Genomic DNA, 54,124 nt, shown 5'->3' with positions numbered 1-54,124 from the left:
GGGCTCGACGACCATGTCGCGGCCGAGCAGGGCGCCGGGCGTCACCCGCCACACGTTCTTCTCGCCGCCCGCCTCGGGGGTGTCCACCTGCGCACCGGCCGCGCGCAGCATCTCCACCGTCATCCGGATGTGCGGCATCGACGGCAGGTTGCTGCCCACGTGCCGGACCTCGACGCCCTGGTTGAAGCGCGGGGCGGAGAGCAGCAGCGCGGAGACGAACTGCGAGGAGTTGGTCGCGTCGATCTCGACCGTGCCGCCCTCCAGGGCGCCGCCGCCGTGCACGGTCAGGGGCAGTGCGCCCCGGCCGTCGTCGTCGATCCGGGCGCCCAGGGCGCGCAGTGCGTTGATGACCTCGCCGAGCGGGCGCTCGTAGGAGCGCGGGTCGCCGTCGAAGCGGATGTCACCGGCGGCCAGGGTGGCCACGGGCGGCAGGAAGCGCATGACCGTGCCCGCGTTGCCGACGTCCACCGTCGCGGGGCCGTGCAGGGCCGCCGGGATGATCCGCCAGGCCTCGCCCGTCTCGCCGTCGCCCGCGGAGCTGGAGGAGACCGTTTCCTCGATGCCCACGCCCATGGCCCGCAGCGAGTCCGCCATCAGCTGGGAATCCCGCGAGCGCAGCGGTCGGCGGACCCATCCGGGCTCGGCGGAGAGGGCGGCCAGCACCAGGGCCCGGTTGGTGACCGATTTGGACCCGGGAACGGTGACGGAGGCCCGCACGGGCCCGTCGGCTACGGGGGCGGGCCAGAGGGCGGACGGCGCGGGGGTGTCGGTCATGGCCCTCACTTTAGTTGGTCGGGCCGGACCCAGATCTTGATCGGCTCACACGTCCAGCAGCCAGCGCCCGCCGCCGATCAGCGAACACAGCGAGACGGCGTGGAAGAGGAAGAGCCACATCACCGGGTGCACGTGCGTGAGCCGCCCGAGCTGGTCCGCGTCGGAGTCCGGCGCCCCGCCGCCGCGCCGCTTGTGCTGGAGCTCGAAGACCGGACGTACGCCGCCCAGCAGCAGGAACCACACCACGCCGTAGGCGAACGCGGCCTGCACCTCGGCCGGGGCCAGCCAGGACACGAGCAGGAACGCCCCGCCGGACAGGAAGACCGTCAGCACGCCGTACGCGTTGCGGATCATCAGCAGCATCGCCAGCAGCAGCGCGGTCGCCACCCACAGCAGCAGCGTGATCCGGTGCGCGGCCAGCAGCCAGGCCCCGCCCAGGCCCAGCAGGGAGGGCGCGGTGTAACCGGCGGCGGCCGTCAGGATCATGCCGATCCCGGTCGGTCGGCCCCGGCTCACCGTGAGCCCGCTCGTGTCCGAATGCAGCCGGATCCCGTCGAGCCTGCGCCCGGTGAGCACCGCGACCAGCCCGTGCCCGCCCTCGTGCGCGATGGTCACGGCGTTGCGCGAGAGCAGCCAGAGCGGCCGGGGCACGACCACGGCCAGCGCGACGACGGCCGTGGCGATCACCAGCCAGAGCTCTGGCGCGGTCTGTATGCCGGTGAGCCGGTCCCACAGGCCGGCGGCGGAGAGGGTGTGCGTGTCGTCCACGGGTGGGCCGGCTCCTTGCGGTGGTCATCGGGTGTCATGGCAGTCTGGCAGCCATGTGCGGTAGGTATTGAGGACGCCGACCTAACACGACATCCCCGCAAACCCAAAACACCAGGTCAACGAGGTAGGGCCCCGGAGAGATCCGGGGCCTTTCTCATGCCCGTGCTGGTTCCGTGCTGGGTCCAGTGGGGACTGTTTCGGACCGCTTGGGCCCACTGAGCTGGTGCTGTGCTGACTAGGACGCTCGGCGCACTGGCCGAGGTTCCGGCCCTTGGGGCAGCGTAGGAATTCCATCGCTGCTGGCCGACGTGATCCGGCCGACCGCAACGGTTTCCAGTAGTGGAAACCGGAACCCCTTGCCCCTCCCTCACCCTCCCGACAGCATCGGACCGGACACCAGCGGCGACGAGGGGGAACAGTGGCTACCGAACTGACACGGCTGGTCGGAGACTGCGACGAGGGCGAGTGCCCCACCATCTACGTCACCGATCGGGGCACCCTGGCGTTCCAGGGGGAGGAGATCACCGACCACGGCCGAACCATCCCCGCACACGAAACCATGGTCGAGATCCCGATCGAACTCATCCGGAAGGCCATCCGTGACAACCTCATCTAAGTCCCTGGGGGACTGGCTCAAGGACTTCGAGCAGGAAGCGTTCCGCCTCGAAACGCTGGACGACTACAGCCAGTCCGGCGGGGTCAGCGCCTATCAGGACTTCCTTGCCGGAAAGCCTCAGCCTGAGGACTTCAAGACGGCCGACTGGGTCACCACGGTAGGCAATGCCACTCAGGCCGGTAAGCGAATGTACCGCGTGCACGTCGTCACCCGACCCCTTACGGATTATCTCCGCTTCGAACTCGGCTGGGGCTACATTCGCAACGTGAAAGCAGGGGAAGAGTTCTTCATCCTCGACATCACCGAGCAGGAAAACCCCATCCCGAATGCACCTGACTTCTGGATGTTCGACAACCGCACCGTCGGCGCCATGAGCTACGACAGTGAGGGCAAGTACCTGGGAACGGAATTCACCGGGGATAGTAAGTTGTCAGAGTTTCTGGCTTACCGGGATTTGGCCCTGGCTGCGGCCGTGCCGTTTCCCGAATGGTGGGCACAGTACGGCGAGTGAACAGATCTAGTCTCGGGTCAGCGCTGCGGGCACTGCGGGAGTCCTCCGGAATGGAGGCCAAAGCGGTAGCCCGCAATGCTGCTATGTCCCGCTCCAAGCTCTCCAAGATTGAAAACGGCAACACGTCTGCCAGTGTCACCGACGTTGACTGCATCCTCACCGCCATAGGAGTGTCTGAGGAAGTCAAAGCCGAGTACATGGCAATCGCGCGGGCGGAAGCCACAGAGGTGACCGCATGGCGCCTCGTCCGGCGCCTGGGCTACAGCCGGAAGCAGCAGCAGGTACAGGCTGTGGAAGCCCAAACAAACCTGCTGCGCCTCTTCCAGCCCTCCCTCGTTCCGGGGCTTCTCCAAACCCCGGAATACATTCGAGCCGTGTTCCTCCGGAAGAATGTCACAGAGGTACAGCTAGAGCGCACGATTAGTGCGAGGCTTGCCCGTCAAACCGTGCTCCACTCTGAGGGTAAGACATTCCGGTTCGTCATCACGGAATCTGTACTTCGTTGGCGGATCGTCCCGCCACTTGTCATGGTCGGACAACTCGACCGCATCGTGTCCGTCTCCCGGCTCCCCAACGTTGATATCCGCATTGTTCCGTTGGATGCCCCGCAGGTCGACTTTCCGGGACACTCATTCTCCATCAAGGATGACCGAACAGTAACCATCGAAATGGTTCACGCCGAGACTGTGGTGACCGACCCCCGGGACGTTGCCCCGTACATCACCAAATTCGACGGGTTCGCCGGCGTGGCGCTTTCTGGTGATGATATGCGCACCTTCGTTGAGTCGATCCGCGACGGGTTTTTGCGCGAACAGGAAACTGCCTAGAACCAAGTCTTTTGCTCGTACACCATTAGCGCCGATGCACGGAACGGCAGCGAAGGGGTGCGGCATGGCGCGGGCGGAGAAGGAAGAGATTCCAGAGTTCGACCGGAACGGCTGGGAGTACCTGACCTATGCCCCGGGGCGGACGTGCTCCGCATGCTCCCGCAAGGTCAAGCCCTTGGAGCCGGTACGCCGACGCGTCGAGGACCGCACGTCCGGCGCCCCCGTCACCGTCTACCGGCACAACAAGTGCCCCAGTGCTCGGGCTGTGGCCGCCTGATGCAGGCACGGCTGGATGGCCGCTATGACCTCGGGCCGTGACGCCTGGACCCGACCCGGCAGACACAGGTACGCACCTGATCCCGGGCGTGACCTACTGCGGCACCTGCATCGGGCGCCGAACGGTCTGGTGTGACTACTGCTGCGGGTTCGACTACGAGGCGTGCCACGTGTGCACGCTCGGCCGCCGAAGGTGCCCTGACTGCGCCGGAGGGGACGCCCAGCGCATCCGCTGGTGACGTCGCCCGCAAGCGAGAGGAGGTGCAGCAATGACCGACCCCGGAGAGAAGTCCGGAGGTTCCGGCGGGAGCCAGTTCCCGCCCCCGCCCGCTGGCTGATCAGAGAGGAGCACCACCTATGACGACGATGCTCGAAAGCCCGGTTGGCTTACGGCACGGACGGGACCTCGTCAGTCCCGAGCTGTTCGAGAAGGTGTCCGCGTTCTGTTCGGAGGAGTACGGACACGAGCTGTCCACCGCCCGCCGGATCGTGGACCAGGCCCTTGCCTTCCTGAAGGTCATGGGGGATACCCGCGCGTTCGACATGACCCCGTCGGACGCTGTTGACCCCGGCTGGCACTCGTTCGTGCTCCACACGCAGGCCTACGCCGCGTGGTGCCAGGAGCAGTTCGGGTTCTTCCTGGGACACGAGCCCAAGGCCACTGTCCGCACGCGCCCCCTGATCGGCTCCGTGGTGGACCGAGTCCGGGCCGCCGGGTTCCACGTGGATGACCGGCTGTGGGGCGCGGCCAAGGAGTGCAACCCGCCTGCCTGCTGCGGCGACGGCGACGGCTGCTGATCCATCCGAGAGATGAGCCCCGGACGCGGCCAATGCGTCCGGGGCTCACCCATGAACAGAGGTATACCGCATGCCAGTTGATGAGACTCTCTCAGGACAGAGCAGGGTCACCGTGTTCCGCATGTTCGGCACGGTCTTCGGCTACGCCACGCACTCCCTCGATGATCGGGGCATCGGGGAAGTCGCCGTGGTCGGCCCCCTGACTCCTGGAGTCGAGTGGGGGCGGCTGTGGCAGATGGCCCGGACGATGTGCCGTCCGAACGCAGGCGACGACGAACACGCCCGCTGGATCATGACCCAAGCGAACCGCGCGTTCACCTGCGGCAGTGACGTGGTCGTGAAGCTCGCTGTAGGTACGTGGAAGCTCCAGCGCGGCAAGCGCGCCAACCTGGGTGGGTACGCCCACCGGGACTACCTCTGGACGGGCGCCATGACCGTGGAGGAGGTCACCCCGGAGCAGGTATCCGCGTACACACCGATCTACACGGCGTAGCTTCCGCGGTGGGGCTTTGGTCCTGTGGCCGGCAGGGCCGAAGGGCCTCTGATCACTCCAGGGAGCCCAAGGGGCGATGACCTCGGCTGGTGGGCAGGGAACGAGCCTGGCGGGCCTTCCTGCGGCCTGCTGCGGACTCCAGGGCGGTCTTCTTGTCCGAGTGCCACTGGCAGAGCACCTGGCAGTTCTCCGCGCTGTCCCTGCCTCCATCGGCAAGGTTGTGGATGTGGTCGACAACGGCCCCGGGCGCGAAGCAGGGGAGACCCGTGTCTACGCGGGTGTGCTGGCAGAGGCCGGAGTCTCGACGCCACACAGCCCGACGGATTCCGGGCGACCGCTTTTGCGGGGTGCGCTGATGCCAATTAGACATGAGGCTCGTCCTTTTCGGTGCAGCGGATATCAGGCGTCGGATATTGGTGGTTATGCTTTGTGCACCAATTCCAGTTCTTTGGAGCGGCGGCAGCAGGAGTCTGCTTACCGCGCGGACGTGACGAGTATGCCTGAGTCATTTTTCGGCTAGCCATGGTTCAACCTCCAGATAATGTGTGTCTTGGGATGTTGCATTGCGGTGAAGCGCAACAATAAGTGTGATTAGCCAGGGAAATGGGGCACCCGAGCCGGCTGGTGGCGCCCGATTCAACGTTCCCGGACCCGTACGGGATGGGACCCGCTATGACGCCTCGGCCTCGAATTGAATTCATCTTGGGGCACCCCCCTACCCATGGCACCAATTGTTTTTGCGTGAAAAAGTTTGATTGCTTAAAACGTTTCGCAAGTTTCATTGAAGATCGAAAAATGTTTTGAAGCAGAAACAAAGCGTTTCGTTTGACTTCATCAAATCATTCGTCTCGCTGATCCATCCACCTCTCACCCTCCCTATCCTTACGCCTGCATGTGATGCGCGTGGGTGTGTGCTGTGTGTGATTGAGCGAGGAAAGGAGTCGACACATTCGATCGAACTTCTTTCTTCACTCAACCAACACAATCAATTTTCAACGATTCAAATGATTTTCTTCGAAGTAATTGAGTGCAGCGTTCCACAAGAGCTCATTGCGTCAGGCCTCATCACTTACCACCCATCGAGTGCATACATGGGGTCATCGAGAAGTGATGTCCCGCCCCTTGGGTCGAGGCCACCAACGCCCAACATTTCGTCGGGCGGGGTTGAATCGTCGAGGTTGAATGTGTAGGTGGGGGAATCAAACTGGACAGTCTTCCGGCCTGAGCTATCAATGACGATACGGGGACGGCTCATGGTCAGATCCCCTGAATTCGATACTGCATCGCGTCTGCGAGACTGGCTTCTTCCTCGGCCTTTCGGGCGGCGTGAGGGTCGATCTTCGCCAGCGCTGCACGACTGCTGTAACCCCCCTGCGCTTCCTCGGAGAGCTGCGAGGACATCCAGGGTCGAATACCGTCTCCAGGAGTCATGGCAGCCTCTACAGAGGCGAGAGACTCCCGAAGTGAAGCGGGATTTCCTCCATGCGGGTCCAGCCCGCCGAACCCGAGGCTGTTGCGTTCCTGGATAGGCTCGAACGGGACCCCGTCGAAATCAGAGAAGGCATCCGGCAGAGAGTCCAGGATTTCGTCACGCTCGGCCAAGGCAATTCGCAGGCCGGCCAGGCATTCCAGGGCAGCCGTATTGCGGGCCTCGGCTTCCTTCTCGGCCCACTTCCGATAACCCTGAGTAGCGCGGAGCCGGGAGACTTCGGAAAGGAGCTTAGAGGCCGCTTCGGCGGCCTTCTCAGCCGCCATGGGGATAACAGTCTCAAGCTTGTTCAGGGACCGATGTGCGTCCGCTAGAGCCTTCTCGTCAAGCTCGGGATAGTCGGGGGCATCTTCACCGTGGGAGACAGCTTCAGATACCGCAGCCTCATAGTCGGCCACGATGGTCCGGCGCTTGCTGATGACATCCCGGAAATTGCCAATAGCCGACTCGTGGGCGTCCGCATTCTTGGACAGGTATGCGAGCATGTCGTCAAGAACCTTTGCCGCGTCCTTCACGCCCTTGTCATCCTTTACGTGGGGGGCGTGGGCGGCCGGAATGGCGGGAATCTCGAAGATCGGCCGGAGTGTGGGGTCTAGTTCATCGATTCGGCTCCCAATCTGAGAAATTTCACTGTCGTGACGGTGGGAATCGAGCCGAGCTACTCGTAGGGCCACCTGATCCGAGGTTTCCCAATCGAACTTCTGATCGTTAACAAACCCGGCGATGTTCATTACTTGTTCTCCTTGATCTCTGCCAGCTTGGCAGCCTTGATTTCTTCGATGCGGTCCCGCGTGTGCAGGGACTCGGTGATTTCTGTACCTCGGGTGTGGGCTAGCTTCACGAACCCGGACTGGAAAGGGTCTTCGCTCTTTTTTGAGATCCCTAGGAAGTCGCCTTCAGGGCGGTGATAGGCCTTTACGGCACCCTCTCGGGTCTGGACGAAAGAGACACCGACTAGTGCACCGTTTGTGCTTGCCTTGGCAGGATCGGCAGCGACAGCGAATTTCAGAACCGGCGCGGTGTAGATGAGGAACTCACCGCGAGGCACGTTATAGGTGCCGTCCTCGTTCTTCGAGTACGCGACAGGGTGTTTGAAGAACACTGCCCGGCATCCGTCAGCCGGTAGGAGTGTCAGAGACATCAGCACTCGCCACCAATGAGGTCTTCAGCGAATACGTTGCGGGTGGTCTGTCGAATGTTGGGGCATCCCTTAGCGTGCCGGTTGATCCGGTACTCGTCACTGTTGGGAATGGCAGCAGCCCAGAAGGCCGTCTCATAGTCGGGGGAGCGAGCCCCCGGACATTCAAGGAGACAGCCCGATTCCTTGAAGTTGAAGAACATTCGGTTACAGCGCTGCTGGTAGTTCATATCTTGATCCTCACGATCTTGTGCTGTCGACGCCAGTTCTGGTTGTAGTCACGGAAGCATTCCCGGCACCATCGCTGGAATCCGTCTCGCCTTGCCGTGCATCGGCTGAATTCGGTGTGAGGCTTCTGGCGCTCGCACCGCTGGCACTCCTTCATTGGGGAATGCCTCCTCTCTGTTTTAGTAAAACCCCTCACTACTTAATAGACGTTGCGCAGCCCCGATCTGTGAAAGCCGTACAGGATTAAGGCCTAAGGTCCCCAGCCGGGCGGGCCTAAGGGCTCGCCGGCCGGGAGCGGATCGACAGGAGGCCACCTAGGGCACCCCGAGCCCTCGTAGCGCACTCGGAGGCCAAGAGTCCACACAAGGCGCCCACAGGGGCACACAGGGCCCTTGCTGGTCCAGGGCATGAAAAAGCCCCCGGGGCAGGAATCCGGGGGCGGTTCACTGAGAGGAGCATGGAGATTCGTGGGGATCTCCGAATAGGTGGTTCAAGCAGGTGGGGTTACAGGTAGGTAGATCAGGAGGAGAGACAGGAGGAACACGACTGCCTACTTCCGACTGCTCAGGAGGATTAGCTATAGGCCTAGGCCACCTTTCGGAGGTGGCCATAGATGAGATCTGAGCTACAGCCCGAATCTTCTCGGGCTGGTTCTCTGTTCTATCTACTGAGTACTTCGCTCTTACGGCTTCGTACTCCACACTTCCTACTTCCTTCTTAGTGCCTTCTGGGGAAGGCTGTACTGAGGCAGTTTGGGTCACAGCCGGAGTAAGCGGCTGTCCTGTGATGCTCTCCTCCAAATATTCGTACTCGTCCCGCAGTACGGCCGGTATCGAGAGCTGATACTGATCAGCACGCTTGACCTTGCCCACGTGGGTGAGCCATCCGCGCTTCTCGGCATTCTTGAACACCTTGGCCAGTCCGTGCCCATTTCCGGTGTGGCCCATCTTTCCGGCGAGAGTCACTTTCCCGACCGCAGCTTTTCCGGTCTTGCCGTTCACGTGGCGCATCCACAAGATGAGTGCCGAAAAGCTTTTCCCGAACTCCTCCGGGCTAGGGGCCGACTCTTCGAGCTGGTCGGCAACCATTCGCATCCACCACACCTGAGTGTCGTAATTTCCGGTCAAGAGATACCTAGATTCCATGGAGCTCAGCGCTTTCTACGGCGAAGGGCCCCGGCACTATTACCGGGGCCCTAGTGGTTGTCTTGTCTGGGAAGGGTTAGATACTGATCAAGTCTCCGGACGCATCGCGTTCTGCTGCATACAGGCATTCCGCTGCCTCCTCTTCACCATGCTGCCGCAGATATGCGACAGCTCGATACAGCATGTCTTCTGCTCCCGCTTCGAAGGCTTCGTCAAGTTCTAGGTCGGTCACGCCGTGGTCTCCTGCTGGTCAATCCAGCGGTCAAGGTCATTGGGTCGGCATCGCAGTTTCTGTCCGATCTTCTTGAACGGGATTCCTTGCGACTTGTGGTTGTCGTAGATCCATGAGCGAGGCACTGCGAGCACGCGGGCCACGTCTTCAATCGTGAGGAGCTGAGTCATGCAGCCATCTCCAGAGGGATGGCAAAGGGGATGGCCAGACGGTAGTAATGATCAAATCCGATTCCGTGGCGGGCAGTCTTGAGGAGCCAGCCAGTGCGGGCACATTCAAGGAGGAAGCCTCGCGCCTTCCGGTAGCTGCAAATTTCGCTGGCCAGAGCAGAAGCGGAGATTACGGTCTCACGGCCACCGTTCTGGCCGACCAGATAGGAAATTTCCATGGCGATAAGGCGCTCCGTGTGGGTGAGCGGCTCTTCGAATCCGATTTCGCGGACCCACTTTTCGTGGTCCGAGGTCGTGACGAGGGCAAAGTCGATCGCGTTCATTCGATTCTCCGTGTGGGAAAGGCCAGCTGGCCTGTGGTGACTGAGTGTTCAGCCGGCATTCAGCGCAGAGTGACGGCGCGGAGGGGGCGCAGTAGGGACGTCGTCGCCCTGGCGCCCCGCCCTGTGGCGATCCGGTCCGCTTCGGCCCGTCTCGTTCTCAGCTTGCACCAGTCGATACGTATCGGTCAACTTCGGACGTATCGATACGTCCACGTGTATGGTGTGGGGCATGGATGAGATGTCGTACCGGCGCGGGTCGGTGACTGTGACTGCCAAGTGGGACGCGGGCAAGCTCGTAGACCTACGGATCAGCGCAGACGAGGGAGCGCAGATCAGTGCTGCGGAGCTGCACCGGGCGGTGGCTCATGTCGAGACAGACATGCAGGCCGACGCTCACGCGGTGCCACTGCGCAGGAGCCGAGGAGTCGATACGTCTCGGCCGCGCCTCACGCCGGATGAGTTGCAAGCCCGGTTGGATCGCGAGGCTGCCCAGGAAGCGGAGTGGCTGATTGTGAGCAGAGAGCTACTCGACGCCTTCCGAGAGGGCAAGTCGAGCCCTGTCTACCTCGCCACTTTGGCCAAGGCCTTCCAGTTCCTCTCACCCGCCGGTGGGGGCGCGAGGGTTGGCGACTCGATGCGCTGGTCACGAATCGCGAAGGCGATCGACCGGCAGACGAACACGGCCAAGATGCACTTGGTCGAAGCCAGGAAGGAGGGCTACCTCTCCGACTCCGGCCAGATGACAGACAAGGCCCGACAGGTACTCAGCAAGTAGCGCCGCGCTCCTGCCACGTGGCACGGCAACGGAAGATCAGCACCACCCATGGCTACGACGTTCCAGAAGTGCAAGACCGACCCGAAGAGCAAGGATCATCCGTGCGCACAGACCCGCTGTAAGCACACGTGGACCGTTCGGTACCGGGAGCCCGGCGGCCGGGCCGGACGGCAGCGAGAGAAGAGCTTTCCGACCAAAAAGCAGGCCGAGGACCACGGCCTGAAGATGGAGAACGACAAGCGTGAGGGGACCTATCTCGACCCCAAGCGCGGGGCCGTGCCCGTCAAGGTCTACGCCGAGAAGTGGGTGGCGCGTCAGCATCTGGCCGTTGGTACGGAAGGCGTCTACGACCGGGCGTTCCGGCTGCACATCTTCCCCGCCCTCGGACACCGGCTGCTCTCCACCCTCCGGCCTGAGGACATAGAGACGCTCGCAAGCGAGATGACGGCGGCAGGGCTCACCCCGAACTCTGTCGACGCCTACATGACGCCCCTGCGGTCCGTGTGCAAGGCAGCCGTGAACAACGGCGACATCGGCCGTAACCCGTTCATCGGCGCTAACCTCCCGAAGCTGCCGAGTAGGGCCGTGGACGACAGGCGGCTTCCGAACGGACAGCAGATCCAGGACATCGCAGATGAGTTCCGTCCCGAGTTGGCACTCTCCATCTGGCTCATGGCTGGGCTCGGATTGCGTACCGGGGAAGTTCTGGGCCTGAGGCTCAGTGACTTCGACGAGGACCGTGTGAGGGTCCGCCGTCAGATCACCCGGGGCAAGGGTGGCCGGGGCCTCCTGGTGGGGCCGCTCAAGCACCGACGTGAGGGCGACTGGCGGGACGTGCCACTCCCGACGAACATCCGTGACGCTGTGGCCGCGCACGTAGCCCAGTACGGCACAGGACCGGACGGGGCACTGTTCCAGACCCGTACCGGCAACCACGTGGCTACCTCGGACTTCGCCACGCACTTCCGGAAGGTGGTCAGGCTCCTGGACTTCTCGTGGTCGCCCCACGATCTCAGGCACTGGTTCGCCTCTACGGCGCTCAGCAGCGGTCTGCCACTCTTGGACGTGTCCAGGTGGCTGGGGCACAGGAACATCAGCGAGACGGCTGATACGTACGGGCACCTGACACCGGACAGCACCGGACGGGCGATCCGGGTGATGGATGTAGCGATTTCTCAGCACCGTGCTGGTTTGGTGCTGGATGTGGCCGCGTGACGTAGCGTTCGCGCAGGTCAGAGGGGTGGGTCTGAATGTGCGGAAGGTTTGCAGCGAGTCGTGGGCCGGAGGAACTGGCGGCCGTGTTCGGGGTGGAGCGGTGGGAGCCCGCCGAGTCCCTGGCCCCGGACTGGAACGTCGCGCCGACGAAGGAGGTCCTCGTCGTCCTCGACCGTCCACTGAAAGACGCGGCCGAGCGGCGTCCGGTTCGCCAGCTGCGCCGACTGAAGTGGGGGCTGGTCCCCTCCTGGGCCAAGGCCCCCGAGGGCGCCGCCCGGATGATCAACGCCCGGTCCGAGACCCTGCACGAGAAGCCGTCCTTCCGCCGCCCCTTCGCCCGGCAGCGCTGCATCGTCCCCGCCGACGGCTACTACGAGTGGGTCACCGCCCACGACGAGCGGCAGCTGGAGGTCGAGGGGAAGAAGAAGCGGGCCCGCAAGCAGCCCTACTTCGTGCTCCCCGAGGACGGCTCGGTCTTCGCGATGGCCGGGATATACGAGTTCTGGCGCGACCGGACCCTGCCGGACGAGCACCCGCTCGCCTGGTGGGCGACCTGCTCGGTGATCACCGCCGAGGCCGAGACCGGCCCGCTCGGGGTGGCGCCCGCCGAGGGGCCGCGCTCGCTCTCCGACATCCACCCCCGGATGCCGCTCATGCTGACCCCGGACCGCTGGGACGCCTGGCTCGACCCGGCGCGCACCGACGAGGCCGAGCTGCGGGCCCTGCTGGCGCCGCCGCCGGGCGGGCGGATGCGGGCCTATCCGGTCTCCACCTCGGTCAGCAGCGTCCGCAACAACGGGCCCGAGCTGCTGACCGAGCTGGAGGCGCCCGAGGAAGCCACGCTGTTCTAGGGCTCCGATCCAGGGCTCCGACGGCTCCGGCTTCCCGCAGGATGGGGGCATGAGCACGCCTACGCAGCACGTCCAGAGCGTCGACACCCCGGCGGGCGGGGCCCGGATCACCTGGCACCCGGCGGCGCGGCCGCGGCTGGTGCTGGCCGTCGGCCACGGCGCCGGCGGCGGGATCGAGGCCCGGGACCTGGTCGCGCTGGCGGCCGCGCTGCCCGCCCGGGGGATCACCGTCGCCCTCGTGGAGCAGCCCTGGCGGGTGGCCGGGAAGAAGGTGGCGGCCGCGCCGAAGGTGCTGGACACGGGCTGGCGGGCGCTGTGGCCCGCGCTGGGCGGCCCCGGCCTGCCGGTGGTCGCCGGCGGGCGCAGCGCGGGGGCCCGGGTGGCCTGCCGCACCGCAGCCGAGCTCGGGGCGGCCGGGGTGCTGGCCCTGGCCTTCCCGCTGCACCCGCCGGGTCGGCCCGAGAAGACCCGGCTGGACGAGCTGCTGGGCGCCGGGCGGCCGACGCTGGTGGTACAGGGCGGCCGGGACCCCTTCGGCGGCCCCGCGGAGTTCCCGGCTCCGGGCGCGGGGGACACGTACCGGCTGGTCGAGGTGGCGCACGGCGACCACGGCTTCGCGGTGCCGAAGCGGGCGGCGACCACCCAGGAGGAGGCCCTCGCGGTGATCACGGACGCGGTGGCGGACTGGCTCGCCGACCTGCCCCTCTGAGGCCCGTCCGGGACCCCCCCCGGAGACTTTTCCGGGGCCCCCGCGCGACCCCGGTTCCGGGGCGCGTCCCGGGTCGACCTGACACATTCCCGGAGCGTGTGGGGGCGTGTGCGCGACGTCGTATTCGAGCCTTTCCGGAACTGCGGGGAAACTCCCCGGGCGCCGGGGAATGCCGTGCCCCGGCCCCGCTGTTGTGCGGGATGTCGGAACGTACGGAATCTCGCCGGAGGAGAGGGAGCGCATGACCCAGGTCATCAGTCAGAACCGTCCGCAGGCCGCCAGCGGCCTGGAGTGGACGGTGCTGCCCGGGTCCAAGCACGGTGCCCCTCGGGCGGCGGATGGCCGGGAAGGTCGACTATTCTCCGATTCGAGCGGGTCCGCTTTCGGAGTCGCCACGCTGTCGGAGGAGGTGGGTCCTGTCGCTGGGACCGACGAAGGCCACGCGGAGGAGACGACCCCGGAGCGCAATGCGCGCTTCGAGCGGGACGCCCTCGGCTACCTCGACCAGATGTACTCGGCCGCGCTGCGCATGACGCGCAATCCGGCCGACGCCGAGGACCTGGTCCAGGAGACGTATGCGAAGGCGTACGCGTCCTTCCACCAGTTCCGCGAGGGCACCAACCTCAAGGCGTGGCTCTACCGCATTCTGACCAACACCTTCATCAACTCCTACCGCAAGAAGCAGCGCGAACCCCAGCGCAGCGCGGCGGAGGAGATCGAGGACTGGCAGCTGGCGCGCGCCGAGTCGCACATGTCGACCGGTTTGCGTTCCGCCGAATCGCAGGCGCTCGATCACCTGCCCGATTCGGACGTGAAGGAAGCGCTCCAGGCCATTCCGGAAGAGTTCCGCATTGCCGTCTATCTCGCGGACGTAGAGGGCTTTGCCTACAAGGAGATCGCGGACATCATGGGTACACCCATCGGTACGGTCATGTCGCGACTCCACCGTGGGCGCCGCCAACTCCGCGGAATGCTGGAGGACTACGCCCGCGAGCGCGGGCTGGTCCCCGCCGGCGCGGGAGAGTCGAACGACGGGAAAGGCTCGGGCTCATGAGCTGCGGAGATCCGCACGAGACGGAATGCTCTGAGGTCTTGGACCACTTGTACGAGTTCCTGGACCGCGAGATGCCGGACAGCGACTGCACGAAGTTCGAAACGCACTTCGGCGAGTGCAATCCCTGCCTGGAGAAGTACGGCCTGGAACAGGCCGTGAAGAAGCTGGTCAAGCGCTGCTGCGGGTCGGACGACGTACCGCAGGACCTGCGCTCGAAGGTGATGGGCCGGATCGAGCTGATCCGCTCGGGACAAGCCGTACCCGATCACGACGTGACGGCGGCGCCGACGAGCCCCGCCACTCCCGCCACTCCGGCGACGGGCTGATCCCTTTCCGAGGGAACGGGTGCCCCCGGAAAGCGACTTCGTTCACCCGAAGGTGCTAATCCAGGGGCCTCCGGACGGCCCAACACGCGAATGTGGCCCGCTCGCCGCGGGCCACACCTATTCTCCCCTTCCGGTACCGGTTGTTTTTCCGTGCCCGGCTCGAAGGTTCTGGGGGAGGAGAGCGCCATGCGGGGACTTCCGCCGGCGGCGCGCGCCTACGTCCTCTGCGCCGTCCTCGGCGCCCTCGCCTGCGTCCTGCCCGCGCTGCTCGGCTCCGGCACCCCCCGGGCCGCCGTCGCGCTGCTCGCCGTCCTCTACCTCGCCTGCGAGCTGGCCAAGGTCTGCCCGCGGCTCGGCGGGCGGGCGCCCGAGGGCATCGGGGCCTTCTTCCCCGTCGTCCTCGCCGCCGTCTTCCTGCTGCCGCCCTCCGCCGCCGCGCTGGTCGCCCTGCCCGGCGCGCTCGCCGGGGCCGCGGCCGAGCCGCCCGCCGCGGTGCGCCGGGTCTGGCACGGGGCGCAGCAGGCGCTGGCCGCCTGGGCCGCGGGAGGGACGTTCGCCCTGCTCGGCGGTCCCGCGGCGCTCGGCGGCGGCGCCCGCCCCGGGGGAGCGGTCGCGGACTTCCCCTACGTGATGCTCCCGGCGGCCCTGGCGGCCGTCGTGTTCTGCCTGGTGCTCACCGCCCTCGAAGCGGGTGTGCTGGCCACCGCCGAGCGGCGGCCGGCGGCGACCGCCTGGCGCGCGCCGCTCGCCCTCTCCCTCGCCCCGCACTGCGTGCACGGCCTGGCGGGGCTGATGATGGCCGTCCTGTGGCGCAGCCCCTACGGCCCGCCCGCGGCGCTGCTGGTGCTGCTGCCGATGTACATCTCCTGCTGGGTCTTCGCCCAGTACCACCACGAACGGGCGGCCCACCGGGCCACCATCCGCGCCCTCGTGCAGGCCGTGGACCTCAAGGACCGCTACACGCGCGGCCACAGCGAGCGGGTCGGCCAGGCCTCCGCGATGATCGCCCGCGAACTGGGCATGGCCGAGGACCGCCTGGAGGTGGTCCGGATCGCCGGGATCCTGCACGACGTCGGCAAACTCGGCGTGCCCACGCGGCTGCTGCGCAAGGACGGTCCGCTGACCCCGGAGGAGCGCCGGATCATCGAACTCCACCCCGAGTACGGGCACGAGATGGTCCGCGGCATCGGCTTCCTCGGCGAGGCCCGGTCCGCGATCCTGCACCACCACGAGCGGGTGGACGGCTCCGGCTACCCCTACGGCCTGAGCGGCGGGCAGATCCCCGTCCTCGCCCGGGTGGTGGCGGTCGCCGACGCCTTCGACGCGATGACCTCGACCCGCTCCTACAGCCGGGCCCGGCCGGTGCCGACGGCGCTGGGCGAGCTGGAGCGCTGCGCCGGGGCCCAGTTCGACCCCGACATGGTGGGCGCGCTGGTGCGGGCGATCGGCCGGCACGGCTGGCACCCGGCGGTCACCTCGGACGAGGAGCTCCAGGTGATCCCCCGGTCCGCACCGGCGGCGGCCCCCGCCGCAGCGCCGCCCGCGCCACCCGCGCCGACGGGGCTGACGGGGTTGCCGGGGCTGCCCGCCCAGAACGCCGAGTCCCGGGCGCACAGGGACGCCGGCGGAGCCACCACCGGCCCCGGAGGGACCGGATGAGGGACCGGGGCGCCAAAGCCGTCCGCGCGGCCGCCGCCGCGCTCACCGCGACGGCCCTCGGGCACACCCTGTGGAACGGCGTGAGCGGCCCCGGCACCGCCCTCGCCTTCGGCCTGCTCATCACCCTCGGCGAACTCGCCCGCCGGGATCCGCCCGGCCCGAGCCGGCACCCGGGGTTCGGTCCGCCGCGGGCCGGACCCCTGCGGGCCGAGGACCGCCAGCCCGCGCCCCTGGGATCCGCCGCGGCCCTCGCCTACGCCCTGCTCGGGGCCGACGCGGGCCTGCCCACCCACCACGGCGCGCTCCAGGTCGTCGCCGTCGTCTTCGCGGCCGCCCTCGCCGGGATCGCCGTCCAGGTGGTCCGCGGCCGCGGACCCGCGCTCGACCACGTGGCCCGCCGGATCCTCACCGTCGGCTTCGCCGCCGCCTGCTTCCAGCCGCTGCACAACTCCGGGCGGCTGGCGGAGCAGGTCGGCCGGGGCCCGTACCTGGTGCTCTTCCTGCTGCTCCTGCTCGGCCTCACCGCCCTGTGCGACGCGGTGCTCGCCGCCGCGCTGGCCGGACTGCGCACCGGATGGCCGTACGGACCGCTGCTGCGGGACGAGCTGCGCGCCCTGCTCGGCATCGGCTCGGCGATCTGCGCCACCGGCGTGGTGATGGCCCTCGGGGTCGCGGTCGCCGGGCTCTGGGCGCTCCCCGTCCTGAGCGTGCCCCTGCTGCTGACCCAGATGTCCTTCCGCCGGATCGACGCCGTCCGCACCACCTACCGGCAGACGATCACCTCGCTGGCCCGGGCCACCGAGATCGCCGGCTACACCCGGCCCGGGCACGCCCGTCGGGTCGCCGCCCTCAGCTGCGCCGTGGGCCGGGAGCTGGGCCTGTCGCAGCGGGAGCTGACCGTCCTGGAGTACGCCGCCCTGATGCACGACATCGGACAGCTCTCCCTGGTCGACCCGGTCCCCGCCGGGGCCACCGCCCCGCTGCCCGCCGCCGAGGCCCGCCGGATCGCCGTGCTGGGCGGTGAGGTGGCCCGCCAGACCGGGGTGTCCGCCGAGGTCGCCGTGGTCGTGGAGAGGCAGGCCGAGCCCTACCGCGACCAGCCGGTCCTGGCCCGCATCGTGCGCACCGCCAACGCCTACGACGACCTGGTGGGCGGCACCCGTCACCCGGGCGGCTCACTGGCCGCGCTGGAGCAGCTGCGCCTCGGCACGGCCCACGACCACCATCCCGACGTCGTCGAGTGCCTCGCGTACGTTTTGCGGCGGAACAGTTCGAGGCGGGATGGTGCCCGCCTGGAGCGGCCGAAACGGGATGCGCGGGGGCGCGGCGGACGTGCCAGAGTTGTACCTGGCCGACCTGGGTAACCCATGGGTAATGAGCGGCCGTATCCGTGGGCATGGTTGGATGCGAAGTGAGAGTGTCCGCAAGGCTGCACTGTTGCATCGTTGGACCGGCAGGCGGGAATCGTGAGGATCTTCGGGAAGGTACGGCATCGGCCCTCCGCCTCGTGGCGGCAGGCCACCGACCGCGCGTTCACGCTGATCGGCGACGGGCGGTACGAGGACGCGGGCGCGCTGCTCACCAGAGCGGCGGACCTGGAACCCTGGCTGTCCGAGTCCTGGTTCAACCTGGCCCTGCTGCACAAGTTCCGGCACGACTGGGAGCAGGCGCGGGCCGCGGGGCTGCGCGCCGTGGCCCTGCTGGACCGCGAGTCGGGCGCCCCCGACTGGTGGAACGTGGGCATCGCCGCCACCGCCCTGCAGGACTGGCCGCTGGCCCGCCGCGCCTGGCAGGCGTACGGGCTCAAGGTGCCCGGCGAGGCCAACGGATCCGGTGAGCCCGTCGGCATGGAGCTCGGCAGCGCGGCGGTCCGGCTCTCGCCCGAGGGCGAGGCCGAGGTGGTCTGGGGCCGCAGGCTGGACCCGGCCCGCATGGAGGTCCTCTCGATCCCGCTGCCCTCCTCCGGGCGGCGCTGGGGCGAGGTCGTCCTGCACGACGGGGTCCCGCACGGCGAGCGCGTGACCTCCGCGGGCCCCTCCTACCCGGTGTTCGACGAGATCGAGCTGTGGGCGCCCTCGCCGGTGCCGACCTGGGTGGTGCTGCTGGAGGCGGCCACCGAGGCCGACCGCGACGCCCTGGAGCAGCTGGCCTCGGACGCGGGCTTCGCCGCCGAGGACTGGTCCTCCTCGGTCCGGCTGCTGTGCCGGACCTGCTCGGAGAGCGAGATGCCGAGCGGCGAGGGCGACGGTGACCAGCTGGATCCGCACGATCACAGCGAGCCCGGTCACCCCGGACCGCTCGGCCACCGCACGGCCGGATCCGGCTCCCTGTGGGTGCCCGAGCGCGAGTGCGGGATCGCGGCACCGCCCGGACTGGTGCGCGGACTGCTCGACGGATGGGTCGCCGACAGCCCCGACAGCCGCGAGTGGCGGGATCTCGAAGAAGTCTGCTGACCGGGGGCCGTAGGCTGTACGGGCACATCGGTGACCTAGGGAAGGCGTACGGCGGACATGGCGCAGCAGGAGAACGAGGTCGTCGAGACCGTGAACGACGGATACGTCGTGGACACCGAGGACTGTGCGGAGCGCGAGCTGGCCCACCGCGAGCGCGGCACCGCCCGCCCGATCACGGTGGTCGGCAACCCCGTCCTGCACCGCGAGTGCAAGGACGTCACCGAGTTCGGCGACGAGCTGGCGCGGCTGATCGACGACATGTTCGCCAGCCAGAAGGCCGCCGAGGGCGTGGGCCTGGCCGCGAACCAGATCGGCGTGGACGCCAAGGTCTTCGTCTACGACTGCCCCGACGACGAGGGCAACCGGCACACCGGCGTGGTGATCAACCCGAAGCTGGTCGAGCTGCCCGCCGCCGCGCGCGTGCTGGACGACTCGAACGAGGGCTGCCTGTCGGTCCCGACGGCCTACGCCGCGCTGGCCCGCCCGGACTACGCGGAGGTCGAGGGCCAGGACGCGCAGGGCAACCCGATCAAGGTGCGGGGCACCGGCTACTTCGCCCGCTGCCTCCAGCACGAGACGGACCACCTGTACGGGTACCTGTACATCGACCGCCTGTCCAAGCGCGACCGCAAGGACGCCCTGCGCCAGATGGAAGAGGGCACCCCGCGCTACGAGACGGTCCCGAACGCGTAGGACCGTACGACGGCACGACGAGAGGCCCCGCTCCGGGAAGAGGAGCGGGGCCTCTCGGCGTCTGCCGGGTCACGGGCGGGCGTGGCCGATGATCGTCCAGCCGGTGTCCGTGGCGGAGGCGGTGGCCGCCGTGCCGCCGAGCATCAGGGCGGCGAACGCGAGGGCCGTGAGCGTGCGGAGCGTACGAGACATGGGAACCCCTGTGGGTCGGCTGCGGGGCCCGGGGGCCGGGCGCTGTGCGGCGGGTCCGGGCCGGGTGGCCCCCACCGTACGTCAGCCCGTGTTGACGGATGGAGGCGGATCAGGCCAAAGGAAGGTCTGGTTCCGGTCAGTGGGTCACGTGCGGGGGACACGTACCGGCCCCGCACGTACGAAGGGGCCGGGACACGACGGTGCGTCGCGTCCCGGCCCCTCCGCGGGTGCCGCTAGAAGTCCTCGTCCAGATCGACGGTGCCCTCGACCGCCACCTGGTAGGCCGACGGGCGGCGCTCGAAGAAGTTGGTCAGCTCCTGCACGCCCTGCAGCTCCATGAAGGAGAACGGGTTCTGCGAGCCGTAGACCGGCGCGAAGCCGAGGCGGACCAGGCGCTGGTCCGCGACGCACTCCAGGTACTCGCGCATCGACTCGGTGTTCATGCCCGGCAGGCCGTCACCGCACAGGTCGCGGCCGAACTGCAGCTCCGCGTCGACGGCTTCCTTCAGCATGTCGACGACCTGCTGCTGGAGCTCGTCGTCGAAGAGCTCCGGCTCCTCCTTGCGGACCGTGTCCACGACCTCGAAAGCGAAGTTCATGTGCATGGTCTCGTCGCGGAACACCCAGTTGGTGCCGGTCGCCAGGCCGTGCAGCAGGCCGCGCGAGCGGAACCAGTAGACGTAGGCGAAGGCGCCGTAGAAGAACAGGCCCTCGATGCACGCCGCGAAGCAGATCAGGTTCAGCAGGAAGCGACGGCGGTCGGCCTGCGTCTCCAGCCGGTCCAGCTTCTCGACCTCGTTGATCCACTTGAAGCAGAACTGCGCCTTCTCGCGGATCGAGGGGATCTCCTCCACCGCGTCGAAGGCCGCCGCGCGGTCGTCCGGGTCGGGGAGGTAGGTGTCGAGCAGCGTCAAGTAGAACTGGACGTGCACGGCCTCCTCGAACAGCTGGCGCGAGAGGTACAGGCGCGCCTCGGGCGAGTTGATGTGCTTGTACAGCGTCAGCACGAGGTTGTTCGAGACGATCGAGTCGCCCGTCGCGAAGAACGCGACGAGACGGCCGATCATGTGCTGCTCGCCCGGGGTCAACTTCGCCAGGTCGGCGACGTCCGAGTGGAGGTCGACCTCCTCGACGGTCCAGGTGTTCTTGATCGCGTCCCGGTAGCGCTCGTAGAAGTCCGGGTAGCGCATGGGACGCAGGGTCAGTTCGAAGCCCGGGTCGAGCAGGTTCTTCTTCTGGGTGGAGCTCATTACTGGCAGGCCTCGCAGGACTCGGGGTTCTCAAGGGAGCAGGCGAGCGCCTCGGCGTCGGCGTCGGCCTGCGGGAGCGCCACCGGGGTGGCGGCCTGCGCGGCCCGGGCGATCTTCGTCGCGGGGCGCGAGCGCAGGTAGTACGTGGTCTTCAGACCCTGCTTCCAGGCGTACGCGTACATCGAGGAGAGCTTCCCGATGGTCGGCGTCTCCAGGAAGAGGTTCAGCGACTGCGACTGGTCGAGGTACGGCGTACGGGCCGCCGCCATGTCGATCAGACCGCGCTGCGGGATCTCCCACGCCGTGCGGTACAGGGCGCGCACGTCGGCCGGGATCCAGCCGAAGCCCTGGACCGAGCCGCTGGACTCGCGCAGCGCCTCGCGGGTCTGGGCGTCCCAGACGCCGAGCTTCTTCAGCTCGTCCACCAGGTAGGCGTTGACCTGGAGGAACTCACCGCTGAGGGTCTCGCGCTTGAAGAGGTTCGAGACCTGCGGCTCGATGCACTCGTACACGCCGGCGATCGAGGCGATGGTCGCGGTCGGGGCGATGGCGAGGAGCAGCGAGTTGCGCATGCCGGTCTCGGCGATCCGGGCGCGCAGCGCGTTCCAGCGCTCCGGCCAGTACTGCGTGGCGTCCGCGTAGTGGTCCGGGTGCAGCACGCCGCGCGCGGTACGGGTCTGCGACCAGGCCGGCACCGGTCCGTGGCGCTCGGCCAGGTCCGCGGAGGCCTCGTAGGCGGCGAGCATGATGCGCTCGGCGATCTTCGTCGACAGGGCCTTGGCCTCGGCGGAGTCGAAGGGCAGGCGCAGCTGGAAGAAGACGTCCTGCAGGCCCATCGCGCCCAGACCCACCGGGCGCCAGCGGGCGTTGGAGTTGCCCGCCTGCTCGGTCGGGTAGAAGTTGATGTCGACCACGCGGTCCAGGAAGGTCACGGCGGTGCGGACGGTCTCGTCCAGCCGCTCCCAGTCCATCTCGCCCGTCTCTGCGAGCACGAACGCCCCGAGGTTGACCGAGCCGAGGTTGCAGACCGCGGTCTCGCCGTCGTTGGTGACCTCGAGGATCTCGGTGCACAGGTTCGAGGAGTGGACGACCTGGCCCGGCTCCGCGGTCTGGTTCGCCGTGCGGTTGGAGGCGTCCTTGAAGGTCATCCAGCCCTGGCCGGTCTGCGCGAGGGTGCGCATCATCCGGCCGTACAGGTCGCGGGCGGGCATGGTCTTGCGGGCCAGGCCCGCCGCCTCGGCCTTGTGGTAGGCGGCGTCGAACTCGTCGCCCCACAGGTCGACCAGCTCGGGCACGTCGGCCGGGGAGAAGAGCGACCACTCGGCGTCCGCGTTCACGCGCCGCATGAACTCGTCCGGCACCCAGTGGGCGAGGTTCAGGTTGTGCGTGCGGCGCTGGTCCTCGCCGGTGTTGTCGCGCAGCTCCAGGAACTCCTCGATGTCCGCGTGCCAGGTCTCCAGGTAGACGGCGGCGGCGCCCTTGCGGCGGCCGCCCTGGTTCACGGCGGCGACGGAGGCGTCGAGGGTCTTGAGGAACGGCACGATGCCGTTGGAGTGCCCGTTGGTGCCGCGGATCAGGGAACCGCGGGCGCGGATGCGGGAGTACGACAGGCCGATGCCGCCCGCGTGCTTGGAGAGGCGCGCGACCTGGTGGTAGCGGTCGTAGATCGAGTCCAGCTCGTCGAGCGGGGAGTCCAGCAGGTAGCACGAGGACATCTGCGGGTGCCGGGTGCCGGAGTTGAAGAGCGTGGGGGAGGACGGCAGGTAGTCGAGGCGGCTCATCAGCCGGTAGAGCGAGGCCACTTCCTCGACGGCCTGGACGCTGTCGTTCTCGGCGAGGCCGCAGGCCACGCGCAGCATGAAGTGCTGCGGGGTCTCGACGACCTGACGGGTGATCGGGTGGCGCAGCAGGTAACGGCTGTGCAGGGTGCGCAGGCCGAAGAAGCCGAAGCGGTCGTCGGCGCCCTCGGCGCCCGCGTGCTCGACCAGCGCGTTCAGGCGGGTGGCGTGCGCCGCGACGAACTCGGCGGTGCGGTCGGCGATCAGGCCCTCGCGGTGCCCGACGGCGACGGACGCCGAGAAGGAGGTGGCCCCCTGGCCCGCGGCCTCTTCGGCGATCGCCAGCGTCAACAGACGGGCGGCCAGCCGGGAGTACTGCGGGTCCTCCGAGATCAGGCCCGCGGCAGCCTCGGTCGCCAGCCCGCGCAGCTCGGCCTCGTCGGCCACGGCGCTGCGGCCCCGCAGCGCGGCGGCGGCGACCCGGCCGGGGTCGGTGTCGGCCAGGTCGACGGTGAGGTCGGTGAGGGTGCGCAACAGCGCGGCGCCAGGTCCCTCGGTGGCCTCGGGCTGGGCGGACTCGGCGCGCGGTGCGGCAGGCGCGATGGTCACGTGGGGGGCTCTCCCTCGCTCGGCCCGGAAGGCTCGGAGGGTGGAAGCGGAGGGCGGCCATGCGCGCGTTCGGACGCGCGCATCCGGGCAGGCCGGTCGCGCGTCAGCACATGGCGTCCACCGGCCCAACCACGAGGCCCGGACGTGTCGGCGTCCGGACCGGTCGGTCCGGGCGCGCTGTCGGCAGGTCCTCGGACTTGCGGCAGCCCCAATGGGTGATTGGGTGCGTTTCATACCGTTGCGGGACAGTTCCGGATTCGCACCGGATTCCCCTGCGGCGACAGCGAGCACGAGCATACATGTGGGGGCCGCCCCGTGCGCGACCCCCCACATGTTGTGTCGGCGTGGCTACAGCTCCGCGCGGTACGTCAGAAGGGGGACGCTCGGGACCGGTGCCCAGTCCCGTTCCGGGGTCCGGGTGAATCCCAGCCGCCCGTAGATCCTGTGGGCCCCCAGCATGGCCGCTTTCGTGGACAGGACCAGGTGGGTGACGCCCTCCAGGTCCCGCGCGCGGTCCATGCAGGCCCGCACCAGGGCCTCGCCCGCGCCGCGCCCGCGGGCCTCCGGCGCGACCGCCAGCATCCGGAATTCCGCCTCGTGGGGACCGGCGATCTCGGCAAGCGGACTGCCGGGTGCGGCGAAGGTCACTCCGCCGAGCAGCCGACCGTCGTGCACGGCGACGAGCACCTCGGCCTCGGCGGCCCGCGCGGCGACGTCGCGCAGCACGGCCGCGTAGAAGGCACCGCTCTCGGCGCTCAGCAGACCGTCGTCCAGGTAGGCCCGCGCGGTGATCTCGCCCAACTCTTCGTACTCGGCGGGCAGCGCCGCCCGGATGGTGATGTCCATGGCGTCGAGTGTGCAGGACGGGTGTCGGCGCCCGGCGCTATCGTCGGAAGGAGCACCGTCGAGGAAGGCGAGCGAGGCATGCCCGTGATGACCGACCGGCCCCACATGACGACCGAAGAGTTCGAGGGCCTCGCCCTGATGGCTCGCAGCCGGATGGAGGGGGCGCGGCTGGAGTTCATCGACGGGAAGCTGAGGAGCAGGGCATTGCCGGACGGCGACCACGGGGCGATCATCGAGTGGCTCACGCGGATCTGCATGCAGCACCGGCCCGAACTCTGGTTGTACGCGGGGCAGGGGATCAAAGCGGACCAGTATCGGGCCGGCCGGGCCATTCCGGATGCGGCGCTTGCTCCTTCGGGGGCATTCGCCGGGCAGGGCGAGTGGGCCGACCCCGAGCCGGTGCTCATGGCCGTCGAGGTCACATCCTGGGACTCCGACACCGACCGGCGCGACCGGATCGAGAAGCCCCGTGCCTACGCGGCGACCGGCATTCCGATCTATCTGCTGATCGATCGGGACACATGCCAGATCGTGGTGCACAGCGAGCCCGACGGGCAGCGGTACGAGCTGGTGCGCACCCTTCCCTTCGGCAAGGACGTCGTGCTCCCCGACCCCGTCAACATGACCCTTCCCACCGAGCCCCTCAAGGACTGGGTGCGCTGACCCCGCACATGACGGCAGGGCCCCGCCGCGGGTGCGGCGGGGCCCTGCCGTCGTGCGTTCAGCAGCAGCGGAAGCCCTCGCGGGGGTCCGCCTCGCGGGAGTCGGTGCGGGCCCGTTCGAAGTCCCGGCGGGTGGGGACCTCGGCGTGCGGGTCGTGGCCGCGCGCGTGGGCGACGTAGCGGTCGTAGGCGGACTCGCCCGAGAACTCGCGGACGTAGAACCGGATCCGGCCCAGCGCCGCCCGGAGGCGGCTCACGTCACCGGTTCCTTGACCCGGCCACCGCCCGTGTCCAGGCCCGCGGCGGCCAGCTCCGCCTTCTCGTCGGCCGTCGCGATCAGACCGGCCGGTGCGATGATCTTCGACTCGGTCCACGGGACCTCCGAGAGCGCGGTGCCCTGCGGGTCGCGGACGGCCTTGACGCAGGTCCGGACCGCGTCCAGCAGGACGATGACGATCAGGATCGCGAAGACGGCGGAGAGGACCCCGTCGACCGTGGCGTTGGTGACCACGGTGTGCATCTGGTCCATGTTCTTGGCGGGCTTGAGGACCTTGCCCGCGTCGATGCCGTTCACGTACTTGTCACGCTGGGCGAAGAAGCCGATGGCCGCGTCGTCCGAGAAGATCTTCTGGTAGCTGGCGGTGAGCGTCACGGCCACGTCCCAGGCCAGCGGGACGGCCGTCACCCAGGCCCACTTGAGCCGCCCCGACTTCACCAGCAGCGTGGTGCAGACCGCGAGCGCGACGGCGGCCAGCAGCTGGTTGGCGATGCCGAAGAGCGGGAAGAGCTGGTTGATGCCGCCCAGCGGGTCCTTCACGCCGACCCACAGGAAGTAGCCCCAGCCGCCGACGACGATCGCGCTCGCGAACCAGACGCCCGGCTTCCAGCTGACGTCCTTGAAGGACTTGTGCACGTTGCCCAGGGTGTCCTGGAGCATGAACCGGCCGACCCGGGTGCCCGCGTCGACGGTGGTCAGGATGAACAGGGCCTCGAACATGATGGCGAAGTGGTACCAGAACGCCTTCATGGCGGTGCCGCCCACGACGGACGAGAAGATCTCCGACATCCCGAGTGCGAAGGTCGGCGCGCCACCCGTGCGGGAGAGCAGGCTGGTCTCGCCGATGTCCTTGGCCGCCTGGGTCAGCGCGTCCGGAGTGATCGAGAAGCCGAGGCCGCCGATGGCCTGGGAGGCCTCCAGGGCGGTGGCGCCGATCCGGCCGGTCGGGGCGTTCACCGCGAAGAAGAGGCCCGGCTCGATGATGCAGGCCGCGATGACGGCCATGATCGCGACGAAGGACTCGGTCAGCATGGCGCCGTAGCCGATGACCCGGACCTGGGTCTCCTTCTGGATCATCTTCGGGGTGGTGCCCGAGGACACCAGCGCGTGGAAGCCGGACAGCGCCCCGCACGCGATAGTGATGAAGACGAAGGGGAACATCGAACCGGCGAAGACCGGGCCGTCCCCGCGGGAGGCGAATTCGGTCACGGCGGGCATCTTCAGCGTCGGCATGGCGATGACCACGCCCGCGGCCATCAGCCCGATGGTGCCGACCTTCATGAAGGTGGAGAGGTAGTCGCGCGGGGCGAGCAGCATCCACACCGGCAGCACCGAGGCGAGGAAGCCGTACCCGACCATCCAGATGACCAGCGTCTCCTTGTCGAGCGTGAAGACGTCGGCGAAGGAGGACTCGGCGACCCAGCCGCCCGCGACGATGGCGAGCAGCAGCAGGGCCACGCCGATGAGCGAGACCTCGGTGATCCGACCCGGGCGCAGCACCCGCAGGTAGAAGCCCATGAAGAGGGCGATCGGGATGGTCATGCCGATGGAGAAGACGCCCCAGGGGGAGTCCGCCAGCGCGTTGACGATGACCAGGGCGAGGACCGCCAGCAGGATGATCATGATCATGAAGACGGCGACCAGGGCGGCCGCGCCGCCGACGGGGCCGATCTCGTCCCGGGCCATCTGGCCGAGCGAACGCCCGTTGCGCCGGGTGGAGAAGAACAGGGTCACCATGTCCTGGACGGCGCCCGCGAAGATCACTCCCGCGACGATCCAGATGGTGCCCGGCAGGTAGCCCATCTGCGAGGCGAGCACCGGGCCGACCAGCGGGCCCGCGCCGGCGACGGCCGCGAAGTGGTGGCCGAAGAGCACCCGGCGGTCGGTCGGGTGGAAGTCGACACCGTTGTCGAGGCGTTCGGCCGGGGTGGCCCGGGTCTTGTCCACCTTCAGCACGCGCTCCGCGATGAAACGCGCGTAGAAGCGGTAGCCGATGGCGTACGAGCCCAGGGCGGCGGCGAGCAGCCAGGCGGCGGAGATCTCCTCGCCGCGGGAGAGGGCGAGCACGCCCCAGCCGACGGCGCCGACGAGGGCGACCGCGGCCCAGACGGCGATGGACTTCGGGGTGAGCGCCCCGCCTCCCGACCGCCCGGTTGTTGTTTGGGGTCCAGCTTCCGGCATGATCCTCGTCCCCTCGTTGATCATCTGCGTGAGCGCAGGGAATCTACGGGGACCGCCCGGTGAACGAAAGCCCCCGTCCGCATAGCGGTACGTGAGTCAACTACGGTTCGCGGGGCGGGTCGACGCCGCGGGGCCTCGAACGTATAACGATGGAGCGGCCGCGGCCAGGGGGTGCGGGCCGGGAACGCGGGGGCGTGCGCGTCCCCGGCCGAAAACGTGCGGTGGCGCGGGCGGTGCCGTGGCGCGGGCGGTGGAGCTCAGACCGCCGGTCGCTTCAGGCGGGCCACGAACTTGTAGCGGTCGCCGCGGTACACCGAGCGCACCCACTCCACCGGTTCGCCGTCGGCGTCCAGGGAGTGCCGGGACAGCATCAGCATGGGCAGACCGACGTCGGTGCCCAGCAGCCCCGCCTCGCGCGGGGTGGCCAGCGAGGTCTCGATGGTCTCCTCGGCCTCGGCGAGCCGTACGTCGTACACCTCCGCCAGCGCGGTGTAGAGCGAGGTGTACTTGACCAGCGAGCGGCGCAGCGCGGGGAAGCGCTTGGCCGAAAGGTGCGTGGTCTCGATGGCCATCGGCTCGCCGCTCGCCAGGCGCAGCCGCTCGATGCGCAGCACCCGTCCACCGGTGGTGATCTTGAGTAGTCCGGCGAGGGTGTCGTCGGCCGTCACGTACCCGATGTCGAGCAGCTGGGAGGTGGGCTCCAGGCCCTGCGCCCGCATGTCCTCGGTGTAGGAGGACAGTTGGAGCGGCTGGGAGACCTTGGGCTTGGCCACGAAGGTGCCCTTGCCCTGGATGCGCTCCAGTCGTCCCTCGACCACCAGCTCCTGGAGGGCCTGGCGGACGGTGGTCCTGGAGGTGTCGAACTCGGCCGCCAGGGTGCGCTCCGGAGGCACCGGGGTGCCGGGCGGCAGGGTCTCGGTCATGTCGAGCAAGTGCCGCTTGAGTCGGTAGTACTTGGGCACACGTGCGGTGCGAGTGGCTGCCCCGCCTTCCGGCTCCGTGGTCGCCCCTTCGGTGGCCATCGCCGCCCGCCTTCCCGACTCCAGTTTCGCTGCCGTCACCGGCTCCTCCGATATGTGCGGTCACATCGTGACACGGGCCGCGGGGCGGGCCTTGCCCGCACCTCAGGTGTCGGTCCGGTAACGGACCGATCACCCGCTCATTAGACCCTTGACACCCCTAAAGGTCTAGGCCAAGCTCCGACTACTGGTCTAAACCAATATGGATCAGATCCCGGCCCCACGTCAGGTACTTCGCGTATGTCACCGCGGCGGGCAAGGGAAGTGCAGGCAGGCATCCCTGAGGAGGGTGGCGTGAAGCGCAAGCTCATCGCGGCGGTTGGAGTCGCGGGCATGGTTATCGGCCTGGCGGCGTGCGGTGGCTCCGACAGCAAGGGGGGCACCGAGACCGACAAGGCTTCGGGTGCCAAGGAGCTGACCGTCTGGTTGACGGTTGACGCCCAGAACAACTGGCCCGACCTGGTGAAGGCGGCCGACGACGCGATTGTCGCGAAGCACCCGGGTCTCACGATCAAGCACGAGTACTACGGCTGGCCGGACAAGAACGCGAAGCTGGACGCCGTGCTCGCCACGGACAAGGCCCCGGACGTTGTCGAAATGGGCAACTCCGAGATGATCGGCTACATGTCGACCGGCGCCTTCTCCGAGCTCGACGCGTCGAAGTTCGACAACTCCGGCACCTGGCTGGACGCCCTGAAGGAGTCCGTCACTTACGACGGCAAGAACTACGGCGTCCCCTACTACGCCGGTGGCCGCGTCGGCACCTGGCGCAAGGACCTGGCCACCGAGGCCGGCGTCACCGCCGCCCCGAAGACCTGGGCCGAACTGACCGGCGCCCTGGACAAGATCCAGACCGCGAAGGGCGACAAGTTCAGCGCCCTCTACCAGCCCTCCCCGGACTGGTACGCCGCGATGTCCTTCGTCTACGACGCCAACGGCAGCATCGCCAAGAAGGACGGCGACAAGTGGAAGGCGAACCTGTCTTCCCCCGAGTCGCTGAAGGGGCTCAAGCAGTACAAGGAGCTCCTCGACAAGTACATGCACGCGGACAAGACCAAGGACGAGTCCGACCGTCCGGTCGTCTTCGGCCAGGGCAACGCCGCGGCGATCTTCTCCGCCGGCTGGGAGGGCGCTGACGCGGCCACCCCGAAGAACGACAAGGTCGGTGGCCTGAAGGACAAGGTCGAGACCTTCGTGATGCCCGGCCCGAACGGCAAGGCCCTCCCGGTCTTCCTCGGCGGCTCGGACCTCGCGGTCCCGTCCAAGTCCAAGGCCAAGGACATCGCGGCCGAGTGGATCAACGTCTTCACCGGCGCGCAGGGCCAGAAGGGCCTGATCGCCAAGGGCAACCTGCCCAACAACAAGACGGACCTCGCTCCGCTGAAGTCGGACCCGAAGACCCAGGTGGCGGCCACCGCGGCCGAGTCCTCCTGGTTCGTCCCGACCGCGCCCGGCTGGGGCCAGGTCGAGAAGGGCAACCTCCTCAAGACCATGCTCGTGGAGATCGGCACCGGCAAGAAGACGGTCGAGGCCGCGGCGAAGGACGCCGACGCCGCGATCGACAAGGTCATCAACACCAAGTGACCTGAGTGAGCAGGGCCCCGCCGGACCGGCGGGGCCCTGCTGCCCGTCAAGAGAGGGACCTCCGAGGAGCACGCGATGAGTGCCGCACAGACAACCACCGCCGATCTGCCGCCGGCGGAGCAGAAGCCTTCCACCGCAGCGAAGACAGGGAACGCGGGCAAGCCGGGAGGAACGGGTCCCCGCAAGGGCTCCGGTTCGACCCCCTGGCTGCTGCTCGCCCCGTGCCTGCTCGTCATCGCGCTCGTCATGGGATACCCGCTCTACAGACTGGTGTCCCTCTCCTTCCAGAGCTTCGGCAAGTCCGAGCTCTGGGGCTTCAAGGAAGCCCAGTTCGTCGGCTTCGACAACTTCTCGAAGGTCCTCGGTGACGGGGTCTTCTGGGCCGTCGTGCTGCGCACGATCGTCTTCGCGGTCGGTGCGGTCATCCTGACCATGGTCATCGGCATGCTGATCGCGCTGCTGCTGCAGAAGGTCTCCGGCTGGGTCAAGGCCCTCATCAACATCGCGCTGGTGGCGAGCTGGGGCATGCCCATCATCGTCGCCACGGCCGTCTTCAAGTGGCTCTTCGACACCAACTACGGCGTCCTCAACTACATCCTGAGCAAGCTCCCCGGCGTGGACATGATCGGCCACAACTGGTTCGCCAACGGCCCCCAGGGCCTCGCGGTGATCATGCTCCTGGTGGTCTGGGGCGCGGTGCCCTTCGTGGTCATCACCCTGAGCGCGGGTCTGACGCAGGTGCCCAAGGAGCTGGAGGAGGCCGCGCGCCTCGACGGCGCCGGTGCCTGGGGCGTCTTCCGCCACGTCACCCTCCCCATCCTGAAGCCGATCATCGTCATGCTGACGACCCTCTCGGTGATCTGGGACATGGGTGTCTTCCCGCAGGTCTTCGTGATGCGCAACGGGAACCCCGAGGCCGAGTTCCAGCTGCTGACGACCTACTCGTACCAGCAGGCCTTCGTGGTCAACGACTACTCGGGCGGCTCCGCCATCGCCCTGGTGACCGTCCTGCTGCTGCTCGGTGTGGTCGCCGTCTACATGCGCCAGATGCTCAAGATCGGAGAGGTGGAATGACCGCCACCACCGCGACCCCGCCCACCGCGACCTCTTCCGCCGCGCGCCCCGCGCCGAAGGCGAGCCGGAAGAAGTCCAAGCTCGGCTGGAACCTGGGCGGCCTGCTCGTCTTCGCCGTCGTCGGCTTCCCGGTCTACTGGATGCTCAACACGGCCTTCAAGCCGGAGAAGGACGCGATCGACCCGCATCCGAAGTTCTTCCCCACCACCTTCACGCTGGGGAACTTCAAGCGCGCGCTGGAGATCGCCGACTTCTGGGGCCCGGTCGGCCGCAGCCTGATCGTCTCCACCGTCGTGGTCTTCATCGGCATCGCGGTCGGCATGCTGGCGGCCCTCGCCATCTCCCGCTTCGCCTTCCGCGGCCGCAAGGTGGTCATCGTCGGCATCCTCGCCGTCCAGATGATCCCGCTGGTCGCGATGATCATCCCGGTCTTCCTGCTGCTGAACGACCTCGGTCAGTACGACAAGCTCACCGGCCTGATCATCACCTACCTGACCTTCATCCTCCCCTTCACCGTCTGGACGTTGCGCGGCTTCATCGTCAACATCCCGAAGGAACTGGAAGAAGCGGCCATGGTCGACGGCTGCACGCCGACCGGCGCCTTCATCCGGGTGGTCTTCCCGCTGCTGGCCCCCGGCATGGTCGCCACCTCCGTCTACGCCTTCATCCAGGCGTGGAACGAGTACCTCTACGCCCTGATGCTGATGAGCCAGCAGAACCAGACCGCGACCGTCTGGCTCGGCAACTTCACCACCAAGCACGGCACCGAGTTCGCCCCGATGATGGCCGGCTCCACCATGATGGCGCTGCCGATCGTCGTGCTGTTCCTCCTCGTCCAGCGGAAGATGGCCGCGGGTCTCACCGCCGGCGCTGTGAAGGGATAACGGACCCATGACTGTCCTCGCAGAACGCACCGACACGATCACCCGTGACGCCCTCGCGGTGCTCCAGCCCGGCTTCGAAGGCACCACCGCCCCCGCCTGGGTGCTGCGCCTGGTCGGCGAAGGCCTCGCCTCCGTGGGCCTGTTCGGCCGCAACATCGTCTCGGCCGAGCAGCTCAGCGCGCTCACCGCCCAACTGCGGGCCGTGCGGGACGACGTACTCGTCGCGATCGACGAGGAGGGCGGTGACGTCACGCGCCTGGAGGTGCGCGGCGGTTCCTCCTTCCCCGGGAACCTGGCCCTCGGCGCCGTCGACGACACCGCGCTCACCCACGACGTCGCCCGCGAGCTGGGCCGGCGCCTGGCCGAGTGCGGGGTCAACCTCAACTGGGCACCGTCCGCGGACGTCAACTCCAACCCGGACAACCCGGTCATCGGCGTACGGTCCTTCGGCGCCGAGACCGATCTCGCGGCCCGGCACACCGCCGCCTACGTCGAGGGGCTCCAGGCCGCCGGAGTCGCCGCCTGCACCAAGCACTTCCCGGGGCACGGCGACACCAACGTGGACTCCCACCACGCGATGCCCCGCATCGACGCGGACCTCGACACCCTCTACGCCCGCGAACTGGTGCCCTTCAAGGCCGCCATCGCCGCCGGGACCAAGGCCGTGATGAGCGCGCACATCCTGGTGCCCGCGCTCGACCCGACCCGGCCGGCCACCCTGAGCCCGCAGATCCTCACCGGCCTGCTGCGCAAGGAACTCGGCTACGAGGGCCTGATCATCACCGACGGCATGGAGATGCAGGCCATCGCCGCCACCTACGGCATCGAGCGGGGCACCGTCCTCGCCATCGCCGCGGGCGCCGACGCGATCTGCGTCGGCGGCGGCCTCTGCGACGAGGCCACCGTGCTCGGCCTGCGCGACGCGCTCGTCGAGGCCGTCCGCGAGGGCGCCCTCCCGCAGGAGCGGCTCGCCGACGCCGCCGCCCGGGTGCGCGCCCTCGCCGCCTGGACCCGAGAGGTCCGCGAGGCCGGGGCGCCGGGCGCGCGGCAGGAGGGGAGCGCGCCCGGCATCGGTCTGGAAGCGGCCCGCCGCGCCCTGCGGGTGAGCGGCACCCGGTCGCCCGTGAGCGCGCCGTACGTCGCGACGCTCGCGCCCGCGCCGAACATGGCGGTGGGCGACGAGACCCCCTGGGGCGTGGCGGCGGCCCTGGCCGAGCTGCTCCCCGACACCGCCTCGGGCGAGTTCGGGGAGGAGTCGCCGGTGGAGGAGATCCTGGCGGCGGCGGGCGACCGTACGGTCGTCGCCGTGGTCCGCGACGCGCACCGGCACGGTTGGATGGCCACGGCCCTGGACGCGCTGGTCGCGGCCCGGCCCGACACGGTCGTCGTCGAGATGGGGCTGCCGCGGGAGCGCTCGCGCGGCGCGCTGTACATCGAGACGCACGGGGCCTCGCGGGTCTGCGGACAGGCAGCGGCGGAGGTCATCGCGGGGGCCTGACCACCCCCCGCGTACGCGGAAGGCCGGGCACCCGTCACGGGGGCGCCCGGCCTTTCGTGCGTTCACCTGCCCACGGACTACAGGCCCTGCCAGGCGGGCTTGTTGGCGAAGGTGTGGCGGAAGTAGTCGGCCAGCTTCAGCTTCGAGGCGGCGGCCTCGTCGACGACGACGGTCGCGTGCCGGTGCAGCTGCAGCGCGGAGGCCGGGACCAGTGCGGACAGGGGGCCCTCGACGGTCTGCGCGACCGCTTCGGCCTTGCCCTCGCCGGTGGCCAGCAGCACCAGGTGGCGGGCGTCCAGGATGGTGCCGATGCCCTGGGTGATGACGTGGTGGGGGACCTGCTCTATGTCGTTGTCGAAGAAGCGCGCGTTGTCGACGCGGGTCTGCTCCGTCAGCGTCTTGATCCGGGTGCGGGAGGCGAGGGAGGAGCAGGGCTCGTTGAAGCCGATGTGCCCGTCCGTGCCGATGCCGAGCAGCTGGAGGTCCACGCCGCCGGCCGCGGCGAGGGCGCGGTCGTACGCCTCGCAGGCGCCCACGATGTCCTCGGCCGAGCCGTCGGGGCCCATGAAGGAGGCCTCGGACAGGCCGAGCGGCTCGACGACCTCGCGCAGCACGACGGCGCGGTAGGACTCGGGGTGCCCGGCGGGGAGGCCGACGTACTCGTCGAGCTGGCAGATCCGGGCGCGGGAGGCGTCGACCTCGCCGGCCTTGACCTTGGCCGCGAGGGCCTCGTAGATGGGCAGCGGGGTAGAGCCGGTCGCCACGCCGAGCAGTGCGTCGGCCTTGCGGCGGACGAGGGCCGCCATGGCCTCCGCGATGAGCTCTCCGCCTGCCCTGGCGTTCGGGACGATGACAACTTCCACGCTTTGCCTGCCGATCTGAGAAGGTACGTGTGGTATAGACCAATCTAGCAGAGCCGTGCCCTTCTGCCGCCTCCCATGGTGAGCCGTTTCTCCCCACCCGTCCTGCGGAACGACGCCCCCACGGGGGCGCCCCACCTCAGCCTCGCCGGCGAGGCTGGATGGTGGCGTGCCCGGGCGGGGTTTGGGGTGGCGGGGGAGACTGGGGGGATGGAACGACCCGGGACGATGATGGCCGCCGAGATCGGCCAGCAGCCCGCGACCTGGCAACGCATCCTGACCCACGCCGCCACCCCGATCCGCGAAACCGCCAGGGCCATCGCCGCGCAGCGCCCCCGCTTCGTGCTGCTCGCCGCCCGCGGCAGCTCCGACCACGCCGCGCTCTACGCGAAGTACCTCCTGGAGGTCGACCACGGCCTGCCCTGCGGGCTGAGCTCGATGTCCACGGTCACCGCCTACGGCTCCCGCCCCCGCCTCGACGGGGTGCTGGTCATCGTCATCAGCCAGTCCGGCGGCTCGCCCGACCTGATCGCCTCCGCCCTCGCCGCGCGCGCCGCCGGCGCCGTGACCCTGGCCGTCACCAACAACCCCGACTCCGGGCTCGCCGCCGTCTGCGAGCACCGCATCGACGTACTGGCCGGCCCGGAGAAGGCGCTGCCCGCGACCAAGTCGTACACCGCCTCCCTCCTCGCCCTGTACCTCTTCAGCGAGGCCCTGCGCGAGGCGGACGGCGTCCCGGCGGCCCGCGGGCTGCCCGCGCTCGCCGAGGAGGTGCTGGCCCGGCGCGACGAGGTGCGCACCCTGGCCGCCCGCTACCGCTTCGCCGAGCGCATGGTCGTCACCTCGCGCGGATTCGGTTACCCGACCGCGCGCGAGGCCGCCTTCAAGCTGATGGAGACGACGTACATCGCCGCCCTCGCCTACTCCGGCGCCGACCTGCTGCACGGCCCGCTCGCCATGGTCGACAACATCTTCCCGGTGATCGCGGTGGTCCCCGACGGACGCGGCGGCGAGGCCCTGCAACCGGTCCTGGACCGGCTGCGCGGGCGCGGCGCCGACCTGTGCGTGATCGGTTCACGGGCCCGCGTCGCCGCCGCGACCAGCGGATTCGCACTGCCGGGCGACGGCGTCCCGGAGGCCCTCCAGCCGCTGCTGGAGATCCTGCCGCTCCAACTGCTGGCGCATGAGGTGACCATCGCCCGGGGCCAGGACCCGGACGCCCCGCGCGCCCTGGCGAAGGTCACCGAGACGCATTAGAGCGAGAGCTAGAGCAGGGCCAGCTGGAGCCCGCCCGTCGCGTTCAGGTGCTGGCCGGTCACCCAGCGGGAGTCGGCCGAGGCCAGGAAGGCCACCACGTCGGCGATCTCCGCCGCCGTGCCCACCCGGTCGAAGACGGAGCGGGAGGCGGCGTGCGCCCGGGCCGCCGGATCGGCGAGCCAGGCCGCGTTCAGGTCGGTCTCGGTGATCCCCGGACCCACCGAGTTCACGGTGATGCCGCGCGGCGCGAGGTGCGCGGCCAGCGAACGGGTCAGCGCGTTCACGGCGCCCTTGGCGGTGATCGTGGCCAAGATGGCCGGCAGCGCGATGTCCGGGGTGCCCGTCACGTTCACGATCCGACCGCCGTCGCGCAGCCGCGCCAGCCCGTGCTTGATGACGAAGAACGGCGCCTTCGCGTTGACCGCCTGGACCCGGTCCCAGGTCTCCTCGTCGGTGTCCTCGATCCCCGCGAAGGTGGCGGCCCCCGCGTTGTTGACCAGGATGTCGACGCCCTCGGTGTGCTCCGGATGCGCGTCGTACGCCGCCCAGAGCGCCTGCGCGTCGCCCGGCACGCCGAATTCCGCGCCGATGGCGAAGGCCCGACCGCCCGCCGCCGTGATCGCGGCGACCGTCTCCGCGGCCGCGTCCCCGTCGCGTCCGTAGTGCACGGCCACGAGCGCCCCGTCCCGCGCCAGCCGCTGCGCCACCGCCCGTCCGATCCCCCGACTACCGCCCGTGACCAGCGCCGTCCTACCTTCGAGCACGCCCATGGGTGCCCCCCTCCGCAATCGCTAGTGGTCGCTACAGAAAGGACCGTACCAGATTCCGTAGCGCCCGCTATAGAATCGGGGCATGGTGACCGGACAGCGCGGCAGGCCCCGCTCCTTCGACCGCGACGAAGCCCTCGGCAAGGCGATGTTCGCCTTCTGGGAGCGCGGCTACGAGGCGACCTCCATCGCGGACCTGACCCGCGCCCTCGGGATCGGCGCGCCCAGTCTCTACGCGGCCTTCGGCGACAAGCGCAAGCTCTTCGACGAGGTCGTGGTGGTCTACGGCAACCGGTACGCGGACTTCGCCGCGGTGGCCCTGGGCGAGGAGCCCACGGCCCGCGCGGCCGTGGCGCGGATCCTGCACGAGGCCGCCGAGGTCTACACCGACCCGGCCCACCCGCCGGGCTGCATGGTGATCAGCGCGGCCGTCAACACCACCGCCGACGAGGTGGCCGAAGCGCTGCGGGTGAGGCGCGAGGCGAACCTGACGTTGTTCGAGAGCCGGATCCGGGCGGACGTCGCCACCGGAGCGTTGCCCGCGGACACCGACGCGGTGGCGCTGGCCCGGTACTGCGGGGCGGTGCTCCAGGGGATGTCGCAGCAGTCGCGCGACGGGGCGACCCGGGCGGAGCTGGAAGCGGTGGCGGCGCTCGCGATGGCGGCCTGGCCGGAGGAGTCCTCGACGGCCCCGTGACGTTCCTCTGGGCCACGGTGCCGGGACGGGACCCTCAGCCCGTCCGGCACCGTAGCCCGGAGTACTAACGGCCGGTCGGGTGTGCGGTGCCCGGCGGCCGGTGGGAGGTGCCGACGCGGTCAGGGCAGAACGCGCGGCTTACCTCGATCCGTCCTCCTGTGCGGGGAGGGCGGAAGCTCTTCTGCAATTGTGGACTAGACCAATCTGTTCTGTCCATCCAATGGCGGGTCCTCGGATCCCGTCACTTCCTCCAACATTACGCGGAGTCGACCGCTCCTGGGTACTCCTGGGTAATCCCGGTGGGGAAAGTCATGGCCCGAGCCCGGGGTACCCTCGCAGCGTGCCCTCCATGAACGACCTCGTACGCCAGCACACCGCTCTCAGTGAAACCGACCTGGAGTGGCTCCATCTGCTGGTCTCGGAGTGGCAGCTGCTCTCCGACCTCTCCTTCGCGGACCTCGTGCTGTGGGTTCCCACGCTGGACGGCGCCCGCTACGTCTCGGTCGCCCAGATGCGCCCGAACACCGGTCCGACCTCGTACCAGGACGACATGGTCGGCCACCTGGTGCCGCGCGGCCGCCGCCCGCTGCTGGACGCGGCCCTCGACGAGGGCCGGATCGTGCGCGAGGGCGACCCGGAGTGGCGCGAGGAGGTGCCGGTCCGCGTCGAGTCGATCCCGGTCCGGCGCGAGGGCCGCGTCCTCGGCGTGATCGCACGCAACACCAACCTGCTCACTGTGCGTACACCCAGCCGACTGGAGCTGACCTACCTCCAGTCCGCCTCCGACCTCGCCCAGATGATCGCGGCGGGCTCCTTCCCCTTCCCGGGGCAGCAGGTCGACATGGACGCCTCGCCCCGGGTCGGCGACGGCCTGATCCGGCTCGACGCGGACGGCGTGGTGACCTACGCGTCCCCCAACGCCCTCTCGGCCTATCACCGGCTCGGCCTCGCCTCCGACCTGGTGGGCCAGCACCTGGGCAACACCACCGCCGAACTCGCCCCCTCCCGGGGCCCGGTGGACGAGGCCCTGGTCAAGCTGGCCAGCGGCTGGGCCCCGCGGGAGACCGAGGTCGAGGGCAGCACCGGGGTCATCCAGCTGCGCGCCATCCCGCTCAAGCCCAAGGGCACCCGGATCGGCTCGCTGGTCCTGTGCCGCGACGTCACCGAACTGCGCCGTCGCGAACGGGAATTGATCACGAAGGACGCGACCATCCGGGAGATCCACCACCGGGTGAAGAACAACCTCCAGACGGTGGCCGCGCTGCTGCGCCTACAGGCCCGGAGAATGGATTCGCCGCAGGGGCGCGAGGCGCTCAACGAGGCGGTGCGACGGGTCGGTTCGATCGCGATCGTGCACGAGACGCTGTCTCAGAACCTGGACGAGCGGGTCGAGTTCGACGAGATCGCCGACCGCGTCATCGCGATGGTCGCCGAGATCTCCCCGGGCAACGTGGCCTGCCGCCGCACGGGCCGGTTCGGCATCCTGGACGCCGAAGTGGCGACGCCGCTGTCCATGGTGCTGACGGAAATCCTGCAGAACGCACTGGAACACGCCTTCGTCCAGGGCGAGGGCGGCACCGTCGAGGTGACCGCACTGCGCAGCGGCAGCCGTCGCGACGACGCGCGCCTGCTGATCACCGTGCTCGACGACGGGTGCGGTCTGCCCGAGGGCTTCGACCCCCAGCGGGCCGGCAACCTCGGGCTACAGATCGTACGGACCCTGGTCGAGGGCGAACTCGGCGGCACCTTCGACATGGTGGCGGGGGAGACGCGCGGCACCAAGGTCGTCCTGGACATACCGGCCAGCCCGCAGAAGTGACCCGTCACCCTGCGTGACCGCTTCCTTCATGTGACCGTGCGTGACCGGGGCATCGGTCGATCGCGCGGGGCACAGCACTGAGCCCCGGACCGATTGGTTATCGGTCCGGGGCTCAAGAGCATGTTGCTGAGCGCTGATGCGGGGTACTACGCGCTGCGGCTCGAGGCTCGAAAGTCGAAATCAGGCGGTTGCGTTGCGCGCCCGGTTGCGAGCGGCGCGGCGCTTCATCGCGCGGCGCTCGTCCTCGCTGAGACCGCCCCAGACGCCGGAGTCCTGACCGGACTCGAGCGCCCACTGCAGGCACTGCTCCATGACGGGGCAACGGCGGCAGACGGCCTTGGCTTCCTCGATCTGCAGCAGCGCAGGACCGGTGTTGCCGATGGGGAAGAAGAGCTCGGGGTCTTCTTCGCGGCAAACGGCGTTGTGACGCCAGTCCATGGCTGCTCCATCTCCTTGTATTGCGGGCAGGTTGCTTGTGAATGTGAACGCTTTCACGAATCCCCTGATGGGGGAAGGGCCGACGCCCAGTTACCTGGTGTGGTCCGTGTTTCGTGGAGGGGTTCTGGCGATCTGTGTGGGTGCCGGGTTCTGCGGGCTGTCCCGATCGCCATGTAGAGATTCGCAAACCTCGGACGGGGATACAACCCCTTCCGGAAAGTTTTTTTGGATTCGTCGGTGTCTAGTAGGTCACAGCCGTACTTCCTAGGGGTGGACCGACGTTAAAGCGTTCGAGTGGAAGGACTTTCGGCCCTTCTACTCACACAATCACACGCAGTGCACGGCGTACGCCTGTGAACCGAACGCTGGTGCGCAGGCCGAGGTGGTCTCCGTCCATCTGGAACGGGAGCGGGACCTTCGAATGCAAGGTGAAGTCGGTCAGATCGTGCAGAGACACCGCGTGCTTTCCGTGCGGGCCCCGCTCAGGAGTCGAGGTCAGGAGCTGTGTCGCGTAGCGAGCGACCGACGGAGTTGACAAACGGTCGAGCGCGAGTACGTCAAGCGCAGTATCGAACGACGCCTCGGGGGAGGCGTAGAGGGGCCGATTGCCCAGGTACGTCCAAGGTGACGTGTTGCACACTATCGACAGCACCAGATCCGTCACGGGATCCGCGCCGGGGCGCTCCAGCGTGACCGTGCCGTGCCGGCGGTTCGGTTCCTCGAAGAATTGGCGCAGGAGCTGTCGTACATACAGGGCATGCGTCGAACGCTTGCCGCGCTCCCGCTGCTGTTCCACCCGGCCGACGACGCCCGCGTCGAAGCCGAATCCCGCGCAGAACGTGAACCAGCGGGCCGGCACCGATTCGTCCTCCGTGCCCGGCGCGCCCTCCGCCAGACCCAGGCCGACCGTCCGCTCGCGGCGCTCGCGCAGCGCGTCCAGCAACGCGCCGGTCGCCTCGACCGCGTCGTTGGGCAGTCCCAGGGCGCGGGCGAAGACGTTCGTGGAGCCGCCCGGCACCACGGCCAGTCGGGGCAGCGAGTCCGGATCCGGCCCGTTGTGCAGCAGTCCGTTGACCACCTCGTTGACCGTGCCGTCGCCGCCCAGGGCCACCACGAGGTCGATGTCGTCGCTCTCGGCGGCCTGCCGTCCCAGGTCCCGGGCGTGCCCGCGGTACTCGGTGGTGATCGCCTCCAGCTTCATCTCGCTGGCGAGGGCGTGGGTCAAGACGTCACGCGTGCGCGCACTGGTGGTCGTCGCTGCTGGGTTGGCCACGAGAAGTGCACGCATGAGCAGCAGACTACCCACCCCCAGTAATGCTCACCGCACTGCCCGGTCCTGACCGTCAGGTCGGGGGCCCGCGGCGCGCGGCTACCCTGCTGGGGTGAGTACGAAGCAGACCCCCGCCCCCGGACCGTCCGCCGCAGCCACCCCGCCCGGCCGACTGACCGCCGCCGCCGCGCTCACCGCGCTGGAGGGCCTGGCCCTGGCCGGGCTCGGCGTCTACATGCTGTTCGTGGGCATCGCCGGGAACCCGGACTCCCCGCAGCAGGCCGAGACCGGCGGGATCACCTTGCTGGCACTCGCCGCGCTGCCGCTGATCGCGGCGCGCGGGCTGCGCCTGGGCCGCCGCTGGAGCCGCGGCCCGGCGCTGATCACCCAGCTGATGGCGCTGCCGGTGGCATGGACGCTGTTCAACACCGGGGGCGCGATGATGGCCGCCGGGATCGCGCTGGTGCTGACGGCGGTGGCCGTCGTCGCCCTGCTGGTCCACCCGGCGACGACGCAGGCCCTGGGCATCGGGCCGCGCGACGCCGCCTGAGCGTCCTACTCCTCGACGAGGAGCTTCTCCCGGAGCTGGGCCAGGGTGCGGGCCAACAACCGGGACACGTGCATCTGCGAGATGCCGACCTCCTGCGCGATCTGCGACTGGGTCATGTTGCCGAAGAACCGCAGCAGCAGGATCCGCTTCTCCCGCGGTGGCAGCCCCTCCAGGAGCGGCTTGAGGGACTCGCGGTACTCGACGCCCTCCAGCGCCTCGTCCTCCGAGCCCAGCGTGTCCGCGACCGCCGGGGACTCGTCGTCCGTGTCCGGGACGTCGAGCGAGAGGGTGCTGTAGGCGTTGGCCGACTCCAGCCCCTCCAGCACGTCCTCCTCGGAGATGCCGAGGCGCTCCGCCAGTTCGTGCACGGTGGGCGAGCGCTGGTGCTGCTGCGAGAGCTCCGCGGTGGCCGTGGTCAGCGCGAGGCGCAGCTCCTGGAGGCGCCGGGGGACCCGTACCGCCCAGCCCTTGTCGCGGAAGTGCCGCTTGATCTCGCCGACCACCGTCGGGGTGGCGTAGGTCGAGAACTCGACCCCGCGTTCGGGGTCGAAGCGGTCCACCGACTTGATCAGGCCGATCGTCGCCACCTGGGTCAGGTCGTCCAGCGGCTCCCCGCGGTTGCGGAAGCGCCGCGCCAGGTGCTCGACCAGGGGCAGGTGCATCCGGACCAGCCGGTTGCGCAGTTCCGCCCGCTCCGGGGAACCCTCCGGGAGGGTGCGGAGTTGGACGAAGAGGGCCCGGGCGGCACTGCGGTCGCGCGGGTCGCGCGTGTCGCGGACCTCCCGCACCTCCTCGGGCTCCGTCACGATGTCCGAGGCCAGGACCTCGGCGGCCACGGCCGCCGCGTCCGGATCCGTCGGTGCCGCCACGTCGTCCGCCACGCCGTCCGCGGCGGCGTCCAGCGGCCGGTCGTCCCGTGGCCCGTCGTGCTGTGGCTCGTCCTGCTGGGTCTCGCTCATGGGGCCCGCCCGTCGCTCCGCCGAGTCCGAAAAGCCGTCTTCCGCATCCGCCTCGGCCGGGTGCGGCCGGGCGTTGTGCTGCTCCGGGATGCCGCCGTCGACCTCATGTCGTACTCGGGGCCGTTCCCCGCCCCGTACCGGGGTCTCCCCGCCGCTCACGCCGGGCCTGGTCCCGCGCCGCGCTGTTTGTAGAGACTGATGCTGACCGTGCGGTCCTCCTCGACCGTGGCCTCGACCTTGCCGGCCAAGGCCGACAGCACCGTCCAGGCGAACGTGTCGCGCTCCGGCGCACGTCCGTCCGTGGTCGGTGCCGAGACGGTCACCTCCAGCGAGCCTTCCACCAAGCGGAAGACGCAGCTGAGGACGGACCCTGGCACGGCCTGCTGGAGCAGGATCGCGCAGGCTTCGTCCACCGCGATGCGGAGGTCCTCGATCTCGTCGAGGGTGAAGTCCAAACGTGCTGCGAGTCCGGCCGTGGCCGTACGCAGCACCGACAGGTAGGCACCCGCAGCCGGCAGCCGGACTTCCACGAAGTCCTGGGTCCCGGGCTCGCCTGCGATCTGGGACACCCTCACCTCCAAGGTGGTACGAGCTGTGTTCGCCGGTGACGCTATCGCGATCCGGGCGATCGTGTCGCGGCACCCCTCACGGACCGACGGCAGTGCACCCTCGGAACACCCCCGCCTACGGCCAGTGACTGATGGTAGGCCAATGGGGACGCACAGTGGCTAGGGGTCTGCGGGCCCAAATCAGGGGAACCGGCGGAGGGTTGACCTACCCCGCCTCAGACGATCGAACCGTCGACGAAACACCAGCGCCAGCTCTCGCCCGGTTCGAAGCTGCGCATCACCGGATGTCCGGTCTTCTCGTGGTGCGCCGTCGCGTGTCGGTGCGGCGAGGAGTCGCAGCAGGCCACGTTGCCGCACTCCAGGCACAGCCGCAGCTGCACCGGATGACTGCCCAGCACCTCGCATTCGGGACAGGTGGGGGCAAGCGGGACGGGCTCGGGGCGCGGCAGTTCGGGAACGTGGGTGCACTCGCTCATGATGGCCAGCGTACGACGACGGTGCGGGCGCGCGACGACTCAAAGACGACTCAGAATGGATCTTCGATGGAGGTATTGCCGCTGGTGGCACTGGTGGCGGGGAGCGCCGCCGTTGCCGGGCTGGCCCGCCGGACGCCGATCCCGGCGCCGCTGCTGCTCGTCGCCGCGGGGCTGATCGCCGCGTACGTCCCGGGCGTGCCGTCCTACGCCCTCGATCCGCACATCGTGCTGCCGCTGCTGCTCCCGCCGCTGCTGCACACCGCGGCGGTGGACAGCTCGTACCTGGACCTGCGGGCCAATCTGCGGCCGGTCGCGCTGCTCTCGGTGGGCTACGTGCTCTTCGCGACGGTGGCCGTGGGGTACGCCGCCTACCTGGTCGTACCGGACCTCTCGCTGCCGGTGGCGCTGGTGCTGGGCGCGGTGATCGCGCCCCCGGACGCGGTGGCGGCCACGGCGATCGCGCGCCGGCTCGGCCTGCCCAACCGGATGACGACCATCCTCCAGGGTGAGTCCCTGGTCAACGACGCCACCGCGATCACCGCCTACAAGGTGGCGCTGGCCGCGGTGGTCGGCGTCGGCGCGGGCTGGTCGGAGGGCATCACGGAGTTCCTGCTGGCCTCGGTCGGCGGGGTCGGCGTCGGCCTGGTGCTGATGGTGCCGATCCACCACCTGCGCACCCGGCTGCGGGAACCGCTGCTGCAGAACACGCTGTCGCTGCTGATCCCCTTCGTGGCGTACGCGGCGGCCGAGCGGGTCCACGCCTCCGGGGTGCTGGCCGTGGTGGTCGTCGGCCTGTACCTGGGGCACCGGAACTGGCAGGTCGACTTCGCCACGCGGCTCCAGGAGGAGGCGGTGTGGCGGGTGGTCGCCTTCGTGCTGGAGTCGGTGGTCTTCGCGCTGATCGGGCTCCAGCTGCCGGTGGTCCTCAAGGGGCTGGCGCAGTACGAGGGCGGGGCGGCGGCCTGGTACGCGGTGTTCGTCTTCCTGGTGGTGGTCGTCGCGCGGTTCGCCTGGGTGTTCCCCGCCACCTTCCTGCCGCGGATGCTGTCGGGGCGGATCCGGGGCCGGGAGCCGGACACGAACTGGAAGGCGCCGGTGGTCGTGGGGTGGGCCGGGATGCGGGGGGTGGTGTCGCTGGCCATCGCGTTCTCCGTGCCGATCTCGGTGCCGCACCGGAACCTGATCCTGTTCCTGACCTTCACGACGGTGATCGCGACCCTGGTGGTCCAGGGGCTGACGCTGCCCCCGCTGATCCGGCTGCTGCGGTTGCCGCCGCGGGACGCGCACGCGGAGACGCTGGCCGAGGCGCAGGCCCAGAGCGAGGCCTCGCGGGCGGCGGAGGAGCGCCTGGCCGAGCTGCTGGCCGACCCGTCCAACGCGCTGCCGCCGCCGCTCGCCGAGCGGCTGCGGACGGTGCTGGAGCGGCGGCGCAATGCGGTGTGGGAGCGGTTGGGCGAGGTCAACGCGGTGACGGGGGAGTCGGCGGACGACGTCTACCGGCGGTTGGCGCGGGAGATGATCGAGGCCGAGCGGGAGGTCTTCGTGACCTTGCGCGACCAGCGGCGCATCGACGACGAGATGCTGCGGGCGTTGCTGCGGCGGCTGGACCTGGAAGAAGCGGCGGCCTACCGCGAGGACGCCTAGCCGGGCCGGTGTCGGCCGTGCCGGTCCTGCCTCCGGCGGGTCCTCAATCGCCGGACGGGCTGGTGTGGGGCCGCTTGTCGGAGACGTTCGGTGCTGGGCCGCAGCTGATCCAGCCCGTCCGGCGTTTGAGGACAGGGGGTCCGCCGGGGCTACGGGGGGCCGGTGATGACGGCCGTCAGGCGGGTGGTCGGGGGGAAGGTGCCGCCGGGCAGGAGGTGGGTCAGGGCCCACAGGAGCTTCGCCACGTAGACCCGCTCGACCGGCACCCCGTGCCGCTCCTCGAAGTCCGCCGCGAAGGCGTCCAGCTCGACCGGCACCTTCGCGTACCCACCGTGGTGGAAGTCCTCGGCCAGGGCCCAGTCCCCCCGCGGCCCCCCGTACGCCGCCGCCTGCAAGGCACGTATCTCGGCCGCCAGGAACCCGCCCCGCAACACCGGCACCCCCAGCGCCCGCTGCCCGGCACCGAGCCCGGCCGCCAGCCCCGCCAGGGTCCCGCCCGTCCCGCACGCCACGGCCGCCACGTCCGTCAGCCCCCGCAGCTCGCCGCCCAGCTCCGCGCAGCCCGCCAGGGCGAGGGCGTTGCTGCCGCCCTCGGGGACGACGTACGCCCCCGCCGCACCGGCATCGGCCAGCAGCCCGGCCAGCACCTGCGGCTCGGCCTTGCGCCGGTACGCCGACCGGGTCACGAAGTGCAGCCGCATGCCGTCCGCCGCGCACCGGGCCAGGGAGGGGTTCAGGGGGCGGTCGGCCAGTTCGTCGCCGCGGACCACCCCGACCGTCGACATCCCGACGAGCCGCCCGGCGGCGGCGGTGGCCCGCAGGTGGTTCGAGTAGGCCCCGCCGAAGGTCACGAGCGACCCGTACCCCCCGGCCAGCGCGGCCCGCAGGTTCGGCGCGAGCTTGCGCCACTTGTTGCCGGGCAGCTCGGGATGGACCAGGTCGTCCCGCTTCAGCAGCAGCCGGACGCCGTACCGCTCGAACCGGTCGTCGTCCACCTCGACCAGCGGTGACGGCGGCCGGGTTCGCAGGAGGTCGGCGGGGTCGGGGTCGACTGGGTGGCTCACCCACCCATTGTGTGCGGTGTGCCCGGGGCGCGGGCCGGCGGCCCGCGCCCCGGGGGGTCACTTCAGGAGCTCCGTGACGCGGTCCCGCATCGACCGCATCGTGAACCCCTTCGGGTCGATCTTGCCCGGCTGCCATTCGAGGTGGCCGATGACCGAGCGGGCGGTCCACCCGTGCGCCCGGCACAGGGCCGCCGCCGCGCGGGCGATGGCGTCGAGCTGGACCTCGGGCCAGGGGTCCTCGCCGTCGCCGAGGTTCTCGCACTCGAAGCCGTAGAAGCGGGCGTTGCCGTCGGTGTCGGCCTGGTTGTCCGGCGGCAGCAGCTTCTCGGCGATCACCGCGGCCAGGACGTCCCCGTCGCCGGCCCCCGCGTGGTTGGCGCGGCCGTAGCCCACCAGGTGGACCGTGCCGTCCTTGGTGATGACCCCGTGGCACAGCGGGCCGGGAAGCGCGTCGTAGCCGTCGCGACAGATCTCGACGGTGTACTTGGTCCCGTGCGTGACGGTGTGGTGGATCATCACGCCGTTGACCGGGCCCCAGGGCCCCTTGTGGTTGCGGTTGTGGGTGCGCCAGGAGCCGACTTCGACGACGGTCAGTTCCTCGCCCCGTAGTGCCCTGATGAACCGGTCGGCGGACATGGGTGCGGCCACGGCCACCTCCTCTGCGGTGCGCGACGGTCACCTTGCGTGTCCGTCTCGTTACGCAATGGATGTAGCGGAGGGGATCCTCGCGGAGCCAGGTCGTTCGTACGGCGTACGAGTCGTGTACGAGCCGATCCGGACATTCGGACTCTGGCCCCGGCCGCCCCGATCGCCCCGCACAGCCCTCGCACCCCACGTGCCCCGGGTGGCCGTCAGGCCGAGGCGAGCCACAGGTCGGGGCCGAACACCTCGTAGTGGACGTCGGCCGCCGCCACGCCCTTGGCCAGCAGCTGTTCCCGCACCGCCCGCATGAAGGGCAGCGGCCCGCAGAGGTAGGCCTGCGTGCCGGGAGCGACGGGGACGTCCGTCAGGTCGACCCGGCCCGCACGGTCGCCCGCCTCGGGCTCGGCCTCGTACCAGAACAGGGCCTCGGGACCGGCGAGCTTGCCCGCGACCGCCCGGTGGTCGGTGCGCAGGGCGTGGTCGGCGGGGGAGCGGTCGGCGTGCACGACGGTGACGGGGGTCGCGTGGCCGGTGTCGGCGAGGTGCTCCAGCATCGACAGCATCGGGGTGCAGCCGATCCCGGCCGAGGCGAGCAGCAGCGGCGCTCCCGCGTCGCGCAGGACCAGGTCGCCGTAGGGCGCCGAGACGCGCAGCCGGTCGCCGGGACGGACGTGGGCGTGCAGGTGGCCGGAGACCTCGCCGTCGGGGCCCGCGGCCGCCGGGCCGTGCACCCGCTTGACGGTGATGGACCGGGTGGGCGCGCCGGGGGCGCTGGAGAGGCTGTACTGGCGGATCTGGCGCGCGCCGTCGGCGAGGGCGACCTGGACGGAGACGTACTGGCCGGGCTTGAAGTCCGGCGCCGGGGCGCCGTCGGCGGGGGTGAGGTGGAAGGTGGCGCAGTCGGCGGTCTCCTCGGTCCGGGCGGCGACGGTCCACTCGCGCCAGACGTCACCGGCCGTCACCCGCTGCTCGGCGTACAGCCGCTCCTCGATGGCGATGAGGGCGTTCGCCATCAGCCAGTAGACCTCGTCCCAGGCCGCGGCCACCTCGGGGGTGACCGCCTCGCCCAGCACCTCGACGATGGCGGCGAAGAGGTGGGTGTGGACGACCGGGTACTGCTCGCGGGTGACGCCGAGCGAGGCGTGCTTGTGGGCGATGCGGTGCAGCATCACGTCGGGGCGCACGTCCGGGTGTTCCACCAGGTGGGTGGCGAAGGCGGCTATGGAGCCGGCCAGCGCCTGCTTCTGCAGACCGGCGGCCTGGTTGCCGCGGTTGAAGAGGTCGCGCAGCAGCTCCGGGTGGGCGGCGAACAGCTTCGTGTAGAAGAGCTCCGTGATGTCACCGATCGCCGCCCCGACGGCGGGCAGGGTGGCGCGGACGGTGGTGGTCGACTTCTCGGACAGCACTGGTGCACCTCGCGTAGTGGATACCGTAAGTGGTATATGAAACTCATATTTAAGGGTGGAGGGAACTCCGCCGCGGTGCGGAATTCCGTTCGAACGACCCCTCGGGGTCAGGCTAGGCGGCCGGACGGCCGTCCCGAACCGGCCAACCGGCCCTCATCGCCCGGGACTTTGGGCCCCCGGGGCGGCCGCGACGGGGGCGCCGCTGCCGAGACCCAGCAGGAGCGGCCCGGTCGGGGCCGCCACCAGGCTGTTCACCGTCAGCGGGTCCAGTGCGGCGAAGAAGGCCTCCTGGGCCCGGCGCAGCGCGCCGCGCAGGATGCACGCGGAGCGCAGCGGGCACGGGACCGTGCCGTCGCAGTCGACGACGTCCCCCGCGCCCTCCAGCTCGCGGACGATCCCGCCGACGGATGCCGAGCGCCCGGCGGCCGTGAGCGCCAGCCCGCCGCCGCGTCCGCGCCGCGCCTCGACCAGCCCCAGGTGCTGCAGCTTCGCGACCACCTTGGCGGTGTGCGTGTAGGGCACCTCCATCGCGGCCGCCACCTCGCGGGTGGTGGGGAGGTCCGTCTCCTCGACGGCCAGGCGCATCAGGACGCGCAGTGCCAGGTCGGTGAATCGGGTGAGGCGCATGCCGACACTCTAGAAAACTTGCATCTGGCAGGCAAGTTAAAGGGGGCGGGGTGGCGGCGGCGCGGAACGGGAACGGGGTGGCCGGAACCGATGGGGTCCCAGAGGGGCGTGGGGCGCGTGGGGACCCATCACCATGCCCATCCCCCGGACGGAGTAGTCCCACCCTTTTGTGTAATGGTCCCACCACACTCCGTGCTGCAAGGCTTCACTCGCAGACCCATGGAGTGATCGAAAGGGAAACACATGTCGGTCCAGGCAGGTTCCGAGTCCGAGGCCCAGCCTCAGCAGCCGCAGCGCAGTCTCGCGACAGCAGCCGCGCGGAACTTGGCAACCACCACCAAGTCCAAGCCGCAGATGCAGGAGATCACCTCGCGGTGGCTGCTGAAGATGCTGCCGTGGGTTTCGGTGCAGGGTGGCACCTATCGGGTGAACCGCCGCCTCACCTACACCGTCGGCGACGGCCGCGTGGAGTTCATCAAGACCGGTACCCAGGTCCAGGTGATCCCGGCCGAGCTGGGCGAACTGCCCCTGCTGCGCGAGTACGAGGACCTCGACGTCCTCACCGAGCTCGCCCAGCGCTGCCAGCAGGTCGACTTCGAGGCCGGCCAGGAGCTGACCTCCTTCGGCAACAGCGCGGACCGGGTGTTCCTGCTCGCCCACGGCCGGATCGACCAGATCGGCCCGGGCCCCTACGGCGAGGACGCCGTCCTGCGCACGGTCGCCGACGGCGCGTACTTCGGGGAGAACGCGCTCACCGACGACGAGGCGATCTGGGAGTACACCGCCCGCGCCGCCACCTCCGGCACCGCCCTCGTCCTGTCCCGCCAGGACTTCCAGCTGCTCGCCGACCGGGTGGACTCGCTCCGGGCCCACGTCGAGCAGGTGCGCTCCCAGCCGGCCCACGACACCAACAAGCACGGCGAGGCCGCCATCGACCTCTCCGCCGGTCACCGCGGCGAGGCCGTCCTGCCCGGCACCTTCGTGGACTACGAGGCCAGGCCCCGCGAGTACGAGCTGAGCATCGCCCAGACCGTCCTGCGGGTGCACACCCGCGTCGCGGACCTCTACAACCAGCCGATGAACCAGACCGAGGAGCAGTTGCGGCTCACGGTCGAGGCGCTGCGCGAGCGCCAGGAATTCGAAATGATCAACAACCGCGAGTTCGGCCTGCTCCACAACGCCGAGTACGACCAGCGGATCCAGCCGCACGACGGCGCCCCCAGCCCCGACGACATGGACCAGCTGCTCAGCATGCGCCGCGGGTCCAAGATGTTCCTCGCCCACCCCAAGGCCATCGCCGCCTTCGGCCGCGAGTGCAACAAGCGCGGCCTGTACCCGGAGTCGATCGACATCGGCGGCCACCGGGTGCCGTCCTGGCGCGGCGTGCCGATCTTCCCGAGCAGCAAGATCCCGGTCAGTGACGCCCGTACGACCTCCATCCTGTGCATGCGCACCGGCGAGGACGACGGCGGTGTGATCGGCCTGCACCAGCCCGGGATCCCCGACGAGATCGAGCCGAGCATGTCGGTCCGGTTCATGGGGATCAGCGAGCAGGCGATCATCTCCTACCTGGTCACCGCCTACTTCTCGGCCGCGGTCCTGGTGCCGGACGCCCTCGGCGTGCTGGAGAACGTCGAGATCGGGCGCTGGCGCTGAGCGGGCGGGCCGGGGGGACGACGGCATGACGGCCACCGAGGAACGGCCGGTCGGCGAGGGGGCGGCGACCGGCCCGGAGGCGGCGCCCGGCGACGGGCAGGAGGCCGCGCTCCTGCTGGCCAGGACAAGAGAAACGGTCAACCCGCGACTGCGCCGTACGGTCGAGGGCCTGCCCGGCTCGATGCGCAGCGTGGCCATGTACCACTTCGGCTGGGAACAGGCCGACGGGACCCCGGCCGCGGGCCAGCCGGGCAAGGCCATCCGGCCCGCCCTGGTCCTCGCGTCCGCCCAGGCGCTGGGCGGGCACGCGGAGGACGCCGTACCGGCGGCCATCGCGGTGGAACTGGCGCACAACTTCACCCTGTTGCACGACGACGTGATCGACGAGGACGTGCGCAGGCGCGGCCGGGCCACCGCCTGGAGCGTCTTCGGGGTGCCGGAGGCGATCATCTCCGGTGACGCGATGATGGCGCTGGCGCTCCAGCAGCTCGCGGAAGATCCCCACCCGGCCTCGGGGCGGGCCTCGGCCCGGCTCTCGGCCTGCGTCATCGAACTGTGCGGCGGGCAGCAGGCGGACATCGGCTTCGAGCGCCGCGAGAGCGTCTCGCTCGACGAGTGCCTGTCCATGGCCATGGCCAAGACGGGGGCGCTGCTGGGCTGTGCCTGCGCCCTCGGGGCGCTCTACGCCGGGGCCGGCCCCGAGGAGGTCGACGCGATGGACGCGTTCGGCCGGGAGGCCGGACTGGCCTTCCAGCTGATCGACGACCTGATCGGCATCTGGGGGGACCCGGAGCACACCGGCAAGCCCGCGGGCGCCGATCTGCGGGCGCGCAAGAAGTCCCTGCCCGTCGTGGCCGCCCTCACCTCGGGCACCGCGGCGGGAGCCGAACTGGCCGCCCTGTACGCCGGTCCGATGGAGGGGGCCGACGTGCGCCGGGCGGCGGACGCGGTGGAGCGGGCCGGTGGGCGGGACTGGGCGCAGGCCCACGCCGCCGACCGGATGGGACGGGCCGTGCAGCAGCTCGCCCGGGCCGTGCCGGATCCCGGCGCGGCGGACGGGCTGCTGGCCCTGGCCGAGTTCGTGACCCGCCGGACGCGCTGAGGCGCGCGGGCGGACGGCAGGAGGCCGGTTCCGGTACCGCAAGGTGCTGGAACCGGCCTTTCCGCTGCCCCGGCCCAACTCTAGGATCGCGCAAGGTTGTTACGCGTGGCGAAAGGTGAGGCTGATGGGTGCGGAGACGGTCATGGAGATACGCGCCGGCGGACCGGAGGACCGGGACGCGGTGGCGCGACTGCTCGACGCGGCCTTCTTCGACGATCCGGTCAGCACCTGGGTCTTCCCGGAGCCGGAGCACCGGCGCGCGGTGCACGCCGCGTTCCTCGGCGTCTTCGTCGACGTGGCCCTGGCCGAGGGGCGGATCGACCGCGCGGCAGACGGCTCGGCCGCGGCGCTGTGGCTGCGGATCCCGGCCGGCGAACCGGAGGGCGAGGACGAGGTGCCGGCGCGCATGCGCGAGGCCGCGGACCCGGACAACGAGCGGTGCGAGCTGGTGGGTCGGCTCATGGGCGAGGCGCACCCCACGTCCGAGGAGCACGAGTACCTGCTGATGATCGCGGTCGACCCGGCCCGGCAGGGGGAGGGGCTGGGCACCGAGTTGATCCGCCCCGTGCTGGAGCGCTGCGACCGGGACGGCGTGGCGGCCTACCTGGAGGCCAGCAGCGAGCGGAGCATGCGGCTCTACGAGCGGCTCGGGTGGGAGTTCACCGGCACCGCGGTACAGCTGCCCGACGGCCCGCTGATGTGGCCGATGTGGCGCAAGCCGCGCTGACTTCCGGTCCCCGTGGGGCGCGGGGGGCGGCGGGGTGCCCCTGAGCGGCGCCCTGGTGGGGCAGGAGCGCTCGCTCAAGGAGCCGGACGGTCCGATCCGGCGGCCGCGGACGGCCCGGGTCCCTGGCGGGAGCCCGGGCCGCCCCCCGTGCGGCCGGGCCCGATCAGCCCTTGGTGCCCAGGCCCGAGGCGACGCCGTTCGCCCACAGCTGGTTCACGCGGGAGCGCTCGGCGGAGTTCGGGTTGGTGTTCTGACACGACGTGCCGGGTCCGCCGCCCGACATCAACTCGCTGCACGGGCCCGAGTAGTGGTCCGGCAGCCCGAGGACGTGCCCGGTCTCGTGGGCGGTCACGCGGGTGGAGTTGTACTGCTGGTTCTGCGCGTAGTCGAGGAAGATGTAGCCCCGGCCGTGCCCGTCGGTGCTGGCGTACGAGCCGCGCTGGTCGTTGCCCTCGTAGTACGAGAAGTTCCCGCCCGAGGACACCTCCTGCAACTTGACGTTGGAGACGGAGGAGTTCCAGATCTGCGTGGAGCGGGATATCTGGCTGCGGAAGCTGGGCGCGTTGCGGGTGTTGTAGGTGACCGTGACCGCCTTCAGGCCCGGGCTCGCGGCGCGCTGTTCGGCGACCGAGCGCTGCACGGCCTCGAAGAAGGCGCGGTTGGCGTTCGCGTTCTCCGTGGAGCGCTCGTAGGCCGCGTACGACGCCGGGCTGCCGGTGGGGGCGGCGGCCGGGGCGGCGCTGGCGCTGGTGGCGGGGAGGACGCCGAGGGCGGCGGCGAGGCCGAGTCCTGCGGCGGAGGCGAGCACGGTTCGTCGGGAGTGGCGCATGTGGGGGCTCCTGCTCATCCGGTGCGGTGGGGGGTGGAGGGTCGTTCGGTACCGGAGTCTGCGGGAGCCGGAGCGGGCGGCGGATGATGTCAGCGGCCGATAGCGCGGGACTATCGGCGAGATTTCGGCAGGGCAACTTCCGTGAGAATGGCGGGATTCGGGGGGCTATCAGTGGCTGGTGCGGTCCACGGGAGCCGCCCTACTCTCGGGACATGGAGCTCGAGGTGAGGCACTTGCGCGCGCTGTGCGCCATCGCCGACGCCGGCAGCCTGCACAAGGCGGCGCGGCAGCTCGGGGTGAGCCAGCCCTCCCTGACGACCCAACTGCGGCGGATCGAAAGGGCCCTGGACGGCGAGCTGTTCCTGCGCGAGCGCACGGGGTGCCGGCCCACTCCCTTCGGGCGGACCGTACTCGGCCGGGCGAGACCCCTGTTGGAGGACATGGCGGCCCTGGTGGCCGAGGCGCGCGCGCTCGCCCACGGGCCGCGGCTGCGGATCGGCTCGACCGCCAGCAGCGCGCTGCCGGGCTGGCTGCGCAGGCTGCACCGGCGGCTGCCGGACACCGACACCTCGCTCGTGGTGGACGTCTCGGCCAACGCGCTGCTGCGGATGGTGGCTTCGGGACAGCTTGACGTGGCCTTCGTGCACGAGGTGGAGGGCTTCCCGCTGCGGGTGCCGTCGGGGCTGGAGGTGCACGTGCTGATGGAGCGCGAGCCGCAGTTCGTCTCGATGGCGCGGGACCATCCGGCGGCCAGCCGGCCGGTGGTGGAGCTACGGGAGTTCGCCACCGACCGGTGGACGGTGGACCCCTCCGTCGACGGCGAGTGGGACGGACTGCGGCGGGTCCTCGCGGGCGCCGGGCTGCACCCTCCGGTGCTCCACGCCGACTACCACACCGCCGCGTCGCTGATCGCCTCCGGCGAGGCGGTCGCCCCCTGCCAGCCGACCTCCGGGCCGCGCGAGGACATGGCGATCCGCCCGCTGTACGGGGACCCGCTCGCCGTGCGCCTGCTGCTGGCCACCCGCCCCGGGGCGCACGCGGAGGTCTACGAGGACCTGCGCGCGGCCTACCGCGAGGCGGCGCTGGGCACCCCGCCCTACCGCGCCTGGCTCCACCACCACGAGAGCCCGCTGCTGGAGGCGGACGTGGAGGTGGGTGCGGGCGCCGGGGCGGAGGCGGAGGCCGAAGCGGCGTAACGATTCTCCACCGGCGACGCCGGGCGGGGGGCCCGGGGTGTGCCCCGGCGGGGCCTTCGGTGCGTGCGGCGGTCTAGGGGGTGTCTGACGGATGTCTGTGGCGTCGCGGCGCCCGGCACGCACTCTCGCCGCACCGACCGAAAACCCGAGTACGTCCAGTACACGGGCTTCCGGTCGGCACGCCGAGAGCAC

The 54,124-nt window shown here is 69.8% G+C and carries 59 protein-coding genes and 1 riboswitch (1 of these 60 cut by a window edge); of the genes, 30 read left to right on the top strand and 29 right to left on the bottom strand.

The features are described 5' to 3' along the window. Together aroA and ACFWAR_RS27960 are read right to left on the bottom strand one after the other, a co-directional pair. Nucleotides 1-774 carry the 5' portion of a 3-phosphoshikimate 1-carboxyvinyltransferase gene (gene aroA, locus ACFWAR_RS27965; protein ID WP_385782676.1) on the bottom strand. The gene continues 567 nt to the left of window position 1, outside the view, so the window shows 774 of its 1,341 coding nt (coding positions 1-774); it begins with the start codon at nt 772-774; its stop codon lies off the left edge, out of view. Nucleotides 775-819: 45 nt separating this feature from the next. Further along, nucleotides 820-1,542, bottom strand: coding sequence for a M50 family metallopeptidase (locus tag ACFWAR_RS27960; RefSeq protein WP_385782673.1), 723 nt, complete (start codon nt 1,540-1,542; stop codon nt 820-822). Nucleotides 1,543-1,960: 418 nt separating this feature from the next. Between ACFWAR_RS27960 and ACFWAR_RS27955 the strand changes: the two genes are divergently transcribed. From ACFWAR_RS27955 to ACFWAR_RS27930, 6 genes are all read left to right on the top strand, one after another. Beyond that, on the top strand, nt 1,961-2,158 hold the full coding sequence (locus ACFWAR_RS27955; RefSeq protein ID WP_385782670.1) for a hypothetical protein: 198 nt from the start codon (nt 1,961-1,963) through the stop codon (nt 2,156-2,158). Further along, on the top strand, nt 2,142-2,669 hold the full coding sequence (locus ACFWAR_RS27950; protein ID WP_385782667.1) for a DUF6879 family protein: 528 nt from the start codon (nt 2,142-2,144) through the stop codon (nt 2,667-2,669). The genes ACFWAR_RS27955 and ACFWAR_RS27950 overlap by 17 nt, the downstream gene beginning before the upstream one ends. After that, entirely contained in the window at nt 2,666-3,496 is an 831-nt protein-coding gene (locus ACFWAR_RS27945) for a helix-turn-helix domain-containing protein (protein ID WP_385782665.1), read from the top strand. The genes ACFWAR_RS27950 and ACFWAR_RS27945 overlap by 4 nt, the downstream gene beginning before the upstream one ends. A gap of 34 nt (nt 3,497-3,530) precedes the next feature. After that, the gene (locus tag ACFWAR_RS27940; RefSeq protein ID WP_385782663.1) at nt 3,531-3,773 is read left to right on the top strand and encodes a hypothetical protein; all 243 of its coding nucleotides are present in this window, start codon (nt 3,531-3,533) and stop codon (nt 3,771-3,773) included. A gap of 356 nt (nt 3,774-4,129) precedes the next feature. Then, nucleotides 4,130-4,570, top strand: coding sequence for a hypothetical protein (locus ACFWAR_RS27935; RefSeq protein ID WP_385782660.1), 441 nt, complete (start codon nt 4,130-4,132; stop codon nt 4,568-4,570). Nucleotides 4,571-4,691: 121 nt separating this feature from the next. Further along, a complete protein-coding gene (locus ACFWAR_RS27930) occupies nt 4,692-5,063 on the top strand; it encodes a hypothetical protein (RefSeq protein WP_385782657.1) in 372 nt (123 codons plus the stop codon). Nucleotides 5,064-5,115: 52 nt separating this feature from the next. Here the strand turns inward: ACFWAR_RS27930 and ACFWAR_RS27925 are convergent, their stop codons facing one another. The 8 genes from ACFWAR_RS27925 to ACFWAR_RS27890 all read right to left on the bottom strand — a co-directional run bounded on the left by ACFWAR_RS27925 (nt 5,116) and on the right by ACFWAR_RS27890 (nt 9,788). After that, nucleotides 5,116-5,433 carry an HNH endonuclease gene (locus ACFWAR_RS27925; protein ID WP_385782654.1) on the bottom strand — a complete coding sequence of 106 codons (318 nt, stop codon included), beginning with the start codon at nt 5,431-5,433 and terminating at the stop codon, nt 5,116-5,118. An 887-nt stretch (nt 5,434-6,320) separates the two neighbouring features. After that, a complete protein-coding gene (locus ACFWAR_RS27920; RefSeq protein WP_385782651.1) occupies nt 6,321-7,283 on the bottom strand; it encodes a hypothetical protein in 963 nt (320 codons plus the stop codon). After that, entirely contained in the window at nt 7,283-7,654 is a 372-nt protein-coding gene (locus ACFWAR_RS27915; protein WP_385782648.1) for a hypothetical protein, read from the bottom strand. The genes ACFWAR_RS27920 and ACFWAR_RS27915 overlap by 1 nt, the downstream gene beginning before the upstream one ends. 38 nt (nt 7,655-7,692) lie before the next feature. After that, complete coding sequence (locus ACFWAR_RS27910; protein WP_385782645.1) at nt 7,693-7,920, bottom strand: hypothetical protein; 228 nt, start codon at nt 7,918-7,920, stop codon at nt 7,693-7,695. A 441-nt stretch (nt 7,921-8,361) separates the two neighbouring features. Continuing rightward, nucleotides 8,362-9,006 carry a hypothetical protein gene (locus ACFWAR_RS27905; protein ID WP_385782642.1) on the bottom strand — a complete coding sequence of 215 codons (645 nt, stop codon included), beginning with the start codon at nt 9,004-9,006 and terminating at the stop codon, nt 8,362-8,364. Between the two features lie 133 nt (nt 9,007-9,139). Continuing rightward, complete coding sequence (locus ACFWAR_RS27900; RefSeq protein WP_385782639.1) at nt 9,140-9,295, bottom strand: hypothetical protein; 156 nt, start codon at nt 9,293-9,295, stop codon at nt 9,140-9,142. Continuing rightward, nucleotides 9,292-9,465, bottom strand: coding sequence for a helix-turn-helix domain-containing protein (locus tag ACFWAR_RS27895; protein WP_385782635.1), 174 nt, complete (start codon nt 9,463-9,465; stop codon nt 9,292-9,294). The genes ACFWAR_RS27900 and ACFWAR_RS27895 overlap by 4 nt, the downstream gene beginning before the upstream one ends. Beyond that, nucleotides 9,462-9,788, bottom strand: a complete 327-nt coding sequence (locus ACFWAR_RS27890) for a hypothetical protein (protein ID WP_385782632.1) — start codon at nt 9,786-9,788, stop codon at nt 9,462-9,464. The genes ACFWAR_RS27895 and ACFWAR_RS27890 overlap by 4 nt, the downstream gene beginning before the upstream one ends. A gap of 229 nt (nt 9,789-10,017) precedes the next feature. On the opposite strand from ACFWAR_RS27890, the gene ACFWAR_RS27885 reads away from it, so the two are divergent. The 10 genes from ACFWAR_RS27885 to def all read left to right on the top strand — a co-directional run bounded on the left by ACFWAR_RS27885 (nt 10,018) and on the right by def (nt 19,523). Continuing rightward, nucleotides 10,018-10,563 (top strand): hypothetical protein, encoded by a 546-nt coding sequence (locus tag ACFWAR_RS27885; protein ID WP_385782629.1) that lies wholly within the window; start codon nt 10,018-10,020, stop codon nt 10,561-10,563. Nucleotides 10,564-10,611: 48 nt separating this feature from the next. Further along, on the top strand, nt 10,612-11,778 hold the full coding sequence (locus ACFWAR_RS27880; RefSeq protein ID WP_385782626.1) for a tyrosine-type recombinase/integrase: 1,167 nt from the start codon (nt 10,612-10,614) through the stop codon (nt 11,776-11,778). Between the two features lie 35 nt (nt 11,779-11,813). Then, complete coding sequence (locus tag ACFWAR_RS27875; protein ID WP_385782623.1) at nt 11,814-12,629, top strand: SOS response-associated peptidase; 816 nt, start codon at nt 11,814-11,816, stop codon at nt 12,627-12,629. A 49-nt stretch (nt 12,630-12,678) separates the two neighbouring features. Beyond that, nucleotides 12,679-13,338, top strand: a complete 660-nt coding sequence (locus ACFWAR_RS27870) for an alpha/beta family hydrolase (RefSeq protein ID WP_385782620.1) — start codon at nt 12,679-12,681, stop codon at nt 13,336-13,338. Between the two features lie 409 nt (nt 13,339-13,747). Then, nucleotides 13,748-14,392, top strand: coding sequence for a sigma-70 family RNA polymerase sigma factor (locus ACFWAR_RS27865; protein WP_385782695.1), 645 nt, complete (start codon nt 13,748-13,750; stop codon nt 14,390-14,392). Then, the gene (rsrA, locus tag ACFWAR_RS27860; protein WP_354382383.1) at nt 14,389-14,718 is read left to right on the top strand and encodes a mycothiol system anti-sigma-R factor; all 330 of its coding nucleotides are present in this window, start codon (nt 14,389-14,391) and stop codon (nt 14,716-14,718) included. The genes ACFWAR_RS27865 and rsrA overlap by 4 nt, the downstream gene beginning before the upstream one ends. Nucleotides 14,719-14,904: 186 nt before the next feature. Further along, on the top strand, nt 14,905-16,377 hold the full coding sequence (locus tag ACFWAR_RS27855) for an HD-GYP domain-containing protein (RefSeq protein ID WP_385782617.1): 1,473 nt from the start codon (nt 14,905-14,907) through the stop codon (nt 16,375-16,377). Beyond that, nucleotides 16,374-17,741 (top strand): HD-GYP domain-containing protein, encoded by a 1,368-nt coding sequence (locus tag ACFWAR_RS27850; protein WP_385782614.1) that lies wholly within the window; start codon nt 16,374-16,376, stop codon nt 17,739-17,741. The genes ACFWAR_RS27855 and ACFWAR_RS27850 overlap by 4 nt, the downstream gene beginning before the upstream one ends. Before the next feature lie 102 nt (nt 17,742-17,843). Continuing rightward, entirely contained in the window at nt 17,844-18,830 is a 987-nt protein-coding gene (locus ACFWAR_RS27845) for a hypothetical protein (RefSeq protein WP_354382386.1), read from the top strand. 57 nt (nt 18,831-18,887) lie between these two features. Then, entirely contained in the window at nt 18,888-19,523 is a 636-nt protein-coding gene (def, locus tag ACFWAR_RS27840; RefSeq protein WP_385782610.1) for a peptide deformylase, read from the top strand. A 69-nt stretch (nt 19,524-19,592) separates the two neighbouring features. On the opposite strand, the gene ACFWAR_RS27835 is transcribed toward def, so the two are convergent. The 4 genes from ACFWAR_RS27835 to ACFWAR_RS27820 all read right to left on the bottom strand — a co-directional run bounded on the left by ACFWAR_RS27835 (nt 19,593) and on the right by ACFWAR_RS27820 (nt 24,198). After that, the gene (locus tag ACFWAR_RS27835) at nt 19,593-19,715 is read right to left on the bottom strand and encodes a hypothetical protein (RefSeq protein ID WP_354382388.1); all 123 of its coding nucleotides are present in this window, start codon (nt 19,713-19,715) and stop codon (nt 19,593-19,595) included. Nucleotides 19,716-19,948: 233 nt separating this feature from the next. Then, the gene (locus tag ACFWAR_RS27830) at nt 19,949-20,965 is read right to left on the bottom strand and encodes a ribonucleotide-diphosphate reductase subunit beta (RefSeq protein ID WP_385782606.1); all 1,017 of its coding nucleotides are present in this window, start codon (nt 20,963-20,965) and stop codon (nt 19,949-19,951) included. Then, a complete protein-coding gene (locus ACFWAR_RS27825; RefSeq protein WP_385782603.1) occupies nt 20,965-23,352 on the bottom strand; it encodes a ribonucleoside-diphosphate reductase subunit alpha in 2,388 nt (795 codons plus the stop codon). Before ACFWAR_RS27825 ends, ACFWAR_RS27830 begins: the two co-directional genes overlap by 1 nt. Nucleotides 23,353-23,538: 186 nt before the next feature. Then, nucleotides 23,539-23,624, bottom strand: a riboswitch (cobalamin riboswitch). A 76-nt stretch (nt 23,625-23,700) separates the two neighbouring features. Next, nucleotides 23,701-24,198 (bottom strand): GNAT family N-acetyltransferase, encoded by a 498-nt coding sequence (locus ACFWAR_RS27820; protein ID WP_385782600.1) that lies wholly within the window; start codon nt 24,196-24,198, stop codon nt 23,701-23,703. A gap of 78 nt (nt 24,199-24,276) precedes the next feature. Here ACFWAR_RS27820 and ACFWAR_RS27815 point away from each other — a divergent pair, with 78 nt between their 5' ends. After that, a complete protein-coding gene (locus ACFWAR_RS27815; protein ID WP_385782597.1) occupies nt 24,277-24,861 on the top strand; it encodes a Uma2 family endonuclease in 585 nt (194 codons plus the stop codon). Between the two features lie 58 nt (nt 24,862-24,919). Here the strand turns inward: ACFWAR_RS27815 and ACFWAR_RS27810 are convergent, their stop codons facing one another. The 3 genes from ACFWAR_RS27810 to ACFWAR_RS27800 all read right to left on the bottom strand — a co-directional run bounded on the left by ACFWAR_RS27810 (nt 24,920) and on the right by ACFWAR_RS27800 (nt 28,340). Further along, nucleotides 24,920-25,117: a CstA-like transporter-associated (seleno)protein gene (locus tag ACFWAR_RS27810; protein WP_385782593.1), complete on the bottom strand. Its 198-nt coding sequence runs from the start codon at nt 25,115-25,117 to the stop codon at nt 24,920-24,922. Beyond that, nucleotides 25,114-27,318 carry a carbon starvation CstA family protein gene (locus tag ACFWAR_RS27805; protein ID WP_385782590.1) on the bottom strand — a complete coding sequence of 735 codons (2,205 nt, stop codon included), beginning with the start codon at nt 27,316-27,318 and terminating at the stop codon, nt 25,114-25,116. Before ACFWAR_RS27805 ends, ACFWAR_RS27810 begins: the two co-directional genes overlap by 4 nt. 257 nt (nt 27,319-27,575) lie before the next feature. Continuing rightward, on the bottom strand, nt 27,576-28,340 hold the full coding sequence (locus ACFWAR_RS27800; protein WP_330332537.1) for a GntR family transcriptional regulator: 765 nt from the start codon (nt 28,338-28,340) through the stop codon (nt 27,576-27,578). Between the two features lie 291 nt (nt 28,341-28,631). On the opposite strand from ACFWAR_RS27800, the gene ACFWAR_RS27795 reads away from it, so the two are divergent. The 4 genes from ACFWAR_RS27795 (at nt 28,632) to ACFWAR_RS27780 (ending at nt 33,377) form a co-directional block, all read left to right on the top strand. Beyond that, a complete protein-coding gene (locus ACFWAR_RS27795; protein WP_385782587.1) occupies nt 28,632-29,921 on the top strand; it encodes an extracellular solute-binding protein in 1,290 nt (429 codons plus the stop codon). 75 nt (nt 29,922-29,996) lie between these two features. Continuing rightward, the gene (locus tag ACFWAR_RS27790; RefSeq protein WP_385782585.1) at nt 29,997-30,995 is read left to right on the top strand and encodes a carbohydrate ABC transporter permease; all 999 of its coding nucleotides are present in this window, start codon (nt 29,997-29,999) and stop codon (nt 30,993-30,995) included. Beyond that, nucleotides 30,992-31,879, top strand: coding sequence for a carbohydrate ABC transporter permease (locus tag ACFWAR_RS27785; protein ID WP_385782582.1), 888 nt, complete (start codon nt 30,992-30,994; stop codon nt 31,877-31,879). Before ACFWAR_RS27790 ends, ACFWAR_RS27785 begins: the two co-directional genes overlap by 4 nt. Nucleotides 31,880-31,886: 7 nt before the next feature. After that, on the top strand, nt 31,887-33,377 hold the full coding sequence (locus ACFWAR_RS27780) for a glycoside hydrolase family 3 protein (RefSeq protein ID WP_385782579.1): 1,491 nt from the start codon (nt 31,887-31,889) through the stop codon (nt 33,375-33,377). A gap of 77 nt (nt 33,378-33,454) precedes the next feature. On the opposite strand, the gene nagB is transcribed toward ACFWAR_RS27780, so the two are convergent. Then, a complete protein-coding gene (gene nagB / locus ACFWAR_RS27775; protein WP_385782576.1) occupies nt 33,455-34,240 on the bottom strand; it encodes a glucosamine-6-phosphate deaminase in 786 nt (261 codons plus the stop codon). Nucleotides 34,241-34,447: 207 nt separating this feature from the next. Between nagB and ACFWAR_RS27770 the strand changes: the two genes are divergently transcribed. Next, a complete protein-coding gene (locus ACFWAR_RS27770) occupies nt 34,448-35,494 on the top strand; it encodes an SIS domain-containing protein (protein WP_385782573.1) in 1,047 nt (348 codons plus the stop codon). A gap of 8 nt (nt 35,495-35,502) precedes the next feature. On the opposite strand, the gene ACFWAR_RS27765 is transcribed toward ACFWAR_RS27770, so the two are convergent. Then, nucleotides 35,503-36,264 (bottom strand): SDR family oxidoreductase, encoded by a 762-nt coding sequence (locus ACFWAR_RS27765; RefSeq protein WP_385782570.1) that lies wholly within the window; start codon nt 36,262-36,264, stop codon nt 35,503-35,505. Nucleotides 36,265-36,346: 82 nt separating this feature from the next. Here ACFWAR_RS27765 and ACFWAR_RS27760 point away from each other — a divergent pair, with 82 nt between their 5' ends. Then, nucleotides 36,347-36,958: a TetR/AcrR family transcriptional regulator gene (locus ACFWAR_RS27760; protein WP_385782567.1), complete on the top strand. Its 612-nt coding sequence runs from the start codon at nt 36,347-36,349 to the stop codon at nt 36,956-36,958. A gap of 349 nt (nt 36,959-37,307) precedes the next feature. Further along, nucleotides 37,308-38,777: a sensor histidine kinase gene (locus ACFWAR_RS27755; RefSeq protein WP_385782691.1), complete on the top strand. Its 1,470-nt coding sequence runs from the start codon at nt 37,308-37,310 to the stop codon at nt 38,775-38,777. Between the two features lie 180 nt (nt 38,778-38,957). On the opposite strand, the gene ACFWAR_RS27750 is transcribed toward ACFWAR_RS27755, so the two are convergent. Together ACFWAR_RS27750 and ACFWAR_RS27745 are read right to left on the bottom strand one after the other, a co-directional pair. Next, nucleotides 38,958-39,215, bottom strand: coding sequence for a WhiB family transcriptional regulator (locus ACFWAR_RS27750; protein ID WP_004937597.1), 258 nt, complete (start codon nt 39,213-39,215; stop codon nt 38,958-38,960). A 319-nt stretch (nt 39,216-39,534) separates the two neighbouring features. After that, a complete protein-coding gene (locus ACFWAR_RS27745) occupies nt 39,535-40,503 on the bottom strand; it encodes a diacylglycerol kinase family protein (RefSeq protein WP_354382403.1) in 969 nt (322 codons plus the stop codon). Between the two features lie 94 nt (nt 40,504-40,597). On the opposite strand from ACFWAR_RS27745, the gene ACFWAR_RS27740 reads away from it, so the two are divergent. Continuing rightward, entirely contained in the window at nt 40,598-41,035 is a 438-nt protein-coding gene (locus ACFWAR_RS27740) for a hypothetical protein (RefSeq protein WP_354382404.1), read from the top strand. Between the two features lie 5 nt (nt 41,036-41,040). Here the strand turns inward: ACFWAR_RS27740 and ACFWAR_RS27735 are convergent, their stop codons facing one another. From ACFWAR_RS27735 to ACFWAR_RS27725, 3 genes are all read right to left on the bottom strand, one after another. Beyond that, the gene (locus ACFWAR_RS27735; protein ID WP_385782564.1) at nt 41,041-42,153 is read right to left on the bottom strand and encodes an RNA polymerase sigma factor SigF; all 1,113 of its coding nucleotides are present in this window, start codon (nt 42,151-42,153) and stop codon (nt 41,041-41,043) included. Beyond that, the gene (locus ACFWAR_RS27730) at nt 42,150-42,563 is read right to left on the bottom strand and encodes an anti-sigma regulatory factor (RefSeq protein WP_283448400.1); all 414 of its coding nucleotides are present in this window, start codon (nt 42,561-42,563) and stop codon (nt 42,150-42,152) included. The genes ACFWAR_RS27735 and ACFWAR_RS27730 overlap by 4 nt, the downstream gene beginning before the upstream one ends. 215 nt (nt 42,564-42,778) lie before the next feature. After that, nucleotides 42,779-43,039, bottom strand: coding sequence for a UBP-type zinc finger domain-containing protein (locus ACFWAR_RS27725; protein WP_385782561.1), 261 nt, complete (start codon nt 43,037-43,039; stop codon nt 42,779-42,781). A 66-nt stretch (nt 43,040-43,105) separates the two neighbouring features. On the opposite strand from ACFWAR_RS27725, the gene ACFWAR_RS27720 reads away from it, so the two are divergent. Further along, nucleotides 43,106-44,683, top strand: coding sequence for a Na+/H+ antiporter (locus ACFWAR_RS27720; RefSeq protein ID WP_385782558.1), 1,578 nt, complete (start codon nt 43,106-43,108; stop codon nt 44,681-44,683). A gap of 149 nt (nt 44,684-44,832) precedes the next feature. Here ACFWAR_RS27720 and ACFWAR_RS27715 read toward each other — a convergent pair whose 3' ends face one another. From ACFWAR_RS27715 to ACFWAR_RS27700, 4 genes are all read right to left on the bottom strand, one after another. Beyond that, the gene (locus ACFWAR_RS27715; protein ID WP_385782556.1) at nt 44,833-45,747 is read right to left on the bottom strand and encodes a 1-aminocyclopropane-1-carboxylate deaminase/D-cysteine desulfhydrase; all 915 of its coding nucleotides are present in this window, start codon (nt 45,745-45,747) and stop codon (nt 44,833-44,835) included. A 57-nt stretch (nt 45,748-45,804) separates the two neighbouring features. After that, complete coding sequence (locus tag ACFWAR_RS27710) at nt 45,805-46,395, bottom strand: N-acetylmuramoyl-L-alanine amidase (protein WP_385782554.1); 591 nt, start codon at nt 46,393-46,395, stop codon at nt 45,805-45,807. Between the two features lie 203 nt (nt 46,396-46,598). Next, nucleotides 46,599-47,795 carry a globin domain-containing protein gene (locus tag ACFWAR_RS27705; RefSeq protein WP_385782551.1) on the bottom strand — a complete coding sequence of 399 codons (1,197 nt, stop codon included), beginning with the start codon at nt 47,793-47,795 and terminating at the stop codon, nt 46,599-46,601. Between the two features lie 153 nt (nt 47,796-47,948). Continuing rightward, nucleotides 47,949-48,422: an RrF2 family transcriptional regulator gene (locus ACFWAR_RS27700; protein ID WP_385782548.1), complete on the bottom strand. Its 474-nt coding sequence runs from the start codon at nt 48,420-48,422 to the stop codon at nt 47,949-47,951. Between the two features lie 243 nt (nt 48,423-48,665). Between ACFWAR_RS27700 and ACFWAR_RS27695 the strand changes: the two genes are divergently transcribed. The 3 genes from ACFWAR_RS27695 to ACFWAR_RS27685 all read left to right on the top strand — a co-directional run bounded on the left by ACFWAR_RS27695 (nt 48,666) and on the right by ACFWAR_RS27685 (nt 51,907). Then, the gene (locus ACFWAR_RS27695; protein WP_385782546.1) at nt 48,666-50,078 is read left to right on the top strand and encodes a family 2B encapsulin nanocompartment shell protein; all 1,413 of its coding nucleotides are present in this window, start codon (nt 48,666-48,668) and stop codon (nt 50,076-50,078) included. Between the two features lie 25 nt (nt 50,079-50,103). Then, nucleotides 50,104-51,180: a family 2 encapsulin nanocompartment cargo protein polyprenyl transferase gene (locus tag ACFWAR_RS27690; protein ID WP_385782543.1), complete on the top strand. Its 1,077-nt coding sequence runs from the start codon at nt 50,104-50,106 to the stop codon at nt 51,178-51,180. A 142-nt stretch (nt 51,181-51,322) separates the two neighbouring features. Then, nucleotides 51,323-51,907 carry a GNAT family N-acetyltransferase gene (locus tag ACFWAR_RS27685; protein ID WP_385782688.1) on the top strand — a complete coding sequence of 195 codons (585 nt, stop codon included), beginning with the start codon at nt 51,323-51,325 and terminating at the stop codon, nt 51,905-51,907. 163 nt (nt 51,908-52,070) lie between these two features. Here the strand turns inward: ACFWAR_RS27685 and snpA are convergent, their stop codons facing one another. Further along, a complete protein-coding gene (snpA, locus tag ACFWAR_RS27680) occupies nt 52,071-52,736 on the bottom strand; it encodes a snapalysin (RefSeq protein ID WP_385782540.1) in 666 nt (221 codons plus the stop codon). A gap of 212 nt (nt 52,737-52,948) precedes the next feature. Here snpA and ACFWAR_RS27675 point away from each other — a divergent pair, with 212 nt between their 5' ends. After that, complete coding sequence (locus ACFWAR_RS27675; RefSeq protein WP_385782537.1) at nt 52,949-53,932, top strand: LysR family transcriptional regulator; 984 nt, start codon at nt 52,949-52,951, stop codon at nt 53,930-53,932. Nucleotides 53,933-54,124 lie beyond the last annotated feature (192 nt).

The sequence above is a fragment of the Streptomyces sp. NPDC059917 genome (assembly GCF_042730635.1).
Classification (GTDB): Bacteria; Actinomycetota; Actinomycetes; order Streptomycetales; family Streptomycetaceae; genus Streptomyces.
This window is presented reverse-complemented; position numbering and strand designations above follow the sequence as displayed.

Excerpts from the sequence above, each read along its gene's own strand:
- ACFWAR_RS27940 (WP_385782663.1), top strand. The coding sequence starts at position 3,531 with ATGCACGGAACGGCAGCGAAGGGGTGCGGCATGGCGCGGGCGGAGAAG.
- ACFWAR_RS27935 (WP_385782660.1), top strand. The coding sequence starts at position 4,130 with ATGACGACGATGCTCGAAAGCCCGGTTGGCTTACGGCACGGACGGGAC.
- ACFWAR_RS27930 (WP_385782657.1), top strand. The coding sequence starts at position 4,692 with ATGTTCGGCACGGTCTTCGGCTACGCCACGCACTCCCTCGATGATCGG.
- ACFWAR_RS27925 (WP_385782654.1), bottom strand. The coding sequence starts at position 5,433 with ATGTCTAATTGGCATCAGCGCACCCCGCAAAAGCGGTCGCCCGGAATC.
- ACFWAR_RS27920 (WP_385782651.1), bottom strand. The coding sequence starts at position 7,283 with ATGAACATCGCCGGGTTTGTTAACGATCAGAAGTTCGATTGGGAAACC.
- ACFWAR_RS27910 (WP_385782645.1), bottom strand. The coding sequence starts at position 7,920 with ATGAACTACCAGCAGCGCTGTAACCGAATGTTCTTCAACTTCAAGGAA.
- ACFWAR_RS27905 (WP_385782642.1), bottom strand. The coding sequence starts at position 9,006 with ATGGTTGCCGACCAGCTCGAAGAGTCGGCCCCTAGCCCGGAGGAGTTC.
- ACFWAR_RS27895 (WP_385782635.1), bottom strand. The coding sequence starts at position 9,465 with ATGACTCAGCTCCTCACGATTGAAGACGTGGCCCGCGTGCTCGCAGTG.
- ACFWAR_RS27890 (WP_385782632.1), bottom strand. The coding sequence starts at position 9,788 with ATGAACGCGATCGACTTTGCCCTCGTCACGACCTCGGACCACGAAAAG.
- ACFWAR_RS27885 (WP_385782629.1), top strand. The coding sequence starts at position 10,018 with ATGGATGAGATGTCGTACCGGCGCGGGTCGGTGACTGTGACTGCCAAG.
- ACFWAR_RS27880 (WP_385782626.1), top strand. The coding sequence starts at position 10,612 with ATGGCTACGACGTTCCAGAAGTGCAAGACCGACCCGAAGAGCAAGGAT.
- ACFWAR_RS27875 (WP_385782623.1), top strand. The coding sequence starts at position 11,814 with ATGTGCGGAAGGTTTGCAGCGAGTCGTGGGCCGGAGGAACTGGCGGCC.
- ACFWAR_RS27870 (WP_385782620.1), top strand. The coding sequence starts at position 12,679 with ATGAGCACGCCTACGCAGCACGTCCAGAGCGTCGACACCCCGGCGGGC.
- rsrA (WP_354382383.1), top strand. The coding sequence starts at position 14,389 with ATGAGCTGCGGAGATCCGCACGAGACGGAATGCTCTGAGGTCTTGGAC.
- ACFWAR_RS27855 (WP_385782617.1), top strand. The coding sequence starts at position 14,905 with ATGCGGGGACTTCCGCCGGCGGCGCGCGCCTACGTCCTCTGCGCCGTC.
- ACFWAR_RS27850 (WP_385782614.1), top strand. The coding sequence starts at position 16,374 with ATGAGGGACCGGGGCGCCAAAGCCGTCCGCGCGGCCGCCGCCGCGCTC.
- def (WP_385782610.1), top strand. The coding sequence starts at position 18,888 with ATGGCGCAGCAGGAGAACGAGGTCGTCGAGACCGTGAACGACGGATAC.
- ACFWAR_RS27835 (WP_354382388.1), bottom strand. The coding sequence starts at position 19,715 with ATGTCTCGTACGCTCCGCACGCTCACGGCCCTCGCGTTCGCCGCCCTG.
- ACFWAR_RS27830 (WP_385782606.1), bottom strand. The coding sequence starts at position 20,965 with ATGAGCTCCACCCAGAAGAAGAACCTGCTCGACCCGGGCTTCGAACTG.
- ACFWAR_RS27820 (WP_385782600.1), bottom strand. The coding sequence starts at position 24,198 with ATGGACATCACCATCCGGGCGGCGCTGCCCGCCGAGTACGAAGAGTTG.
- ACFWAR_RS27815 (WP_385782597.1), top strand. The coding sequence starts at position 24,277 with ATGCCCGTGATGACCGACCGGCCCCACATGACGACCGAAGAGTTCGAG.
- ACFWAR_RS27805 (WP_385782590.1), bottom strand. The coding sequence starts at position 27,318 with ATGCCGGAAGCTGGACCCCAAACAACAACCGGGCGGTCGGGAGGCGGG.
- ACFWAR_RS27800 (WP_330332537.1), bottom strand. The coding sequence starts at position 28,340 with ATGGCCACCGAAGGGGCGACCACGGAGCCGGAAGGCGGGGCAGCCACT.
- ACFWAR_RS27790 (WP_385782585.1), top strand. The coding sequence starts at position 29,997 with ATGAGTGCCGCACAGACAACCACCGCCGATCTGCCGCCGGCGGAGCAG.
- ACFWAR_RS27785 (WP_385782582.1), top strand. The coding sequence starts at position 30,992 with ATGACCGCCACCACCGCGACCCCGCCCACCGCGACCTCTTCCGCCGCG.
- ACFWAR_RS27780 (WP_385782579.1), top strand. The coding sequence starts at position 31,887 with ATGACTGTCCTCGCAGAACGCACCGACACGATCACCCGTGACGCCCTC.
- ACFWAR_RS27770 (WP_385782573.1), top strand. The coding sequence starts at position 34,448 with ATGGAACGACCCGGGACGATGATGGCCGCCGAGATCGGCCAGCAGCCC.
- ACFWAR_RS27765 (WP_385782570.1), bottom strand. The coding sequence starts at position 36,264 with ATGGGCGTGCTCGAAGGTAGGACGGCGCTGGTCACGGGCGGTAGTCGG.
- ACFWAR_RS27760 (WP_385782567.1), top strand. The coding sequence starts at position 36,347 with ATGGTGACCGGACAGCGCGGCAGGCCCCGCTCCTTCGACCGCGACGAA.
- ACFWAR_RS27755 (WP_385782691.1), top strand. The coding sequence starts at position 37,308 with ATGAACGACCTCGTACGCCAGCACACCGCTCTCAGTGAAACCGACCTG.
- ACFWAR_RS27750 (WP_004937597.1), bottom strand. The coding sequence starts at position 39,215 with ATGGACTGGCGTCACAACGCCGTTTGCCGCGAAGAAGACCCCGAGCTC.
- ACFWAR_RS27745 (WP_354382403.1), bottom strand. The coding sequence starts at position 40,503 with ATGCGTGCACTTCTCGTGGCCAACCCAGCAGCGACGACCACCAGTGCG.
- ACFWAR_RS27725 (WP_385782561.1), bottom strand. The coding sequence starts at position 43,039 with ATGAGCGAGTGCACCCACGTTCCCGAACTGCCGCGCCCCGAGCCCGTC.
- ACFWAR_RS27720 (WP_385782558.1), top strand. The coding sequence starts at position 43,106 with ATGGAGGTATTGCCGCTGGTGGCACTGGTGGCGGGGAGCGCCGCCGTT.
- ACFWAR_RS27700 (WP_385782548.1), bottom strand. The coding sequence starts at position 48,422 with ATGCGCCTCACCCGATTCACCGACCTGGCACTGCGCGTCCTGATGCGC.
- ACFWAR_RS27695 (WP_385782546.1), top strand. The coding sequence starts at position 48,666 with ATGTCGGTCCAGGCAGGTTCCGAGTCCGAGGCCCAGCCTCAGCAGCCG.
- ACFWAR_RS27690 (WP_385782543.1), top strand. The coding sequence starts at position 50,104 with ATGACGGCCACCGAGGAACGGCCGGTCGGCGAGGGGGCGGCGACCGGC.
- ACFWAR_RS27685 (WP_385782688.1), top strand. The coding sequence starts at position 51,323 with ATGGAGATACGCGCCGGCGGACCGGAGGACCGGGACGCGGTGGCGCGA.
- snpA (WP_385782540.1), bottom strand. The coding sequence starts at position 52,736 with ATGCGCCACTCCCGACGAACCGTGCTCGCCTCCGCCGCAGGACTCGGC.
- ACFWAR_RS27675 (WP_385782537.1), top strand. The coding sequence starts at position 52,949 with ATGGAGCTCGAGGTGAGGCACTTGCGCGCGCTGTGCGCCATCGCCGAC.